The organism is Winogradskyella sp. (assembly GCF_013042245.1).
GTDB lineage: Bacteria > Bacteroidota > Bacteroidia > Flavobacteriales > Flavobacteriaceae > Winogradskyella.
In genome coordinates, this window is record NZ_JABDQL010000148.1 from 1 (window position 1) to 57,671 (window position 57,671).

Here is a 57,671-nt window from a genome sequence, read left to right on the forward strand (position 1 = left end):
AACTGTTAAGTACAAAAGAGTATTGCATTAAAGCATGTGTATGAAAATTTTACCTAAAAGGGATTCTTAGCAGTTTAATCTAAAATGTTGAAAACATGAACTTTAAACATAATTTATTCGTATGAAATTTATATAAGAAAGAGACCAAAAAAGAAGAGGTTATATCTTTCAAAAAGACAACATTACCAAAACCGTTGCAGGATTTGTAGCTTTTGCACTAATTGTATTAATAAGTGCTGTTACAATCTCAGGAATATATTTTAAAATCTAGTTTTAAAAAAACACATAAATAAAAAAGCTCAGTAAAACTGAGCTTTTTTTGTCGGGGTGGCAGGATTCGAACCTGCGACCTCCGCGTCCCAAACGCGGCGCGATAACCGGGCTACGCTACACCCCGAATTGATTATCTATTTAAGGAGTGCAAATATATACAAAATACAAGGTTTACCAAACAACTTTTCAAATCTATTTAACCTTAACAAATAATTTAGAAGACCTCCTTATTTATATCTGTTAATTTGCACTCATGTATATAACCAATAACCTAAAAATTATTACATCTAAAAATTTATTATCTATCGTTTTTTGCTGGTTTTTCCTGTCTGCTTATTCGCAGATTAAGGGAAAGGTAATAGATATAAATTCTGGGGTTGGATTATACGGCGTCAAAATCACTTCTGATTCTGAGGATACAACTTTTTCCGACCAATTAGGGCATTTTGAAGTTAAAGATTTAGGAATCTATACATTTAGTCGCATAGGCTACCAAGAAACCTTACAAATTTTAAATACTAATGAGTTTACCATAATTCAATTACAACCAAAGCTTTCAGAACTTAACGAAGTAATTATTGATGCCAATCACATACCTAAGTCGTTAAAAAAGTCTGTGGTTACTTCTACACTAATCTCAGAGAAGGATATTCAGCTTGGTAACGACATTAATATCTCTCAAGTTTTAAACAGAGCACCTGGACTCTTTATGCAAAGCGGTGCTTTAAACACCAATAGACTAACTATTAGAGGTATAGGTTCAAGAAATTTATTCGGCACATCAAAAATAAGAGCTTATTTTAAAGACATTCCTTTAACTGATGGTAGTGGCGCCACAAATATTGAAGATTTTGAACTCAATGCGATAGCTCAAATAAAAGTAACTAAAGGTGCTACTTCGAGCGTTTATGGCGCTGGTTTAGGAGGCACAATTCAACTTAACCCAACTAATTCTTATCTTCATAAAACATCTATAAATACAGAATTGACCGTCGGTTCTTTTGACCTTTATAAATCAACCATCAATTTTAACCACGGAACATCAAAACATAGTTTTAGAGGCATATATAGTAACACGTCTTCGGATGGTTTTCGAGATAACAACAATTATAATAGACAAACCTTCACCATAACTTCTAATCATTTTATAGACGATAAAGATGAACTTACATTTTTAGGGAGTTATGTCGACTTAAAAGCATTTATCCCAAGCTCTATCAATCAAGAAGTATTTTCTAATAACCCAAGTGCAGCCGCTTTTACCTGGCGGCAAGCTCAGGGTTTTGAAGATTCACAACGTGGTATTTTTGGAGCAACTTGGGACCATATTTACAACCCAAAACTAAAGCAAATCACGAGTATTTTTACTTCTTTTAGAAATGGTTATGAGCCACGTCCTTTTAATATTTTGGACGAAAGTACTTTTGCTTACGGTTTTAGGAGTCGTTTATTAGGAAATACCGACCTTTTTAAAAAACCACTCACCTACACCATTGGTGGAGAATATTTTAAAGACAATTACCAATCACAAACTTTTGAGAACTTATATCAAGATTTTTCTGCAGGAACGGGAAGTGTTCAGGGAAACGAACTTTCAAATTTTAAAGAGGACCGAAATTATTTTAACCTTTTTTTTGAGTTAAATTTTGAATTATCAGATAAAACATCACTAGTAGCAGGGCTTAATTATAATGAAACAAGCTATGAGTTAGACGATAATCTCCCTGTCTCAGATAATAATATTGACCAATCGGGAAGTTTTAAATTTGATGGTATATTTTCACCAAAACTTGGTATATCACATCTTTTAACAGAGAAGATTAGTTTATATTCTAATATCAGCCAGGGCTTCTCTCCTATTTCCTTAGAAGAAACATTACTGCCAAGTGGACAAATTAATAACAATTTAAAACCCGAAACCGGTTGGAATTATGAAGTAGGAACTCGTGGAATTGTTTTCAATAATAAATTACAATTTAATTTGGCCATTTACAGATTAGATGTCCGAAATCTTTTGGTTGCCAGACGCACTGCTGAAGACCAATTTATTGGCATTAATGCTGGACAAACACTTCATGATGGATTAGAGTTATCATTAAACTCAAGTATAATTGATAAGGAAAATTTTAAGTTAAGTAGTTTCTTCAATTACAGTCTTAACAATTATAAATTTGAAGATTTCATAGATGGTGAAAACGATTTTTCAGATAATAATTTAACTGGAATTCCTTCAAGCATTATAAATGCAGGTATAGACTTTTCAACCAAATTAGGTTTTTATGGAAATATCAATTTTCAATATGTGGGCGAACAACCCATAACAGATAGTAACAGCTTATTTAGTAAAAGCTACAGTTTAACTAATATAAAAATTGGTTACAAAAAGGTATTTAAAAAGATTAAACTCCATCTCTTTTATGGACTAGACAATATTTTTGATGAGGCCTATGCATCTCAAATATTAATTAACGCTACAGGGTTTGGTGGTAGTGTACCTCGATATTTTTATCCAGGAAATCCTATCAATTATTATGCAGGACTAAATATTAATTACGTTTTTTAGTTAAAATATAAGTAACTTTAAGCATAAAATTTTTCATCATGAAACAGTTAAAACTTATAGTTCTTGCTTGTGGTATTATTTTTTCAGCATGCGGTCAAAAAAAAGAAAATAATAATGATAACGTCTCAAGTAATACGACTGAAAAACAAATAGAAGTTGGTACAGAATCTTCAGTAAAAGCTGAAGCTGCTACTAATATCAATTATTCTACTGAGACAGTTGTACCTGACTTAAACATCCCTTGGGGAATGGCTTTTTTACCTGATGGCGCCATGTTAATTACTGAAAAAAGCGGAGAATTAATTCATTTTAAAAATGGAAAAAAGACTGTGATTAATGGACTTCCAGAAATATATCTCCGAGGACAAGGCGGATTATTAGATATAGAATTACATCCCAAATATGCAGAGAATGGATGGTTATACATTATACACGCTTCTCCAGATGGAGAAGGTGACGGTGGTAATACGGCATTATTGAGAGCAAAAATAGAAGGTGATAAACTTGTTAACATAGAACGTCTTTACAAAGCAGAACCAAACTCAAAACGCGGGCAGCATTTTGGCTCTCGTATAGAATTTGATAATGAAGGCTACTTATACTTTTCTATCGGTGACCGTGGCAACCGTGATGAAAATCCACAGGACATTACTCGTGATTGTGGAAAAATTTATAGACTCAACGATGATGGTTCTATACCTAAATATAATCCTTTTGTAAACGAAGTCAATGCAAAAAAAGCCATATTCAGTTATGGACATAGAAACCCTCAAGGAATGGTAAAACATCCAGAAACTGGGAAAATTTGGATTCACGAACATGGACCAAAAGGTGGTGACGAAATTAATGTAGTGCAAAAAGGTAAAAACTTTGGATGGCCTGTGATTAGTTACGGTATTAACTATAGCGGTACAAAATTTACAGATGAAACAGCTAAAGCAGGAATGCAACAACCGCTATTTTATTGGGTGCCTTCGATTGCGCCTAGCGGGATGGATTTTGTAACATCCGATAAATATCCTAATTGGAAAGGAAATCTATTGGTGGGTGCTTTAAAGTTTGAATATCTAGAACGTCTTGTTATTGAAAACAATAAAGTAACTAAACGCGAAAAATTGCTAGAAGGCATGGGACGCGTAAGAAACGTGCGCCAAGGACCAGATGGTTATATCTACGTAGCTATAGAAAATATCGGTATTGTAAAGATTGTACCAAATTCATAAAAATTTATGAGATTAAAATTGATTATAGCCTTTCTTATTTTAAGCACGACGCTCTTAAGTTGTAATGATAAAAAGACAGAAGTCTACTATGGTAAAACAAATAAAGTTACATCTTTAGAACAATCGCCTTTAGAAAAAAGCATCAAAATTGGAAAAACTATTTACACTGATATGTGTGTGGTTTGTCATCAAGCCAACGGAAAAGGCGTACCAAAAGCGTTTCCACCATTAGCAAATTCCGATTACTTACAAGACAATCAAAAAGCCAGTATCATTGGCCTTAAGAAAGGTATGAAAGGTGAAATTATTGTCAATGGAAAAACCTACAACAGTTATATGGCTCCACTTGGACTTGGTAATGATGAAATAGCACACGTTATGAATTATATTAACCACACCTGGGGAAACAATTTTGCAGACATGCTTACTGAAGAAGAAGTGACAAAAGTCATCAAAAAATAAGCTTATTTGGCTAACTTTGCACTTCTAACAAAATCAAATCTATAGAAATGCTTATCATAGGAATTGCTGGAGGTACAGGATGCGGTAAAACTACGGTAGTTAATACACTTACAGACCAACTACCAGAAGGCGAAGTTGTCGTAATTTCACAAGATTCTTACTATAAGGACACCTCACACTTGAGCTATGACGAACGTGTAAAAATTAATTTTGATCATCCACATTCTATAGATTTTGAGTTACTGGTTCAACATCTTAATCAGCTAAAGAAGAATAAACCTATCGAACAACCAGTTTATTCTTTTGTAAAGCATAACAGAACTGGAGACACCATACTTACAAAACCAAGAAAAGTAGTCATTGTAGAAGGTATTTTAATTTTGACTAATCCAGAAATTAGAGATTTATTTGATATTAAGATATTTGTTCACGCAGATAGTGATGAGCGCTTAATACGACGACTAAAAAGAGACATTAAAGAGCGCGGAAGAGATATCGATGAGGTTTTAACAAGATATCAAACCACGTTAAAACCAATGCATCAACAGTTTATTGAACCTATGAAGGAATATGCAGATATCATTATACCTAACAATAAATACAATACGGTAGCAGTTGATATTGTAAAAACTATTATTAACGAGCGCTTGTAGATGGCAAAATTTAACAAAAAATATCTCAAACCATTTAAGAATTTCTATGTACTTGGTCTCATAGCTTTCGTAATTTGGATGCTGTTTTTTGATACACACTCTTGGCTGTTGCACCGAGATTTAAACAAAGACATTGAAGCACTTGAAAATGAAAAACAGTATTATAAAAATGAAATGCAGAAAGACGAGAGAGCCATTAAAGAATTGAGTACTGAAGAAGGTATTGAAAAGGTGGCGCGAGAAACCTACTACATGAAAAAGCCTAACGAAGAAATTTATATCATAGAATACGAAGATAGTATTCCGAAAACTAAAGATGATGAGTAAATCCCTATTTAAAGATTTTAATTCTGTGTCTTCCAAAGAGTGGAAACAAAAGATACAAGTCGACTTAAAAGGTGCCGATTATAACGATACATTAATTTGGAAAACTGCTGAAGGTATTGATGTAAAACCATTTTATCATGCTGATGAATTTGATGAACTTCCGAGTATTTCCAATACAAAAGCAATAGATTGGAAAATAAGTCAAAGTATTACGGTAATTGATGTAATTAAGGCTAACACAGAAGCTAAAGACGCATTAGCAAGAGGTGCAGAACATATTATTTTTAATCTAGAAACAGAAGATGTCAATATAGTAGATTTAGCAAAAGGAATAGATTCACAAATTCATCTCAATGTCAAAAAATTGACAAACACCTTAATTCAACAGGCTACTAAAAACAATAACATATCTATTAATAATGACACTATAGGTTACCTTGGCAAAACAGGTAATTGGTTTCACAATCTAAAAAAAGACCACTTGGTTTTAGAAGAAAGTATAAAAAACACTAACAAACTTTATATAGATTTAAGCCATTATCAAAATGCCGGTGCAACTAACGTTCAAGAACTAGCCTATGCTTTAGCCCATATTAATGAATATCTTAATCATTTTGAAAACAAAAATTGGTCTCTAAGTGAAGTCGAAGTAACCTTCAATATTGCTATAGCAGGTAATTACTTTTTCGAAATTGCCAAACTTCGTGCACTACGAAACTTATGGCATACACTTTCTAAAACCTTTAACGCCAATTCGGATTGTAAAATAATTGCTACTCCAAGCAAGCGTAACAAAACTATATACGACTATAACGTCAATATGCTTAGAACAACTACAGAATGCATGAGTGCAATCTTGGGAGGTGCTAATATAATTTGTAATCAACCGTATAATTATTTATTTCAAAATTCTACAGAATTTGGCGAACGTATTTCTCGTAATCAGTTGTTAATTTTAAAAAGTGAAAGTTATTTTGATGCTGTAAATAATCCTTCAGACGGTTCTTATTATATTGAAAGTTTGACGAACCAACTTGCTGAAAAAGCTTTAGAATTATTTAAAGATATTGAAAAGAACGGTGGCTTTTTAAGTCAATTAAAAGAAGGTACTGTTCAACGAAAAATAAAAGAAAGTGCTTCAAAAGAACAAAAGGCTTTTGACAAAGGAGAAATTACACTTTTAGGAACAAATAAGCATCCAAATTCAACCGATCAAATGAAATCTACGCTCGAAAAAGAGCCTTTTCTTAAAGTTGAGAAACGCAAAACACTAATTGAACCCATTATTGAAAAAAGATTGTCTGAAAAATTGGAAATCAAAAGATTAAAAGAAGAATAAATATGATATCAAAAAAATCAATAGTTATTTCATTATTAAGCTTAGTCTTTATTCTACAATCTTGCAAAGAAAATAGTAAGCTTCAAAATATTCTCGATAACGAAGAACCGACAACGACCCTTATTGGCAACAAACATATTCTAGAGGAGGACGGTATCCAACTGCAATTACCCGAAGATTTTAAGCGTTTATCAGTTGCAGAATATTCGAAGATTTTAAATCAGAAAAAGAACAGAACAAAATTTAATATTGAGCGTGAAGAATTAAAAAATGTTAGAAGTCTTAACGGCAATAGTTATATCTTTTTCAACGAAAAAAATAATTCGAGCTACTACATAAATACTATTCCTTATTCTGAAATAAAAAAAGATGATGCCCAAAAACTTTTGGGTATTATAAGACAAAACCAAAATGATGTCTCAAAGAAAAGTAAAGTTAAATTCGATAGATTAACAGCTAAATTTAAGTCCACAACTGGAGCTCAAATTTTTAAGGCGATTTTTAAAGCTGAGTTTGAGAAAACAAAAAATACGCAGTATCAACATTCGTACTTTATAAATTCTAACGAAAAGTCAGTACTGCTAACACTGATTACATCTAAGGAAATAAACTTTGACAAGTACATCGAGAAAATGATATTTTAATGAAACGAAAAGATATTCAACATATAACACTTGAAGAATCGCAGCCTAAGGATATCAATTCTAAAAAGCAAGATACCTTTCAAACTGCTGAAGGAATTACTCTAAAACCAACATATTCTAAAGACGATCTAAAGAAATTAGAGCACCTTAACTTCGGTGCAGGTATAGCACCAAACCTTCGTGGTCCATACTCAACAATGTATGTTCGCAGACCTTGGACTATTCGGCAATATGCTGGATTTTCAACTGCAGAAGAAAGTAATGCCTTTTACAGACGTAACTTGGCTGCTGGGCAAAAAGGATTGTCCGTTGCCTTTGATTTAGCAACTCACAGAGGTTACGACTCTGACCACGAACGTGTGGTTGGTGATGTTGGTAAAGCAGGAGTAGCCATCGATTCTGTTGAGGATATGAAAGTGCTCTTCAACCAAATACCTCTAGATAAAATGTCAGTTTCAATGACCATGAATGGTGCCGTTTTGCCTATCATGGCATTTTATATTGTCGCTGCTGAAGAGCAAGGTATAAAACCTGAACAGTTAGCCGGAACTATTCAAAATGATATTTTAAAGGAATTCATGGTCCGTAATACCTACATTTACCCACCGACACCTTCCATGAAAATAATCTCGGATATTTTTGAATACACGAGTAAGAATATGCCACGCTTTAATAGCATCAGTATCTCAGGATACCACATGCAAGAAGCAGGTGCTACTTGTGATATTGAGTTAGCTTACACCTTAGCAGATGGTCTAGAGTACATAAAAAAGGGGCTGGAAGCTGGTATGGATATCGATACGTTTGCACCTCGCTTATCTTTCTTTTGGGCGATTGGCATGAATCATTTTATGGAAATTGCCAAAATGCGTGCTGCTAGAATGCTTTGGGCAAAATTGGTAAAACAATTCAATCCCAAAAATCCTAAATCTTTAGCCCTACGTACGCATTGCCAAACTTCGGGCTGGAGTTTAACGGAACAAGACCCATTTAATAATGTTGCACGAACCTGTATCGAAGCTTCTGCAGCCGCTTTTGGTGGTACACAGAGTTTACACACCAATGCTTTAGATGAGGCTATTGCACTCCCAACAGACTTCTCTGCCCGCATTGCAAGAAACACACAAATTTATCTTCAAGAAGAAACGCATATAACCAAAACGGTTGATCCTTGGGCTGGCAGTTATTATGTTGAAAAACTGACAAATGATATCGCTCAAAAAGCGTGGCAACACATCAAAGAAGTTGAAGATTTAGGCGGAATGACAAAAGCCATTGAAGCTGGAATCCCAAAATTACGAATAGAAGAAGCCGCTGCCAGAAAGCAAGCGCGAATAGATTCTAGTCAAGATATTATTGTAGGCGTTAACAAATACCGCTTGAATGAGGAAGACCCACTTCATATTTTAGAGGTAGATAACCAGACTGTTCGTTTACAACAGATTGAACGTTTAAATCAAATTAAAGCAGACAGAAATTCGTCTGAAGTTAATGCAGCATTAGCAAAATTGACACAGGCAGCAAAGTCGGATGAAGAAAATTTATTAGCTTTAGCAGTAGATGCAGCTCGTAAACGCGCTACTCTAGGTGAAATTAGCGATGCTCTTGAAGCAGAGTTCGGACGTTACAAGGCTCAAATAAAATCATTCTCAGGTGTGTATAGTAAAGAAATAAAAGACGACAATAGCTTTAAGAAAGCACGAGAATTGGCAGACCAATTTGCAGAACAGGATGGTCGACGTCCTCGTATAATGATTGCAAAAATGGGACAAGACGGTCACGACCGCGGAGCTAAAGTTGTAGCAACAGGTTATGCAGATGTTGGTTTTGATGTCGATATTGGTCCATTATTTCAAACACCAAAAGAAGCTGCTAAACAAGCGGTAGAAAATGATGTACATGTTTTAGGAGTTTCTTCTCTAGCAGCAGGTCACAAGACCTTAGTACCACAAGTCATTGAAGAACTAAAGGCTTATGGTCGTGATGACATCATGGTCATTGTAGGTGGCGTTATCCCAAAACAAGACTACCAATATTTATTTGATGCTGGTGCAGTAGCTGTTTTTGGCCCTGGAACAAAGATTAGTGATGCTGCAATTCAGATTTTAGAGATATTAATCGATTAAACATAATACTAACTCAAAGAATATAAGATATAGCACTCAAATAAAATTTTTAATGAAAAAAGTAATTATCACCCTAAACATTTGTTTTTTCACTTTTTTTGGATATACCTAAGAGGATTACATGACTACAATTACTTAAAAATCTTGTGAATGCCTAAACAAGAAAGACATCCAAAATGCTAGTAGTAATAATGAAAAAAGCATTGTTGCTAGGAAATTGTATGATTGAGGCATCAAAGCCTTATTCTGAACAACTTATCCATGATCATAATATTGATTTTGCAAGAATCGATAAGCAAGGCGAAAGACTAGGACAACTAATTGGCGCCAAAATGGCGTCTGTATGTCCCACAGAACTTATGGATTTCGCTAAAAACATGTCTAAGTCTTCAATTGAAGAAAAAGAAAATAAAACTGATACTGAAAATAAAATTAAAGGTGTAATTACAAGTATAGAAACTAAAGACTTTGTAACTATTACAATAAAAGAGCCTAATGGTAATTTTTCAACATATTTATGGCTATATAAGCCCAAAAGTTACTTGGATTTAATCTCAAACTACAAGAACCTAAATAATAAAAGTATCTTATTATCTTTTGAAGAACAAGAATTATTTGACTGGAGAGCTAGTGCTTATCGTATATTCAAGGTAATTAAAAGCATAAATTATTCGAATTAACAATATCTTTAAATATAAAAAAATAAGAAATACCACACTATATATCTTTAGTTGATATAGGTGACAAGTTTAAAATACTTAACATTCACATCTAACCAGTTAATCAAATAAGAGGACATCAGATTTGTAGTTTTTTTTGATTGCTCTTATGTTAACAACTTACATTTTCAAAACCCATAAATAATCGTATTTTTAAGCCCTTAATAAACCTAATCATTAATGGGCAAAATCATAGCCATAGCAAACCAAAAAGGTGGTGTTGGTAAAACAACAACCTCAGTAAACTTAGCAGCTTCCTTAGGCGTTCTGGAAAAGAAGGTTCTTCTAATCGATGTCGATCCACAAGCTAATGCTAGCTCAGGATTGGGTATTGATGTAGATGCTGTTGAAGTGGGTTCATATCAAGTTTTAGAACATACTAAAACCGCTAAAGAGGCTATTTTAACATCTAACGCACCTAATGTAGATGTGATTCCTGCGCATATAGATTTGGTAGCCATCGAGATTGAACTTGTAGACAAGGACGAGCGTGAGTATATGCTAAAAAAAGCGCTTACCAAAGTCAAAGAAGACTATGATTACATCATTATGGATTGTGCACCATCATTAGGATTGCTAACATTAAATGCATTAACTGCCGCAGACTCTGTTGTTATACCAATTCAATGTGAATATTTTGCGCTAGAAGGTTTAGGAAAATTACTAAATACGATAAAAAGTGTCCAAAAAATTCATAATGAAGCTTTAGATATTGAAGGTATGCTACTCACTATGTTCGATTCGAGATTACGACTATCTAACCAAGTTGTAGAAGAAGTCCAAAAGCATTTTAGCGATATGGTTTTTGACACTATTATCCAAAGAAATGTACGTTTAGGTGAAGCTCCTAGCTACGGCGAAAGTATTATCAATTATGACATAAGCAGTAAAGGTGCTGTAAATTATCTTAACTTAGCGAAGGAAATTATCAAAAAGAATTTATAATGGCGAAGGCAACAAAAAAACAGGCGTTAGGTCGTGGACTTTCAGCATTACTAAAAGACCCAGACAATGATATAAATTCTGCACAAGATAAAAATGCAGATAAGGTTGTTGGTAATATTGTTGAATTAGATATTGAAGATATTGAGTTAAATCCCTTTCAACCAAGAACAAATTTTAATGAAGAAACACTTCGAGAATTAGCATCTTCAATTCGCGAATTAGGTGTTATCCAACCTATAACTGTTCGTAAATTAGCCTTTAACAAGTACCAACTAATTTCTGGTGAACGAAGATTTAGAGCCTCAAAACTAATTGGTAATACAACAATTCCTTCTTATATCCGTATTGCTAATGACCAAGAGTCTCTAGAAATGGCTTTGGTTGAAAACATTCAGCGCCACGATTTAGACCCTATTGAAATCGCATTATCTTATCAACGTTTGATTGACGAAATTCAGCTAACACAAGAGCAAATGAGTGAACGTGTTGGTAAAAAACGCTCTACCATAGCTAATTATTTACGTCTTTTAAAATTAGACCCAATCATCCAAACAGGAATGCGAGATGGTTTTATCACTATGGGACATGGTCGTGCAATGATAAATATTGAAAGTCAAGTAGACCAATTAGAGGTTTATGAAAAGATAATCACTAATAAATTATCCGTTAGAGCTACTGAGGCTCTAGTTAAAAATCTCAATAACCCCAAAGAGTCTAGTCAGAAATTAGAGCAAACTGAGTTGCCAAAACCTATAAAAAAAGGAATCAAAGAGTTTTCGGAATACTTTGGTCATAAAATTGACGTTAAATTAGCGAAGAATGGAAGTGGTAAAATTTCAATTCCTTTCCATTCCGAAGAAGATTTCAGTCGTATTATTAAACTCGTAAAAAGTGCTAAATAAGCCATTTATCCTATTATTTGTCTGTCTTAGTTTTTCAGTATTTTCTTTTGCTCAAATAAAGAGAGATAGTACTATAAGCACATCTGTCGAGGACTTAAAATTGGACCAAACGCTTCTTAGCAAAAGAGAAATTGATCCTTTGCGCCCATCAAAAGCAGCGTTTTATTCTGCTATTTTACCTGGATTAGGGCAAGCTTACAATAAGAAGTATTGGAAGGTACCAATTGTACTAGGCGCCATAACTACAGGTGTTTTGGTTTATGATTTTAATAACAACCAATACAACCGCTACAGAGATGCTTTTAAGCGTCGTTTAGCTGGATTTACCGATGACGAATTCTTCGGTTCAGGAACAACACCTCTTATTTCTAATGACGGACTAATAAGAGCCCAACGTCAATTTAGACGAAATAGAGATATCGCAACGTTGGTGACTGTTGGTATTTATGTACTTAATATTATTGATGCTAATGTAGACGCCCACTTATTACAATTTAACGTGGATGAGAATCTGGCAATGCGACCTCATTTTCAGTACAACCCAATGGAAGACTCTTCTGATATAGGAGTCACGGTTAATTTCAAATTTTAGACTTACAGCAAATGAAGATAGCTTTACTTGGTTATGGTAGGATGGGGAAAATTATTGAGCATGTTGCCACAGAACGTGGGCATTCGATTTCTATAAAAGCCGATAGTAAGACCAAAACTCTAGATTTTTCTAATACCGATGTGGCTATAGACTTTAGCCTTCCATCGACTGCTGTTTCTAACATCAAAGCTGCTTTAGACAATAGCATCCCCGTAATTTCGGGAACAACAGGCTGGTTAGATAATTACGATGCCATTGTATCATATTGCACATCTAAAAATGGTGCTTTTTTATACGCTTCAAACTTTAGTTTAGGCGTTAATATCTTTTTTGAAGTCAATCACGTTCTAGCAAAACTTATCGGAAATTATCCGAATTACAAGTTGAATATTGGAGAAATCCATCATACTCAAAAACTAGATGCCCCAAGTGGAACAGCTATTACATTAGCTGAAGACATTATAAAAAATTCAGACTATCAAAACTGGACTATGGAAAGCCCTGGTGATAATGAAATTGAGATCGAAGCCAAACGAATTGTTGATGTTCCTGGAACACATGTAATTAATTACAATTCTGATGTAGATTCTATACAAATAAAACACACGGCACACAATCGCGAAGGTTTTGCATTAGGTGCTGTTATTGCCGCCGAATGGATTGCAAATAAAAAAGGAATCTTTAGCATGAAAAACGTCTTAAATATTGGTTAATTTGCATAATAATTGAAACAATTAATACTATTTTTCTACCAACTGTAGAACAAAACAACATATATGAACTGGACAGAGTGGTTAATCTTTTTTTTAATAATACAAGTTATTCATGGACTTGGCACTTGGAAGCTTTACCTAAAAGCAGGAAGACAGACTTGGGAAGCTTTTATTCCTGTATACAACGCTGTAATTCTTATGAAAATAATAACGCGTCCTTGCTGGTGGGTTATTCTTATTTTTCTACCAATTGTTAACCTAATAATGATTCCTGCCACTTGGGTAGAAACCGCAAGAGCTTTTGGAAAAGACTCTAAATTAGATGCGTTATTATGTGTTGTAACTCTAGGATTTTACCTCTACTATCTTAACTACATTGATAATGTTAATTTTGTAGAAAACAGACGTCTTAAACCAAAAACGTCTACAGGCGAGTGGATAGCCTCTATCCTATTTGCTATTGTTGCTGCTACTATTGTACACACCTACTTTTTCCAACCTTTTGTTATTCCGTCGTCTTCATTAGAAAAATCACTTTTAGTTGGGGATTTCTTAATTGTTAGTAAAATTCATTACGGCCCGCGTTTACCAATGACAACAGTTGGTGCTCCAATGGTACATGACACTATTCCTGTTTTAGGTGCAAAGTCGTATTTGTTTGACGACCAATATGAAAAGAGAAACACCTCTTGGAAAAATTTGTTACAACTACCCTACTTTAGATTTCCTGGATTTCAAAGTATAAAAAATAACGATTACGTGGTCTTTGGACAGCCGGCAGATACGCTAAGGGATATGAATGATTTTATTCCCGACCGTAACTACTATAAGCCTATTGATAAAAAAACCAATTTAGTAAAGCGTTGTGTAGCCATACCTGGAGACACACTTGAAATAAAAGATGGTTATGTTTATATCAATGGCAAAAAGAATGAAATCCCTGGAAGAGGAGAACTTCAATTTTCTTACGATATTGAATTTAAAAACCCATTACGCACTCAGGGAGATATTAATAGAATTTTAGCTTTACTAGACCGTGCAGATATTGATGATGGTCTTATACAAACCCCAGAAGGAACATACAGATTAAATGCAGCATCGGATAGAGCCATTGCTCAAATAAAAAATCATCCTGAAGTTTTATCTATTAAAAAGAATCTTCAAGATAAAGGGACGTATCGTGGCACATTCCCTAGAGATCCTAATTACTCATGGAATGTTGATTATTTTGGTCCATTATACATCCCAAAGGCAGGAACATCTACAAAATTAACCGTTCAAAATCTACCTATTTATGATAGGCTGATTCAAGAATATGAAGGTCATAAGGTTTTTGCTCGCGGCAACGAAGTTGTCTTAGACGGAAAAGTCGTGGACTCCTACACATTTAAAAAAGACTACTATTGGATGATGGGAGACAACCGCCATAATTCTATTGATGCTCGTGCTTGGGGTTTTGTCCCTTTTGACCATGTCATAGGTAAACCTGTATTTATTTGGATGAGTATTGATGGTATTAATGACGGTCTTAAAAATTGGCGTATACGCTGGGATAGAGTGTTCACGACTGTTAATGGTGACGGTGAACGCACCTCCTATTTAATTCCGTTTTTAGCTATTGTATTTGGTTTGACATTCTTTAACCGATGGCGTAAGAAGAAAAAGGCCAAAACTGAGCAGAACTAAAAACCAATGCTACTGCATCCCACATACTTCCCGAACATTGCTCATTTTGCAACAATGGCATCAAGTGATACATTTGTTTTGGAGGTAAGCGACAATTACCAAAAGCAAACCTTTAGAAATCGTTGTGACATTTATGGTGCCAATGGTAAGCTTGCTTTGACTATACCTGTATCTTATACTCAGAAAAACCGTCAACAATATAAAGATGTTAAGATTTCAAAAACTGAGAACTGGCAATTACAACACCTAAAATCACTAGATTCGGCATACAGAATGTCTCCGTTTTATGAATTTTACATTGATGATTTAATGCCTATTTTTGAAACTAAATTCAAATATCTTCTTGATGTAAACTTGAAATGCTTAGAATTACTTTCAGACACCCTTGAAATAGATTTAAATTATCGTCTAACTGAAGAATTTATTAATCCTGAAGGGAATTCTAACGACTATAGGCATCTATCAATTATCAAGAAATCTACTGAATTCAATTTCGATGTTTACACGCAAGTATTCACAGAAAAACATGGTTATTTAAACAACCTTAGTATTTTAGACCTTCTCTTTAATGAAGGACCAAACACTATTGTTTATTTAGAGAAGCAAACATTAAACTTCTAATGCTTCAGACTTTTACACATTACGGTATACACTTTCTTGGTCCATTGATTGTGGCTCTTATAGTCTTCAAAAAACAGTGGAAAAGAGCTTATATCATAATGCTTTTAGGGATATTAATAGATTTGGACCATTTACTAGCTAATCCTATGTTTGACCCTAACAGATGTAGTATTAATTTTCATATTCTACATAGTTACTATGCCATTGCATTTTATGTATTCTTAACTTCATTAAAATCAACACGTCTATTAGGCTTGGGTTTAGTCATACATATAATAGCAGATACTGTAGACTGTAGTTTTATGCTACTTTAAAATGGTTTTTATAGGATAATGGTCAGAGAGTTCAACATCGTAATTTTTAAAACCATTAACTGTAAAATCTTTATCGACCAAAATAAAATCAATACGCAAAGGGAGCTTATTAAAGTCGTAAGTTTTACCAAAACCATTACCCGCAACTTTGAATGCATCTTGTAAATCGCCTTTAATCTTATCGTACACGTAAGAGTAAGCCGTATTATTAAAATCGCCACTGATGATGACTTTGTAAGGGCATTTAGACATATGTGCTAAAACCTGTTCTGCTTGCGATTGCTGGATTTTAAAAACATCGCCAATTCGTTTAGTTAATTGTTCAGAGCCTTCCTTTTGCAAATCGCTAACCTTAGGACTGACTTTTATGGATTGCAAATGTACGTTGTAAACTCTTATTGTATCCTTTTGCTTCACAATATCGATAAAAATAGCATTATTAGAGGTATTTGGAAATGAAATTGAACCCTTATTAACTATTGGGAATTTTGAAAAAATAGCTTGACCGCTTTTAACTTTTCCGTCTGATACGTTTTCAAATTTTTGATAACCTTTTAAAGCAAAAGCTTCATTTTTATGATATTCTTGAAAACAGATGATAGAGGGGTTTTCTGATTTGACAAACTTTAAAATTTCAGAATCAATAGTCGAACTTGACAACCAATCAAAAAGATTAAAAAGTCTAATGTTATAATTCATCACCGAGAAATTATCGGTATCCTCTGCTATTTTAGAGCCTGTAAATTTATAAATAGATGTGATGTAATTGAAGCCTAGAAGAAGAACAATTAAGGACAATAATAACTGCTTTTTTATATTAAGTAGCCAATACAAAAAGAATAATATATTCAGAAAAATTAAAACGGGCACGGCTAAACTTAATACAGCAAGAAGCGAAAAACTTTTTGGCGGTATGTAAGGAAGAATATAAGCAAACAATAAAAGGAAGGCCGCCAAAGAATTGACAAAAAAAATGAGTCTATCAAAAAATTTGAGTCCTTTCATGTGTTTATATTTATTGTTTTTTAGGACACATGCTGTTCGCTATTAATCATTCCTTTGGGTGATAATATGTTTAGCATGCTCGTTTCATGTGTTTATATTTATTGTTTTTTTTAGGACACATGCTGTTCGCTATTAATCATTCCTTTGGATGATAATATGTTTAGCCGTGCTCGTTTCATATTATTCTGCAACTACTTCCCTGCCTTAAACAGAAACTCTTTCTCTTTTGCTGTAAGACTTTCGTAACCGCTTTTACTTATTTTATCAAGGATAGCATCAATTTGCTTCTGCTTATCTATCGTATTAGAAGTACTTTTGGTCTTTCGTGAACTCGTCGAGGTTGATTTTTTTCTGTGAACAGTTTTCAACTTTGATTTTGGTTTAAATAAACCAACGAGGTTATCTACCATTCGTTCAAAACCTTTTCCAATATCTGAACCTTCCATTAATTTTTTGGCATAGTAAAAACCTAATAAATAACCACCGATATGTGCCACATAGCCTCCCGAATTTAAACCTAATAACATCCTAAAAATATCTAAACCAACAAATATAGCTGCCAAATATTTCCATTTGATATTGAAAAGATTAAAAAGTCTTATCTCTGTATCTGACATGTATGTCGCAACAAATAAGAGTAAAGCTGCGACACCAGCAGAAGCGCCATTAAGCACACCTCCTGCTCCAAAAAAATTTGTAGGCCATAAGTTTGCAATGGTCATAAAAAGTACACCACCGACAATAATTCCTAAAAAATAAACATTAAGTATGAGTTTGGGTCTAAACAAATTAACAGCTGTCCTAGATAAATAGTATAAAAACAACATGTTAAATACCAAATGCCAAAAATCAAAATGTAAGAAACCATACGTAACTATTGACCACGGTTGCCATAGAAAATCCACAAAATCTGCAGGTAAAACAAAAAAGCTGAAAACACCTGAAATTTTAAACACCCTAAAAAGTATGACCAAGATAAAGATGATAGCATTTACCACTATAATCTTCCCAAAACTATTGAGATTATTGTATTTGTATTTTAAATGTTGAAATGTGCTCATAATTAATTCCAACGGTATTTATCCATACTATTTTTCTTCCAGTACCACATAATCAAAAAACCAATAACAGCACCACCGACATGCGCCATGTAAGCGGTATTACTTGGACTAAAAAAAGACTGACCTGTAATTGCTGATATAATATCTAAAATAATAATACCAGGTATAAAGTACTTTGCTTTGATAGGTATAGGCAAGAAAATCAACATTAATTCGGCATTAGGATTCATCATACCAAATGCTGCCAATATTCCCATGATACAACCCGAAGCACCAACCATAGCACTCTTGGTTATAACATTCATCTCAAACAAAGCCGTAAAGTTTTCCTGAGTAACTGAGCCAGAATAACCATATTCATTTAATAAGGGCATCATACCACGTTCTAATAATTCGCCTTTAAGGAAATTACCTTCGCGTATGTCTAAATTCAATATTTTATTTAAAAGATCACAATTAAGATTCATATTACTAATGGCTTGTAAAGATTGATAATAATCGACGTAATAATATCCAAGCTGAAATAAAAGAGCTCCCAAACCCGCAGAGAAATATATAAATAGAAAGCGTTTTGCACCAATCTGACGCTCAACTTGTGTTCCAAACATCCATAACGCAAACATATTGAATAACAAATGAGCTCCACCACCGTGCATAAACATATGTGTGACTATTTGCCACGGCATAAAAGCATCATTCTTTGGAAAATAGAGCGTAAACCACTCATTAAAAGATTGTCCATTACCAACAGTCAATGTCCCTATGAACATCACCACATTAATAATAAGTAAATGCTTAACTGCGTCTGTTATTGTTAATCTCATAATTGATTACATAAATTTCTTTTCGATATCGTCAATACCTAACGTTATAAAAGTTGTTTTATTTGTTGGAGACACGGATGGTTCTTTACAAGCAAATAGCCTATTGACAATATGCTCTTGCTCTTCTTCATTTAACGATTGCCCTGTCTTTATAGCTAAACTCTTTGCTAAAGATTTTGCTAATAAATCAGAAGGACTAAAATTTTGGTCTGGGACATCATTTTCTACATCACTAATAAGCTGCTCTAAAACTATAGACACTTCACTTTCTGGCACACCGACAGGAATACCTATGATAGATATTTTCTCGTTACTATCTTTTGAAAATTGAAATCCAGCAAATTCTAAATCGCTCTGTAACTGTTTAATAATTTGTAAATCCGAATTAGAAAAATTTAGCACCAATGGAAATAGCAATTGTTGTGTTGTAGCTTCTTTAGAGGTTAATTGCTTTAGTAAACTCTCATATAAAATGCGTTGATGTGCTCTATTTTGGTCTATAATTAGCATACCCGATTTTATAATACTTACTACGTATTTTTGGCGTAGTTGATAAATTGTTTTTATCTGAGCTTCCGTTTCGGGCTTAAAGATAGACGATGTTTTTGCTTCAGTTTCAAAATTAACTTCCTTAAAATCAATTAAATTAGAATTTGACTTTGATTCCAATCCCACATATAGACTTTCCCAATTAGCCTCTGGCGTTTTAGAAAAATTTTGCCCGTAACTACCTTTTTCAGTAGATTTATGAGCTTGGTTATTGCCAAAAGGATTAAAACTTCTATCAACTTCAATCGTTGGTGTCCTTCCTTCTTTATTTTTGTAATTATATGGTGTATCTAGATTAGTATCACTTTGAAAATCCAACACTGGTGCAATATTAAATTGTCCAAGACTGTGCTTTACTGATGAACGCAAAATGGCGTATAGTGTATGTTCGTCATCAAATTTAATTTCCGTTTTAGTCGGATGAATATTGATATCTATTGTTTTTGGGTCAACCGTTAAGTTCAAAAAATAACTAGGATGATAGCTGTCTTTTAGTAAGCCTTCAAAAGCAGAATTGATAGCGTGGTTTAAATATGGACTTTTTACAAATCGATGATTAACAAAAAAGAATTGTTCTGATTTTGTTTTCTTAGAAAACTCAGGTTTGCCGACAAATCCTGAGACTGTGAGTACCTCAGTTGCCTCTTCAACTGGCACTAATTTTTCATTAGTCTTACTCCCAAAAATATTAACTACACGTTGACGATAATTACTGGTTGGTAGGCTGAAAAGTTCACTTCCATTATGAAACATAGAAAATGCAATGTTAGGATGTGCCAATGCAACGCGATGAAATTCATCAGAGACATGACGCAACTCTACCGTATTTGATTTTAAAAAATTTCGCCTTGCAGGAATATTAAAAAATAAGTTCTTTACAGCAACAGAAGTTCCTTTTGGTGTTACCGTAACCTCTTGCGATTTTACGTCGCTGCCTTCGATGACTAACTGTGTGCCTAGCTCGTCATTTTCTTGTTTTGTTTTTAATTCTACATGAGCAATCGCAGCAATACTTGCTAATGCTTCTCCTCTAAACCCCTTGGTATTTAATTGAAATAAATCTTCAGCAGACCTTATTTTGGAAGTAGCATGACGCTCAAAAGATAATCGTGCATCCGTAACACTCATTCCTTTACCATTATCAATAACCTGAACTAAGGTTTTGCCAGCTTCTTTAAGTATTAGTTTTATTTCAGACGCATTGGCATCAATAGCATTTTCTAGTAGTTCTTTAACTACAGAAGCAGGGCGTTGGACAACCTCTCCCGCTGCAATTTGATTAGCAACATGGTCTGGTAATAGTTGAATGATATCTGACATTAGTTTTTAACCGAAAATATAGATAAGTCAAAGTCTAAAATGTAAAGTGAAATAAAGACCAAGACTAAAATTATGATGTATATTGTTGTGTTAAAACCAGAATTACTTCTATTTCTACTACTCAATCTGCTTTCGTGCCAATGCCCAGAAAAATCGTTTTTATTTAGCTCTTCAGAATAAGCATCAAACTTTGTAGGATAAGCGGATTCGTTAATATCCTCTTTCCCTTTATAATATCTTGGTGTGTAATTAAATCTTCTATTCTTGGGTAATCCCTTAAATAACTTAAACTTTATTGGTCCCATAATACAACTAATTAATATATCCGTTAAGGATATAAATTAAAACAAATACACAGACTAAAAAAACTAGAAGCATCGGCAAAGAAGTTAAGAAATTACTCTTATTCCTACTATTACCTCTCATCTCCTCCCATTTTGCCTTCAGTTCTTCTCTAGATTCCGTTTTCTTAGAATCTGGTAATCTAGATTTAATATTAAAACGTCTTGGTTGTCTCTGATTAAACATAGTCTAATATATTACTATCGTTTCTTTCAAAAATACTTAAAATTCAAGTAAACCAAGTACAGCAAGTCCTAAAAATTGTTAACAAAAAGCCTGCCAAAACAAGAATTTATGACATAATAGTAATTGAAGAAAATGAAATGGATTAATAGCCCAAACGACCTCCTATTCCATTAGCATCCTTGCGCAGTTGTACCATTTTAATAGCTGCTATAGCAGCTTCAGTACCTTTGTTACCGTGTTTTCCGCCAGAGCGGTCAATGGATTGTTGCATATTATTATCGGTAAGTACACAAAAAATAACGGGAATATCACTAAGCACGTTTAAGTCCTTAATACCTTGGGTAACTCCGTCACATACAAAATCGAAATGCTTAGTCTCCCCTTGAATTACAGAACCAATAGCTATAACCACATCTACATTTTGATTTTGCATTTTTTTACAACCATAGATAAGCTCATAGCTTCCAGGAACATTCCAACGCTTTATATTTTTGTCAACAGCTCCGCAATCCTTTAGTGCTTCGATAGCACCGTTATAAAGACCCTCTGTTATATTATCATTCCATTCTGAAACAACAATCCCAAACCGAAAATCTTTCGCGTTTGGGATTGTTGTTTTATCGTAGTTCGATAAATTTTTATTTTCGGTAGCCATAATCTATAAGCTTGCTTGTGCTTTTCCGATGAGTTTGTCAATATCCTTAGCTTCATCAGAAGTAGAGAATTCTGATTTGATTCGGTTTAAATAATCTAATGCTTTTTGATTTTGATCTAAATTCATGGCTACAATTGCAGCTTTTTTTAAGTACAAAGGTGTTGTATAATCGTTAGTATTATCTGCAATTGCTTTTTGGTAATAATCTAAACCGTCTTCTAATTGATTAAGTTGTACAAATGCATCACCAATACCACCTTTAGCAATAGGTGATAGCATTAAATCTTTGCTTGAAAAATCACTCAAGTGCCTAATAGCCTCTTGGTATTTATTCATATTAAGATAAGCCATACCTGCATAGTAGCTCGCCAAATTTCCGGCCGGTGTACCACTATACTCACTAATTATATCTAACATTCCAAACTTTCCTTCACCACCTTGAAGTGATAAATTAAAGAGAGAATCTTTTGCAGTTGTAGCGTCAAGCGCCTCGTCAAAATAGCTTTGTGCCTGTGTCATTTCGTTCATAGCATCTTCTGCCTTTGGCTCGGCAATGAACTTATTATAACCCATATATGCTAAAAGCAATAGTGCAACGACACCAACAATACCATAGATATAGTTTTGATTTTTTATAACCCACTGCTCTGCTCTCGAAGCCGACTCATCTAAGGTATTAAAAACCTCAGCTGTTGTTGATTCTTCTTCAATTGCCTCAACCTTTTCCTTACTGGTTTTAGGTTTATATCCTCTTTTCTTATACGTTGCCATAATTTCTTATTTGTGCGAGGGCAAAAATAAAATTTTTATTGGTAATTAAAAGCCTATTTATTTGTTATTTTTCAATAATTTGCAACCCTAGTAAATCTAAAGAAAAAGCTTTTAAACACTACGATTACAACACATTCTATGATTCTTAATAGACTCTCATTGGTAAATTATAAGAATTTTGAAAGTTCAACTTTCGAGTTTGACACTAAAATCAATTGTTTTGTCGGCGCAAATGGCATTGGCAAAACAAATGCACTTGATGCCATTTATCACCTTGCATTTGGGAAGAGTTACTTTAATCCTGTTGCCACACAGAATATAAAACATGGTGAAGAATTCTTTGTTGTAGATGGTCAATTTGAAAAGAATGAGCGTGATGAAAAATTAATTGTTTCACTAAAAAAGGGACAGAAAAAAGTTATAAAACGAAATGGAAAAGCTTACGAGAAATTCAGTGAGCACATTGGTTTTATTCCTCTTGTTATTATCTCTCCTGCAGATCGTGACTTGATTAGCGAAGGCAGTGATGTAAGACGTAAATTTATTGATAGTGTTATCTCTCAAAGTGATAAAGCTTATTTAAAAGATGTTATTAGCTACAACAAAGTTCTATCGCAACGCAACGCCTTATTAAAATACTTTGTAGCTAACAATACATTTAATGCAGACACTTTAGAGGTCTATAACGAGCAACTCAAAACTTTTGGACAGCCTGTTTTTGAAAAAAGACAAGCATTCCTAAAAACGTTTATACCTATTTTCAAAGAACGTTATGCTAGCATCAGCAACAGTAATGAAACCGTTAACTTAACCTACAAAAGTGATTTGTTTGATGGAGATTTAATAGATTTGCTACAAACATATCTCGCCAAAGACCGCGCTATCCAATACACTAGCGTTGGTGTACACAAAGACGATTTACAGTTTAAAATTGAAGACTACCCAATTAAAAAATTTGGTAGCCAAGGACAACAGAAATCTTTTCTTATTGCTTTAAAGTTGGCACAATTCGATTTTATAAAACAGCAAAGTGGCGTACCTCCTATTTTACTTTTAGACGATATTTTTGATAAATTAGATGAAAATCGTGTGTCACAAATCATTAGCATGGTTGACAATGACCATTTTGGACAAATTTTTATCAGCGACACACATGCAGAACGTACAGAGCATGTGGTAAAACAAATTCACCAATCCTATAAAATCATTAAGCTTTAATACATGAAACGCATAGTCCTTATTTTTGTTTTAACACTTTTAATATCCTGTTCTAAAAATCCAGAAGAATTTATTAAGCATGTCAATGGGTATTGGGAAATCAAACAAGTTATCTTCCCTAACGGGGATAAAAAAGATTATAAATACAATGAAAATATTGACTACATAAGCATTGATGATAGCCTAAAAGGGTTTAGAAAAAAATTGAAACCTGGATTTAATTCCAAATATGTTACTTCAAAAGATGCAGAAGGCATTACAGTAAAAATTGAAAACGATAGCCTTAACCTCTATTACAAAACACCATATACCAGTTGGAAAGAAACTGTTTTAAGTGCTAGCGAAAGCACCTTAAAAGTAGTTAATGGCAGAGAAACAGTTTATATTTACAAAAGGTATAAACCTATGAAAATAGATTTAGAATAAAAGATGGCAAGACGTAATAACGACAATCAATCTATCGAAGATATTCTTAAAGAATTTGTCTCAAGCAACAAGCTTCAAAGTGGTTTAGACAAAGTAAATGTGCGAGAAGCTTGGACTAAACTTATGGGAAATGGTGTCAATAATTACACCATCGCCATCGAATTAAAGCACAAAACACTTTACGTACAGTTAAGCTCTAGCGTACTGCGTGAGGAATTGAGCTATGGCAAAGAAAAAATTATTGCAATGCTAAATGAGGCCATTGGCAAAGAGGTAATCAAGACTTTAGTTTTACGCTAATATAAGTACTAAAATTTCCTTAAACCATTAATTACTAACCGAAATGCTTAATATCTTTGTAAAAACCTTAGGTATTAACTCATGAAATATCTCATATTTCAACTTTTAATTTCAATAATCCTTCCACAAATGACCTTATTCGATTTTAATTCAGAAAGTAATACTCGTAGTTGGCGCATTGTGGACGATGTTGTTATGGGTGGACGCTCTGATGGTAGTTTTAAATTAGATGAAGACGGCCATGGTCAGTTTTTTGGCGAAGTTTCCTTGGAAAACAACGGTGGTTTTTCATCCGTTAGATATAATTTTGACACCATTAATTCTTCCGCACACCAATCGTTTCAACTCAGAATTAAAGGCGATGGCAAGTCCTATCAATTTAGAGTTAAAGCTTCAAACCGTCAACGTTATTCTTATATATATACCTTTAAAACATCAGGAGAGTGGGAAACAATTTTGATTCCATTTGGAAAAATGAAACCGTCTTTCCGAGGCTATGAGCTTAACCAACCAAATTACAACGGTGTACAAATGGAAGAAATTGCTTTTCTTATTGGAAACAAAAAAGAGGAATGTTTTAAACTCTTAATTGATTCTATTATCTTAAAGTAAAATTCTCAGCACAAAACAATTGCTTATTACGATTGGTCTTATTACTTTAGTTCTATGACTGAGGAAGCTATCGAACAAGAAAATGCAGCTATTGCAAAAGCCTATAAAGAGCTTTTAAAAGTAAGCTATCAAGCCTTAAGCCGTGACGACAAAAAACTGATTCGCCATGCTTTTGAGGTGGCTGTTGATGCGCACAAAGACCAACGTCGTAAATCTGGCGAAGCCTATATTTTTCATCCGATTGCAGTAGCCAAAATCGTCGCTCAAGAAATTGGTATGGATGCAACCAGTATCGCTGCGGCTTTACTTCATGATGTAGTTGAAGATAATCCTAACTACACTATAGCAGATATGGAACGTCTTTTTGGTGAAACCGTAGCCCGCATTGTAGATGGACTCACAAAAATTTCGTCCTTAAAGAAGGATATGGATGTCTCTTTACAAGCGGAGAATTTCAGAAAAATGCTATTAACACTTAATGAAGATGTCCGTGTTATTATCATTAAAATTGCTGACCGTTTGCATAATATGCAAACCATGGACTCAATGCGAAGCGATAAACAAGTAAAGATTGCTTCAGAAACGTTATACATTTATGCACCACTTGCTCACAGAATCGGTTTATATAATATTAAAACTGAGCTTGAAGATTTAGGTTTAAAATACACACAGCCCGAAGTTTTTAATTCTATATCTAACAAAATTGAAGATAGTAAAGAAGAGCAAGATGCTTATATCGAAGATTTCTCGAAGGTCATTAAAGATTCGTTAGACAAAGAAGGACTTGAGTACGAAATTAAAGGGCGACCAAAATCTATTTTCAGTATCCGCCGAAAAATGCAAAAGCAAGACGTTTCCTTTGATGAAGTGTATGATAAATTTGCTGTAAGAATAGTCTATAAGTCAGACATCCCGAACGAAAAGTTCTTGGCGTGGAAAATATACTCTATTGTAACAGACCACTTTACGCCAAACCCTATTCGTCTTCGTGATTGGATTTCTTCACCAAAATCTACAGGTTACGAAGCCTTACACATTACTGTTGTTGGGCCAAAAAGCCGCTGGGTCGAAGTGCAAATCCGTAGTGAGCGAATGAATGAAATTGCAGAAAAAGGTTATGCTGCACATTACAAATATAAAAATGCAAATGAAAAGGATGATAGTCTAGATATCTGGATAAATAGACTTCAAGAAACACTTCAAAATAATGACGCAGATGCTGTAGATTTTGTAGAGCAATTTAAACTCAACTTATACTCTAAAGAAATATTTGTCTTCTCGCCGAAAGGAGATTTAAAATCCCTTCCAAAAGGAGCAACACCATTAGATTTTGCTTTCAGCATTCATACAGAAGTGGGTATGAAAACACGCGGCGCTAAAGTCAATGGAAAATTGGTACCATTAAGTCATGAGCTTAAAAGTGGTGATCGTATCGAGATATTAACTTCAGAAAATGCTAAACCAAATAGCAACTGGTTAGACTATTCTACAACTGCAAGAGCACGTAGTAAAATTAAATCCTTTCTCAATGCCGATAAAAAAGAAGTGGCTGAAGAAGGAAAAGAAATTTTACGCAGAAAACTTAAACAACTTAAAATAGCTCTCAATGAAAAATCTGTTAATGAGCTTGTTAATTATTTTAAGCTAAGCACTTCCTTAGACTTATTTTACCGAGTCGGTCTAGGTACAATAGATAATACAATGCTTAAAGCCTACGCGGCATCCAGAAGTAATGCTTTTGTTAATTACATCAAAAACAAAATATCACGTAAGCCAGAAACGCCTAAGAATATCAATAAAGAAGAAATTACTTCTAAGTACGATATGCTTGTTTTTGGTAAAGAGGAAGAAAAATTAGATTACACATTAGCTCAATGTTGTAATCCCATTCCTGGAGATAAGGTATTCGGATTTTTAACCATTAATGATGGCATAAAAGTTCATAAAAAAAACTGTCCAAATGCCTTGAGCCTACAGTCGAATTATGCCTACAGGATAATGCAAGCCAAATGGATTGACTCCTCACAGCAAGAATATACTTCACAGATTTTATTATCTGGTTTGGATGATTTGGGTTTGGTAAACGATGTCACTAAAGTGATTTCTGCAAACATGCATGTAAATATGAAAAGCCTTAATTTCTCTAGTGATGATGGAATTTTTACAGGAAAAATAACAGTTGTTGTAAAAAATAAAGCCATGCTAAAAAAACTGATGGATAATCTAAAGAAAATTAATGGTATTGATAAGGTTACTAGAGCCTAAACTGAAAAAACCAAGCATTTTTGCTGTCCTTGAAAACTTGTTGATTTCTTTTATTTTTTAGTTTAACTTTAGTATCTGAATGGTACAATTTTGTTTAAATTTACAACTTGATTATGAAGGCAAAAACTGAAGAAAGTAACCAAGAGATTGTAAAACGTGTTTTTACACAATTTCTAGAAGACAAAGGTCATAGAAAAACACCTGAGCGTTATGCTATTCTTCAGGAAATCTACGACAGTGAAGAACATTTTGATATTGAATCTTTATACATCAAAATGAAAAACAAAAACTATCGTGTAAGCCGTGCTACACTTTACAATACCATTGAATTATTACTAGACTGCGCGCTTGTCCGAAAGCATCAATTTGGACAAAACCAAGCACACTATGAAAAATCATATTTCGATAAGCAACACGACCATGTTATTTTAACCGATACTGGTGAGGTTATAGAATTCTGTGACCCACGTATTCAATCAATCAAAAAAACCATAGAAGAAGTTTTTGATATCGAAATCAATAACCATTCACTTTACTTTTATGGCAACCGAAAAAACAACACTAACTAACTTTTTACAATGGCAGTAGATTTACTACTAGGACTACAATGGGGTGATGAAGGCAAAGGAAAAATTGTCGATGTACTCACCTCCAAATACGATATTATTGCACGTTTTCAAGGTGGCCCAAATGCAGGTCACACTTTAGTTTTTAATGGCAGAAAGCATGTTTTACACACCATTCCTTCAGGAATTTTTCATGACGATACTGTGAATTTAGTAGGCAACGGTGTGGTGATTGATCCAGTAATTTTTAAAAAAGAACTAGATAAATTAGACGAGCAAAATGTAGACTATAAAAAATCCCTGCTCATATCTAGAAAAGCCCATATCATTTTACCAACACATCGATTACTAGATGCCGCAAGTGAAACTGCAAAAGGAAAAGCAAAAATTGGTTCTACCTTAAAAGGAATTGGTCCAACCTATATGGATAAAACCGGTAGAAATGGTATCCGCGTCGGTGATGTAGAATTGACAGGTTGGAAAGACAAATACAGAGCTTTAGCCAATAAGCATGAAGCCATGATTGATTTCTACAACGTAGACATCCAATATAATTTAAAAGAATTAGAAGCTGAATTTTTCAGTGCTGTAGATACTTTAAAATCATTAAAGTTTATTGATTCTGAAGAATATGTACATCAAGCACAAGCATCTAAAAAGACCATATTAGCAGAAGGTGCGCAAGGCTCATTACTAGATATTGATTTTGGAACATACCCTTTTGTAACCTCTTCTAATACTACAGCTGCTGGCGCTTGCACAGGTTTGGGTGTAGCACCAAATAGTATTGGAAAAGTTTACGGTATTTTTAAAGCTTACACAACGCGTGTAGGTTCAGGACCTTTCCCAACAGAATTATTTAATGAAGACGGTGCTACCATGGCACGTGTTGGTCACGAATTTGGCGCAACTACGGGACGCCCAAGACGTTGTGGTTGGTTAGATTTGGTAGCCTTACGCTATGCTTGCCAAGTTAATGGCGTTACAGAACTCATCATGATGAAAGGCGATGTACTTTCTGGTTTTAAAAGTTTGAAGGTGTGTACGGCATACAACTATAAAGGCGACGAAATCACACATTTACCATACAACATTGAAGAAGAAAATGTTACACCTATTTATACTGAATTAAAAGGCTGGGAAGCAGATTTAACAGGAATGACTGAAGCTTCACAATTACCAGATGCACTAAATGGTTATGTAGAATTTTTGGAAAAAGAATTAAACATACCTATTACAGTTGTGTCTGTTGGTCCTGATAGAAAGCAGACGATTATTAGAAAGTAAACAAATGCTTTTTTAGTAATTATTTGAAAATTTTACGCAATTGGTATTATATTTCTTCCTCTAAAACTATTTGATGGAAGTCCTAAATCTTAACATTTTCAACATCCTAATAATTTCCGGTGTTCTACATGGAATCATTTTTAGTATTGTTGCCTCTACACAAAAAAATTTATCACTAACAATACAATCTATCTTGCTTTAGTTGTATTTTTTTATCTCTAAGTAATTTACAAGCTAGATTCAAGTCTTAATTATAGTCAGTCTAATAATTTTGACACATGGACTGAAAATGAAAAATCACAATATAAAAATTTAAAAAAACTTGCTTATTATGTTAATGGAAAAGAAAATCAGAGATATCAAAAGATACTTTATTCGATAGATATATCTTTTTCAATTATGTATTAAATGACAAAAACGTAGAAAGAAGAGAAAGACGTTTAGTCCAATTTGATTCGCTATTTTATTCATTTAGAAATAAAATAAATACAATTGGTATTAACAATCTTGAAGCAAAACCTATACGTTATTACAAAAATCATAAAATTTATGAGCCTTTTGATGAAAGTAAATCAAACAAGAAAACTATAAGTGGAGAAAAAATGTATACAAGAAGTGATAATGTATTTGTTTATTATAAAAAAGATAACCCAGAAAACCCTCTTGGCACATTAGTATTTGAGCCAGAAACAAGTAAATTGGTATCATGGGTTCTACTTTGCCAAGGTAATTAATGTTACTTTTTGACCTTTAATCTACTCTAGATAAAAAATTAAAATAATGCTTCGAAATATCGAAGTATTATTTTTTTCAATCTAATTCATTTTATGTCGTTACATTTGTAGCAAATTCTATGTATTGAAGTTTCATCTAAAATTAATATTTGTAGTTTTTCTCTGTAACTCCGCTTTTGTAAGCTTGTCCCAAAGCAAAGAGAAACTAAAAATAATTTATACGGGTCGTGCAAAGACGTTAGTAAATGAAGTTGATGGTTCAGTAACCACATTTCTTAGAGACAACCAACAGCAGGTACATTTTGTACATAACGGTATCAATTTGTATTGTGACAAAGCCATTTTATACAAAGAACAAGATTTTATCGAAGCTTTTAGCAACGTACGCATGGTACAAGGCGATACTATAACTATGACTGCTAATTACACAGAGTATAGTGGAAAAACAGAACTCGCTTTTGCTAGAGGTAATGTTATTCTCAAAGAACCTGAATCTACGCTTACTACAAACAAACTTCATTTTGACAGAAAAAAGCAACAGGCCTATTACGATACCAAAGGAAAAGTAGTCAGAGATTCTTCAGGAACCATAACCAGTAACATTGGTCGTTATTACATGCAAACCAAAAAATATCAGTTTATAGATAGTGTAGTTTTAGTCAATCCTGAATACACCTTAAAAACTAAGCGTTTAGACTTCTTTAATGATTCTGGACATGCTTATATTTTTGGTCCTTCCACCATTACAGGAGAGGATAATGATATTTATTGTGAGCGTGGTTTTTATGACACACAAGAAGATTTCGGTCATTTTCAACGTAACGCAAAAATCAATTACGACAATCGTGAAGTCAAAGGCGATAGTATGTACTTTGACCGCACGTTGAATTTTGCTTCGGCTACAAATAACATAAAAGTTACCGATACCATAAATAATAGTATCGTAAAAGGTGATTATGCCGAAGTATGGAAAGCAAAAGACTCTCTTTTTATTACCGGTCGCGCATTAGCGATTTCTGTTCAAGAACAAGATTCAATCTATATGCATAGTGATACATTAATGGTGACTGGTCCAGAAGAACATCGTATAACAAGAGCTTTTTACAATGCCAAAATCTACAAAAGCGATTTGGCTGGTAAGGCCGATTCAATTCATGTAGACCACAAATCTGGTTTAACACAGATGATAAACTTAGCGCGCTACGATTCTAAAGACCCATTCGCAATTAAACGTAAACCTGTACTTTGGAATTTGGACAACCAGATGTCTGGAGATACTATTCATCTTATCTCCGATGTTAAGACAGAAAAACTAGACTCTCTAAAGGTTTTTTATAACGCTTTTTTAGTTAGCAAAGACACCATTAGTGAAGATGGCTACAACCAAACAAAGGGAAAAGAACTTATTGGTTTGTTTAGAGATAATGAGTTGTATAATGTAGATATTATAAAAAATGCAGAAGTCATTTACTATTCAAGAAATGATTTGGGCGAACTTATAGGTATTAACAAATCTAAATCGGGAAGTATTACTATTAAGATTGCTAATAATGATATTGAAGAAATTAGACTCATCAATAAGATTGACGGAGATTTGAGTCCAGAATCATTATTCCCCAATAATGCCAATAAATTACGTGGTTTTGACTGGCGAGGCGAAGAACGTCCAAATAGTGTGGAAGATTTATTCAAAGACGATAAGTCAAGAAAACTTCCAGCCATCAAAGGTTTAGACGATTACATTCCGCCAGAAGATTTTTTTGATGAAGCTGTTTTAGAGCGCGTTGAAACTGCTAAACCAAAGAATGCGAAATCAGAAAATAGAGCTGCTCGAAATATTCCAAATAATGAAAAAGCAGAGCCTAAAAAGGAGAAAAAATCAGGCAAATAATGCAAGACGATTTTTTTAAATACCAAGCACAAACAACACCTCATCCACTAGCCATGGAAGTTAGCCATGCAGAAGGAAGTTACATTTACGACAAAGAAGATAACGCGCATTTAGATTTTGTCGCTGGCGTTTCGGCAACACCCTTAGGACACCGTCATCCTAAAGTTGTTTCGGCTATAAAAACCCAACTTAATAAGTACCTACATGTTATGGTATATGGAGAATATATCCAGGAACCTGCAGTAGCCTTAGCTAAACTTATAGCAGACCAATTACCAATATCTTTAAATACTACATATCTTGTTAATTCAGGTACTGAAGCCATTGAAGGCAGTCTTAAATTAGCACGACATTATACTGGCAGAACTGAAATTATTGCTGCCAAAAATGCATATCACGGTAATACGATGGGCGCATTAAGTTTAATGGATTATCAAGAACGCAAACGCCCCTTTTTACCATTATTACCCAATATTAGACATATTACCTTTAATTGTGATTTTTGCTTAAACCAAATCACAGAAAAAACGGCGGCTGTTATTTTAGAGACAATTCAAGGTGGTGCGGGCTTCATTGAACCTGTAAACGGCTATCTAAAAAAGGTAAGGGAACGCTGTAATGCTGTTGGTACCTTATTGATTTTGGATGAAATTCAACCTGGATTTGGTCGTACTGGCAAACTGTTTGGTTTTGAAAATTATGATTGTATACCAGATATTTTAGTCACTGGAAAAGGTCTTGGCGGTGGCATGCCTATTGGTGCATTTACAGCATCTAATGCGATGATGACCACCTTGAGCGATAATCCAAAACTAGGACATATCACAACATTTGGCGGACATCCCGTGATAGCAGCAGCTGCACACGCAACTTTAAAAGAAATTACAGAATCTCAACTTATTGCTGAAACTTTAGAAAAAGAAAAATTAATACGTAAAACTCTTCAACATCCAAAAATCAAAGAAATCAGAGGGCGAGGGTTGATGCTGGCTGTTATTACAGAGTCTGCAGAGGTTACTAATCAAGTTATCCTAAAAGCAAAAGACCAAGGCTTAATATTATTTTGGTTGTTGTTTGAACCAAAAGCTATTCGAATTACACCGCCTTTAACAATTTCAAATGAGGAGATACTTAAAGGATCTAATATAATCTTAGACATCCTCAATTCACTTTAATCCCTTAAATCTGCAGTATTTATTATTAGTGGTATAACTATTGCGAAGAATTTAACTGTTAACTACTTTGTTAAAAACATTACATTTTTAAAACTCAAACTTTAAACTATAACACTAAATTTATTTTATTGAATATTACATCTGCCTATGGAGTATAGTCAAAATGAAAATTATAATAACATGTCCCTCACAAAGTTTGAGTCCATGCTAAAAACAAATGATGTTTTGTTTTTTGATTCAAACGAATTCGAAAACATTATTCATCATTATCTCGAAAATGGTAAAATTTCTCTCGCTAAAAAAGCCATAAAATTAGGACTTCAACAGCACCCAACATCCATAAATCTTCGTTTATTTAAAATTGAAATTCTTGTTATAGAAAATAAGTTTGATGAGGCCAATACCATTTTAGAAGAGCTTCACTTTCTAGAACCTAATAACGAAGAAATTTTTATTCAAAAAGCTAACGTATTATCAAAGCAAGACTTCCATCAAGAAGCCATTAACGCACTTTTGATGGCGCTTGATTTGTCGAATACACCTGAAGATGAAAGTGACCTTTATGGCCTTCTAGGTATGGAATATCTCTTTTTAGAACAGTTTGAAAATGCATTATTATACTTTCAGAAGTGTTTAGAAATAGACCTCACAGATTATTCAGCGTTACATAATGTTATTTATTGTTTTGACTTTTTAGATAAAAATGAAGAAGCTATAGATTTTTTAAATGCCTATTTAGACACCAATCCTTATTGTGAAGTGGCTTGGCACCAATTAGGAAGACAGTATTTTTCTATAAAAGATTACATACGTGCAAATAGTGCTTTTGATTTTGCTATAATTTCTGACGACACATTTGTTGGAGCCTATCTTGAAAAAGGTAAGGTTTTAGAAAAACAGCAAAAGTACACTGAAGCAATTGAAAACTACAAAATCACACTAGCACTTGAAGACCCGACCTCCTTTGCTTTATTAAGAATCGGGTATTGTTACGAAAAACTTGGAGAAGACGATTTAGCAGTACAATTTTTTAACCGCACCGTTGAAGAAGATCCACTTTTAGATAAAGGATGGATTGCTATCACAAAATTTTTCAATAAAAAAAGAAACTACCAAAAAGCATTATATTATATAAAGAGAGCCGTAAATATTGACGGTGATAATGTTTTGTATTGGAAAATGTTTGCAAAAATAAACCTGCGCTTAAACTTTTTAGAAGAAGCTGCTGAAGGTTTTAAACGAACACTAGAACTAGGCAACTATGAACTAGACACTTGGATTTACAGAGCAGATATCCTAATAAAACTTGGCGAATACGATGCTGCAGTTTATAATTTACTTCAGGCAACTGAGTTTTATCCAGAATCTGAAGAAATAGAGTACAGACTTGGTGGTTTATATTTTAAACTCATGCAAACAGATAAAGGCCGTTATCATCTTAAAAATGCACTTCGCATTAATAATGAGCATGATTTTATTATAGATGAATTGTTTCCAAATTTGAAAAATAGACCTGTTGTAAAGGAGATTATTTTGTCTTCTAAAAAATCTTAAGGTTAAAAATCCATACCTTAGCGTTTCACATTAATTACAATTATGCAACGCAGCTTTTTCAGCTATTTAATTATTACTTTAAAGGGTATAGCCATGGGTGCAGCCGATGTTGTCCCTGGTGTTTCAGGTGGCACAATTGCCTTTATTTCTGGTATTTACGAAGAACTTATAGAGAGTATAGATAATGTAAATCTTGGATTTTTTAAAGTCTGGAAAACTTCAGATTTTAAAAGCGCATGGAAATCTATCAACGGTACATTTTTACTGGCTTTATTCTCAGGTATTGCCATAAGTATATTGTCATTAGCCAAATTAATAAAATGGTTGTTACATAATGAGCCAGTTTTGTTGTGGTCATTCTTTTTCGGTTTAGTTTTAGCTAGTATTTTGTATATCGCAAAACAAATAAAATCATGGTCACCTTTAGTTATTATAGCAATTTTACTAACCTCTATCCTATCCTATTACATTACTTTGGCAGAACCTTTTGCATCACCAGATAGCCCTTACTATTTAGTTTTTTGTGGATTCATTGCAATCATCGCTATGATTTTACCAGGCGTTTCAGGGGCTTTTATTCTACTTATATTAGGCGCATATCAGACAGCTATTGATACCGTAAACAATCTTCGTGATGGTATATTTACAGGCAATATAGAATTATTTAAGGACGCCTTAATCAATTTTGTGTTATTAGCTATTGGTGCTGTTATTGGTATAAAAGTCTTCAGTAAAATCCTAAATTGGATGTTTAAACATAAAAAAAACATCACTTTAGCCATACTTACAGGGTTTATGATTGGCTCTCTAAATAAGATTTGGCCATGGAAAAAAATACTCACTAGAAGATTAAATTCTGAAGGGCTTGAAGTTCCTCTTCTAGAAAAAAGTATACTCCCAAATAATTACAACGGAGAAAACCAATTATTCTTGGCAATAGTATTTATGACTATCGGTTTTCTTGTCATCCTGATCTTAGAACGATTAGGTAAAGGAAAAGAAAATTTAGATGCGTAATATGGAAAGTATCCGCTCGTTTAAGGACCGTGTATTTTTAGTCATAAAAGGATTAGCTATGGGAGCTGCTAACAAAGTACCTGGTGTTTCAGGTGGTGTCGTTGCATTTGTTGCTGGGTTTTACGAAGAGTTTATTTACTCTTTACAACGTGTTAATAAAACGGCCTTTAAATTACTCTTTAACGGACGGTTTAAAAGTTTTTATAAATACGTTAATGGTAAGTTTCTCTTCCTTCTTTTTTTAGGAATGATAATCAGTTATTTCAGCGTTTCAAAAATTTTAGATTATCTCATTGTGCACTACCAACTTTATGTATGGAGTACATTTTTTGGTATGATTTTAGGCTCTATATATTATATCGACAAAGACTTTGGTGATTGGAACGCCAAAACTGTTATTAGTCTATTGATAGGTGCTCTTATTGGAATAAGCATTAGTTTTCTAGACCCTGCCACAGAGAATGATAATCTCCTTTTTGTGTTTCTATGCGGAATAATTAGCGTCTCTGGGATGACTTTGCCTGGATTTTCGGGTTCTTTTATTCTTATTCTTCTAGGTAATTATGTTTTACTTTTGGTCGATTCCGTTAATGCTCTATACAATACAATTTCAGATATTATAACTTGTAATTTTGAATTTGTAAAAGATCAAGCGCGAATACGCATGCTAAAAGTACTCTCGGTATTCACATTGGGTTCCGTTACAGGGTTAGTAACGTTTTCTCATGTTTTAAATTACATTTTAAAACATTACAAAAGTATAACCTTAGCAACAATCATTGGTTTTATTATTGGCTCTTTAGGTGTAGTTTGGCCTTGGAAAAAAACGATTTACAAATTAGATACTAATGGCGACTCAGTTTTAGACTCAACAGGCGCTCCAATAATAGAAAATTATCAACGTTTTTTACCCGAACTTAATACGGAAACCTACACAGCTATAGCGTATATTGTATTCGGAATTTTAATCGTTTTAGCCCTTGAATGGTATGGACAACGGACAAAAAAAATCAAATAAATACGGCTTAATTGGTAAGGAAATCGATTACTCTTTTTCGAGAGGATATTTTGCTGAAAAATTTAAGACTAAAAACTTACCACACACATATGTAAATTTTGAACTTCAGGATATTTCAGAGTTTGAAAATATTTTTCAAGATTCTGAAAATATTAAAGGACTTAATGTTACTATTCCATACAAAGAAGACGTTATTCCTTTTTTAGATAAACTAGATAAGCGTGCTAAAAAAATAGGCGCTGTTAACACTATAAAGATTTCAAAAAAAGGAAAGCGTATTGGATATAATACCGATTATTTTGGTTTTAAAGAATCGCTAAAGCCACATCTAAAAAAACACCATAAAAAGGCTTTAATCTTAGGAACTGGTGGTGCTTCAAAGGCCATAGCTTATGCACTCAAACAACTAAAAATAAACTTTCACTTTGTGTCTCGCACAAAAAAAGATACAGTAAAATTTATTTATTCAGAATTAACAGAAACCATAATAAATGAACATCAAATATTGATTAATTGCTCACCTGTTGGGACGTTTCCAAATGTCTATAAATACCCAAATATCCCGTATGATGGAGTTACAGAACATCATATCCTCTATGACCTTATTTATAATCCTGAAGAAACAAAATTCTTACAATTAGGAAAATCTCAAAATGCAACTACAATTAATGGCTTAAAAATGTTAGAATTACAAGCAGAAAAATCTTGGGAAATATGGAATAGTTGAACCCATCATTTAAGCTTTGTTTACTCCCAAAAGCTTTTTAATTCTTAGGCTTTTATTATATTTACCTCCTATATTTAAAATTAACGACATATGTCTGAGAAAGATAACCTGCAAAATGCAGACGGAAAAAAAGAAGTTGAAGAAATCAAAGTTGAAGCGACTCCAAAAGAAATTGAAACCGAAGTAAAAGTTAAGGAAACTCCTACTGTAACTGAAGAAGAAAAGGTAGCAGAAACTAAAGTTACTAAAGCTAAAGGCCAACAGCATACTCCTGATGTACCTGAAGAAAACGTAGAGGAAGTTAAAACTCAAGAGGATGCACACGTCGAAGAGATAGAAAACTCTAATGCAGAAGATGCAGAAGACGAATCTAACGCCGAGCGTCACAAACTCGAGGATAAAGACTATCATGCAATGTCTATGGATTATTTGGTTTTAGAGTTTGAGAAACTTCTAAAAAATCAAAAAATACAAACTATCTCATCTCATGTCAATGAGATTAAAGCAGAATTCAAAGCTAAATACGCTGCACTTTTAGAGGAAAAAAAGGCTGAATTTGAAGCCGATGGCGGTAATCCTATTGACTTTTACTACTCTAACGACACCAAAAAACGCTTTAATACGGCTTCTAAAGAATACAAAAAAGCCATTAATGTCTATTACAAGGAAAGAGAGCAATCACTTAAACAAAACCTAGAGAATCGCCTAGCTATTATTGAAGAGATAAAAAATCTTGTTGGTGTTGAAGAAAACATGGGTGAAACCTATAAACACTTCAAAGAATTACAAGAAAAATGGCGAAATGCTGGCCCTATCCCTCGAGACAAGTATAATAATGCTTGGAATACATACCACCATCATGTAGAGCGCTTTTATGACTTCTTGCATCTTAATCGCGATTTGCGCGATATGGACTTTAAGCATAATTATGACCAAAAACTCAAGATTATTCAGCGTGCAGAGGAATTAGCTAAAGAAGACAACGTCAACTATTCGTTTAGAGAGTTACAAGTATTACACAAACTGTGGAAAGAAGAGTTAGGCCCAGTAGGTAAAAAACATCGCGAAGAAATTTGGGAGCGTTTTAGCAACGCTACAAAAATTATACATGATAAACGTCAAGAATATTATGCCGATTTAGACAAAGCTTACGAGAAAAATTTGGTCCGCAAGGAAGAAATAATAGAAAACATAAAAGCATTGAATACCGAAGAAAACGTTTCTCATGGTGTTTTACAAAAACGCATTAAAGAATTAGAAGCCTTGAGAGAGGCCTTTTTTAATGCAGGAAAAGTGCCTTTAAAACAAAATGAAGCCACTTGGAAAAAGTTTAAAGATGCTGTAAGAGAGTTTAACCGTAATAAAAACAAATTTTACAAAAATCTAAAAAAAGACCAATATGCCAATCTTCAGCAAAAACTAGAACTCATCAAAATTGCCGAAGACAACAAAGACAGTGACGATTTTAAAACCGTAACGCCTTTGATGAAAAACATACAAAATCAATGGAAAGCCATTGGTCATGTACCACGTAAAGATTCTGATAAAATCTGGAAACAGTTCAAAAATGCATGTAATCACTACTTTGACAGTATGCATGCAGAGCGTAAAGCCGAAAACCAAGAACTTTATGATGCTTTTGATAAAAAGCAAGCTTTATTAGATACTGTAAAGTCTTTTGAGTTTTCTGATGATGCTAAAGCCGATATCAAAAAACTACAAGACAAAATGAAGACTTTTAAAACTATTGGTTTTGTCCCTCAAAACAAACGGTACATTGATGGTAAATTTTACAAAGCTATTGATGCCGCTTTTGATAAACTAAAAATGGATAAATCCAAGCTAGAAATGCTTCGTTTTGAAGGACGCTTAGAGAATCTAAGCGGCAGTGATGATACAAGACAGTTAGATAACGAGCAAAACTTTATACGTAAGAAAATTGATGAAGTAAAATCTGAAATTAACCAACTAGAAAACAATTTACAGTTTTTTTCTAACGTTAATGCAGACAACCCACTCGTAAAAGATGTCCATAAAAACATTGCCAAGCACAAAACATCTCTAGATACTTGGAAAAGCAAGTTGAAACGCGTCCGTGAAATGTATTCCTAATAAATCACTTAAGTCATCGCTTGCCTTTCTGCAAAAGTTCTTGCTATTTTTCAATATATAATTACATAAATCTCAAAACCCACTTGTTTTCACAAGTGGGTTTTGCCCTAACTAAACTAAATTAACCTTAATTACAACCGCTAAATAATAATTAAGATTCTACAAATAGAAAACCACCTTAGAGTAGCTTTCAATATAGTTACGTGTTAAATTTTATTTTAGATTTTTGATTGTAAAACTTTAACAGTTTTAAAGTTTTTTAGCTTCTTCCCAGAAAACATCCATCTCAGATAATGTCATGTCTTTGAGTGGTTTTTGTAGTTCTTTGGATTTCCCTTCTAAATACTGAAAACGTTTAATAAACTTTTTGTTTGTTCGCTCTAGAGCGTTTTCGGGATTAACCTTTAAAAACCTCGCATAATTAACCATGGAGAATAAGACATCACCAAATTCGCTATCAATTCTGTCTGTATTTCCCGCGGTAATTTCGGCTTTGAGTTCAGCAATCTCCTCTTCTACTTTTTCAAAAACTTGTTCTGGTTTTTCCCAATCAAAACCAACACCTGCTACTTTATCTTGTATACGGTTTGCCTTTACCATAGCTGGTAAACTTTTGGGTACACCTTCTAAAACACTCTCTTTACCTTCTTTGAGTTTTAGTTGTTCCCAATTGCGTTTTACATCTTCTTCATCTTTAACCTCAACATCTCCATAAATATGTGGATGACGGTCTACGAGTTTATCGCAAATACTGTTGCAAACCTCTGCAATATCAAAGTCTTTAGTTTCGCTACCTATTTTAGAATAGAATACGATGTGCAACAATACATCTCCTAATTCTTTTTTAACTTCATCTAAGTTATTATCTAGAATAGCATCCCCGAGTTCGTAAACTTCCTCTATTGTTAAATGACGAAGGGACTCCATGGTTTGCTTTTTATCCCAAGGACATTGATCCCTAAGCTCATCCATTATGGTTAGCAAACGGTCAAAGGCTTCTAATTGGGCTTTTCTATCAGACATAAACTGAACGTGTTTTATGGTCTAAATTACCACAATGCATTATTAAAATTAAAGAAATGTCTTTCTAAGTTTATTCCTCTTCAGAAACGTCAGCAGTTTCATCTTCTTCAAGAGTACCCAGCAAATCATTTCTTTGAAGAATATTGTACCACTGAATCACCTTCTTTATATCAGAAGTGTAAACGCGGTCTTCATCATACTCTGGCAAAATATCGAAGAAAAATTCTTCTAATTCGTCTTTACTTGCTTTATGGCTAACATCAGTTTGCTTACCATCATGCTTGGCTTTAATTGTTTTTAAAACCTCGCGTAAGGGCACTTCTTCTGTTAACGTGTAGATGGCAATCTCACTAAGAATACTGATATTGCTATGCGCTCCTACGGTGATTCGTTTTTTGTCGATTAAAGATTCAACTACGGCACCTGTTCTGGTTTGTGTCACAATTTGATGCAGTCCTGGTTTTCCAGAAATTGATAAAATTTTATCTAAACTCATATTATAATTTTTAGCGTTTTCTACTCATTGCAGGAAAACGCATTCTGTAATCTACTCTAATTTTACCCTTAGAAATGTTTAGTAACTTTCCTTTAAGTATTCGTTTTTTGAAGGATGATAATTTATCTGTAAACAAAACACCTTCAATATGATCATACTCATGCTGAATAACACGTGCAATTAAGCCATCGTATTCTTCAACATGCGTATTAAAATCTTCGTCTTGGTATTGTATTTTTATTTTTGGTTGTCTAAATACATCTTCTCTAACATCTGGTATACTTAAACAACCCTCATTAAAAGCCCACTCATCTCCTTCTTCTTCAAGAATTACTGGATTTATGAATGTCTTCTTGAAATTTTTTAGTTGTGCTGCTTCTTCTTCAGAAAAATCATCATCTTCAGCGAATGGAGAGGTATCTACCAAAAACATACGTATAGCCAGACCTATTTGTGGCGCTGCTAAACCAACACCATAAGCACCATACATGGTTTCGTACATATTTGTAATAAGTTCATCTAACTTTGGATAATCCTTATCGATTTCCACAGCTTTTTTCTTTAAAACCGGGTCGCCATATGCTACTATTGGTAAAATCATCTTATTATTTTTTACGGATGCAAAAATACAATTCTTAGCATATTTTTATAGTTGTTTTAAGATAATTGTAACTGCTCTACTGTGAGGACATGAAACTCTGTAATATGAGCGTTGCACTAATCTCATCTACTAAAGCTTTGTTTCTGCGTTGCTTTTTACTTAAACCACCATCTATCATTGCTTGAAATGCTATTTTGGATGTAAAACGCTCGTCCACACGATCTACTGCAATATGCGGTATTGTTTTTTCTAACTTAACTAAAAACTTTTGAATAAAAACTTCACTTTCAGAATCTGTATTATCCATTTGTTTTGGAAGACCAATAATAATTTTGTCTACCTCTTCTTTTGAAGTATAATCTTTCAAAAACAAAATAAGCTCAGAAGTATTTACCGTGGTTAAACCGGAGGCAATTATCTGCAACTTGTCAGTTACTGCAATTCCTGTTCGTTTTGTACCGTAATCTATAGCTAAAAGTCTTCCCATATTTGCTGCAAAGATAACTATAAAACCTGTTTATTATTTCACACTTTATTGAATAGTCACAATTTTTTCAAAATAGTTTCATAGAGTTTTACTAGCCTCTTATCTTTGGCACTCTAAAATTCCTAAACTATGAAACAACTACAGACCGTAATAGAAAATGCTTGGAATGACCGTTCTTTGCTCAACAATGAAGTAACACAAGATGCCATAAGAAGTGTTATTACACTCATTGACAAAGGAACTTTGCGTGTTGCAGAACCTACAAGTGATGGTTGGCAAGTAAACGAGTGGGCAAAAAAAGCGGTAGTACTTTATTTTCCAATACAAAAAATGGAAACTCTTGAAGCTGGTATATTCGAATACCATGATAAAATGCCATTAAAGAGAGATTATGCTGCTAAGGGAATACGAGTGGTGCCAAATGCTGTGGCGCGACATGGTGCTTATATTTCTAAAGGTGTTATAATGATGCCAAGTTATGTTAATATCGGCGCTTATGTAGATGAAGGTACTATGGTAGATACGTGGGCAACCGTTGGTAGTTGTGCTCAGATAGGTAAAAATGTTCATTTATCTGGTGGTGTTGGTATTGGTGGTGTTTTAGAACCTTTGCAAGCCGCTCCTGTTATTATTGAAGACGGTGCCTTCATTGGCAGTAGATGTATAGTTGTTGAAGGTGTAAGAGTAGAAAAAGAAGCGGTTCTTGGTGCTAATGTTGTACTTACCATGAGTACAAAAATAATCGATGTTACAGGTGACCAACCTGTTGAGATGAAAGGACGAGTACCTGCTCGTTCGGTAGTTATTCCTGGTAGTTATACTAAGAAATTTGCTGCTGGAGAATTTCAAGTACCATGTGCTTTAATTATTGGTAAACGTAAAGAAAGTACAGATAAAAAGACATCACTTAATGATGCTCTGAGAGAATATGACGTTGCGGTTTAAATTATTAAATTGCAGCATATGAATAATTCAATCGATGCGGTTATAACCTGGGTAAATGGGAATGATACTATTTGGCAAGAGAAACTTAATAACTATGCCGAAACAAAGATTAACTTTGATAATAAAAAGTCTAGTAAAAGATATAATTCCATAGGCGAAATTGATGTAGCTATAAAATCAATTATAAAATATGCCCCATTTGTTAAAAATATTTATTTAGTGACAGATGACCAAAAGCCTGAAAAATTTGATGATTTAAAAAACAGAGCAAAACGAAATAATATTGAATTGGTTCTTGTTGACCACAGAACCATTTTTAGAGGCTATGAGGAATGTTTACCTACTTTCAATTCTTGCTCTATAGGTTGTATGCTTTTTAGAATACCCAATTTAACAGAACATTTTATTGTTTTTAATGATGATACATTTTTAATGAGAGAAACTAAGCCTTCTGATTTTTTTATTGACGGTAAACCAATAATAAGAGGTAAGTGGAGTCGTTTTGATGAGGACAGACATTTAAGAAATCTATATCATAGTTTCAAATTTTTTTTTAGAAAAAACATTAAATCAAATAAAAAGGGTTTTAAGAACTTTCAGCAAACTAGCGCAAAGCTGGCTGGAACCAAAAATTACCTTAGACGCTTCCACACTCCGGTTTGTATAAGGAAGTCTACTTTAGAGTCATTTTTTGTAACTAACAAGTTACTTAAGGAGAATGTAAAATACCGATTTAGAAATAAGAGTCAGTTTATTATTTCATCACTATCAGAGCATTTAGAAATACGAAACAAAACTTTTCATTTTAGTAGTCAAACAAATTTGACTTACTTTAGGTCCTACAAGAAATTACTGCTTACCAAATTAAAATTATACTTATTTAAGATTAATAAGAAAAAACTATTTATGACCTTTCAAAGTCTTGAGTTGGCCAACCAAAAAACACAAGATTATATCCTAGCGTGGATTAATAAAAGGTTAGATTAAAACCATACTATGAAGATTATAATACTAGCTGCAGGAATTGGCTCAAGACTTGGAAACCCATTTCCAAAACCACTAACACCACTTAAAAATGGTAAGAGCATAATGAAAATGCAAACCGATAATATCTCATCAAGATTCGATGTGGATGACATTAATGTGGTTGTAGGTTTTAAGAAAGACCTTATTATGGAGCGATTTCCTGAGCTAACTTATGTTTACAATCCATTTTTCGACAGAACCAATACGTCTAAAAGTCTTCTAAAAGCACTTAAAAAGAATAAAGATAAATCTGTACTTTGGTTTAATGGTGACGTTGTTTTTGACGAAAAAATACTCGACATCTTGATACCATATATAAAAGATAACCAATCATTTGTAGCCGTAAACACCAGTAAAGTAGCAGAAGAAGAAGTGAAATACACATTAAAAAATGATTACATAAACGAATTATCAAAAACTGTAGTTAATGGACTAGGAGAAGCAGTTGGTATTAATTTTATTTCTTCAAATGATATTGAGAAATTTATAAATCGTCTTGAAGAATGCGATGATAACGACTATTTTGAAAGAGGTTTAGAGCTTGGGATAGAAAAAGACGATTTAAAAATAAAAGCGGTTGACATATCAAAATACAACTGTATGGAAATTGACTTTGTAGAAGACCTTGAAAGTGTAAACAATATGCTTTAAATGAAAACAATTCTATTTTGTCAAAATAATTATGCATTTGGAATTTTAGAACCAATAAGAGATGTTTTAAAAGAGCATAACTACGACTACTTGTGGTTTGTAACCAAAAAGATATCTATTAATTTTCCTTATGATGCAGATAACTCAACAAGTGAGATTTCAGATTTAGTTGCTTTTAAAGCAGATGCGATTTTTGCCCCTGGTAATGAAGTCCCTTATTATTTAAGAGGACTAAAAGTGCAAATATTTCACGGTTTGGCAGGTGAGAAAAAAGGACACTTTAGAATTAGACATTATTTTGACTTGTACCTCACTCAAGGACCATACTTTACTAGAGGTTTTAAAAAGCTAAATCAGAAATATAAAAATTTTGATGTTATCGAAACTGGCTGGTCAAAATTAGATATTTACGGAAAAAATAATCAAAAATATAATGCTAGTAAGTCCACCTTACTACAAAAACATAAAGCCAAGAAAATCTTACTTTACGCACCTACATTTTCTCCAAAACTTACATCAGCACCTTTTTTATTAGATGAATTTAAACATCTAGCTGAAAATACGGATTATCTCATACTCATTAAGTTTCATCCGCTAATGGCTGAGGATTGGATTATTAAATACAAAGCACTCTCCAATGAAGTTTCTAATATCATTTTTCAAGAAGAAAAAAATATCATCAAATTCTTATTGATATCCGATATTTTAATAAGTGACACTTCTTCTGTTATTTACGAATTTTTACTCCTTAACAAGCCCGTTGTTACATTTAAAAATATCTCAAAAAACATAAATTGGGAAGACTCTGAAGATTATAGCCAACTGAAATCTTTAGTAGAAAAAAATCTTAATCAAGACCCATACGCCAAAAAAAGAGATCTGGTAAAAAAGGAATACCATCCATATGATGATGGTCTTTCCGCCGAACGTATGGTCAACGTTACTAAAGACTATATTAAAAAAAATGGAGTGCCCTCGAAAAGAAAACTTCCTTTTTTAAGACGTCTAAAAATTCATTCAATATTTGGAAAATTACCTTCTTAATATGGTCGCTGTACAGATTATTCGATATAAATGTACAGCTTGTCATATGATTTAAAAGTTCTACTTTTACAACATAGATTTTAAAGAATGATAAAATTATCTGGGGTCATTATTACGTACAACGAGGAGCGCTATATAGAAAGCTGCTTACAATCTCTGGTTGATGTTGTAGATGAAATAATTGTGGTTGATTCCAAATCCACTGATAATACAAAGCACATTTGCGAAAAATATGACGCTATTATAATTGAGCAAGAATTCTTGGGCTATGTGAAACAAAAGAACTTTGCTTTAGAACAAGCTTCTTTTGACCATATTGTCTCTTTAGATGGCGACGAATCACTTTCTTCTGAATTGCAAAAATCCATAATAGAACTAAAATCTAATTGGAAATACGACGGCTATTACTGCAATAGATTTAACAATTTTTGCGGTCAATGGATTAAATATTCTGACTGGTACCCTACACCTAAATTGAGAGTTTTTGACAGAAGGAAAGCCTTTTGGGATGGACTTATAGTGCATGAATCCGTTTCCTTTTACGACGTAGAACAATCTGAAACAGGACGTCTGAAAGGAGACATTCTACACCATACCTATCAAAGTTATTCAGAAATGAATCTAAAGATGGAGCAATTTTCTACACTTTCTGCGGAAGCCTATTATAAACAAGGGAAAAAATCTTCTATTTGGAAAATACTATGGAATCCGTCTTGGGCTTTCTTTAAAGCTTATTTTTTTAGACTTGGATTTTTAGACGGGCTAAATGGTTTTATTATTTGCTACCAAACAGGACATCGTAATTTTTTGAAATACACAAAACTTTACGAACTTCAAAATAAAGATAAATAACAAACCTTCTTACTTTTTCCAGAATTTAAGTTTCTTTTTAATTCTCTTTTTTCGATGAAACTTATATTGAAAATTTTGAGTTTCTTTCCACATTAACTCAAATACTTTTTCAAAAGAACTATCTACACATTTAGCATATTCATCACTCATTATTTCAACCATTGACCTATGAGGCGTGAGTCTTGCGAAATTTTTTATTCGGGTTTCAAAATCTAGAGTGCCAAAGTTCATTCGATTAAGGTCAACTAAATAAAAGTCATAGTCATTCTCCCGCTTTATAATTAGAGTATTTCCTGGTGAATGGTCTAAAAATTGAATTCCTTTTTCATGCAATTGATACGTAAATTGGGTAAAAGAACGTATTATATTTTCATAATCTGGGTAATTAAAATCGTGTATAAGTTCCCGATACGTTAAATCGTAATTAAGTTGTTCGCTAATGTAGAAACTCCGTCCAAAAAGTAGTCCTTTGTCTTGTTTAAAATACGCAATAGGTTGAGGCGTACCTATACCCAAATCTATAAGTTTTTTTGCATACTCAAAAGAACGCTGTGCCTTTCCCTTTCTGAAATATTGATAAACTATTCGGTTAACTAAATTCGGAATTTTAAAAGACTTGATGTTTACAGTAATATCATCAAGTTCGAATAATTTTAAAGTGTTGCGATTTTCTTTAAGAATGTGTTCCTCAGAAGTATCAAAACACTTAATAAGTTTTACAAGACTATTTTTCTTAGCTAAGTATTTACTATGAATTACTGATTTCATACCGCAATATTACAATTATTATAAATATAAATTATAGAACATTAAATTTTTGAAATTGTTAAATGTAATTGAAGCTATAAATTAGGGACTTCTTCTGCTATGTTGTAAATTTGCATCTTGAAATAAGAGCCAATTTCGTTTAGTAAAATGACCCATAAAAGCGCACTACAACATCCAGTTTTTAAAACCATTTCGGAATCAGCAGACAATCTTGGCGTCGATGCGTATGTCATTGGTGGCTATGTACGTGATTATTTTTTAGAACGAGGTAATGCCAAAGACATAGATGTAGTAGCCATTGGTAGCGGTATAGAATTGGCACAAAATGTAGCTAACAATTTGCCTAATAATCCTAAAGTACAAGTTTTTAAAACTTACGGTACGGCAATGTTGAAGCATGATGATATTGAAATTGAATTTGTTGGCGCACGCAAGGAAAGCTATATTGAATATAGTCGAAATCCTATTGTAGAAAATGGCAGTTTAGAAGACGACCAAAATCGACGTGATTTTACTATAAATGCTCTAGCTTTAGGCCTTAATGCTTCGAATTTCGGAGAACTTCTTGACCCTTTTAATGGTCTTAAGGATTTAGAGAGTGGACTTATAAAAACTCCACTTAATCCCGATATTACTTATTCTGATGACCCGCTGCGGATGATGCGTGCCATACGTTTTGCAACGCAACTCAACTTCAAAATTGAAGATACCTCACTAGAGGCTATTTCTAAAAATTCTGAACGCATAAAAATCATTACAAAAGAGCGTATTGTTACAGAACTACATAAAATCTTAGAGAGTAAAAAACCATCTATCGGATTTATTCATCTTGAAAAAACAGGACTGCTAGATATTATTTTACCAGAACTAACAGCGCTTAAAGGTATTGACGAAAAAGAAGGACAACGCCATAAAGATAATTTTTACCACACGCTCGAAGTTGTTGATAATATCTGTAAAACCACAGATAATCTTTGGCTACGTTGGGCAGCATTACTTCATGATATTGGTAAAGCTCCAACGAAACGCTTTCATAAAAAAATTGGCTGGACTTTTCACGGACATGAATTTGTTGGCTCAAAAATGGTGTACAAGCTTTTTAAAAGATTAAAAATGCCGTTGAATGATAAGATGAAGTTTGTCCAAAAGATGGTGTTCATGAGTTCTAGGCCCATTGTTTTAGCCTCAGATGTTACAGATTCTGCGGTAAGGCGTTTGGTTTTTGATGCAGGAGATTACGTGGAAGATTTAATGACACTTTGCGAAGCTGATATCACGACAAAAAATCCAAAAAAATTCAAAAAATATCACAATAATTTTAAAATCGTTAGAGACAAAATTGTTGAAGTCGAAGAGCGCGACCATGTTCGTAATTTTCAGCCTCCAGTTACTGGAGAAGAGATTATGGAAACCTTTAATCTAAAGCCTTCAAGAGAAATTGGTATTATTAAAGAGGCTATAAAGGAAGCTATACTAGAAGGTGAAATACCCAATGAACATGATGCTGCTTTTGAGTTTATGTTAGAAAAAGCGAAAGCTTTGGGATTGCAAGTAAGTTAGCTATGATAAAACTCGTTAGGACTACATCAGAAAACAAAGGTTTTATAGTATTAGTAAAACAACTTGATGCCTATTTAAAAATTACAGATGGTGATGAACATGAGTTTTACAGTCAGTTTAATGGTATGGAAGCATTAAAAAACGTAGTCGTTGCCTATGATAGAGAAACAGCAATAGGTTGTGGAGCATTTAAACCATTTGATGAAAATTCTGTAGAAATAAAACGCATGTTTGTTTTACCCGAAAAAAGAGTCGCAGGTGTTGGAAACCTTGTCTTAAACGATTTAGAAGATTGGGCAAAACTGATTGGTTATTCTTCTTGTGTTTTAGAAACAGGTAAGCGCCAGATAGAAGCAGTAAAATTTTATAAAAAATGCGGCTATTTTAAAATACCAAAATACGAACAATACAAAGGCATGGAAAATAGCATTTGCTATAAAAAAGAATTGATTTAGAAAATGAAAAGACGGTTTAGAAAAACAGCAAAAGTTACTTTAGTATTAATTTACTTTGTTATTGTAGCCGGTGCAGTGGTACGTATGACTGGTTCGGGAATGGGTTGTCCCGACTGGCCTAAATGTTTTGGGTATTACATTCCACCGACAGATATTTCAGAGCTTCAATTTAAGCCTAATCATGATTATAAAAAAGGAATTGTTATTATTGTTGCTGAGGAATTGCAAGTTGCGACCAAAGAATTTACATCTGGGGAAACCTTGAATTTAAACAATTGGGAACCTTACACAGCTCACGATTATGCTATATTCAATCCTATACATACCTGGGTTGAATATATAAATCGACTTATCGGTGCAATTTCAGGGTTACCTATTCTTATTTTCACCATTATGGCAATTTGGTTATGGAAAGATAAAAAGCACTTTTTATTACTTTCAGTTTTTACGGTTTTAGCGATGGCTTTTCAAGCATGGTTAGGCAAAACAGTAGTAGACTCTAATTTGGCACCTTTTAAAATTACCATTCATATGGTTATGGCTCTGGTTATTGTGGCTGTTATTCTTTACCTCATTTACGCATCAAAAACGAGTTACAAAGACCAAAAATTCGATTCAAAGTTCAGAAATATTTTAATTATAGCTACAGCATTAACACTTATTCAAATTGTTTTAGGGACACAAGTTAGACAGTTTGTGGACATTCAGAATAAATTATTTGGATACTTTAATTGGGATATTACTGCAGTAGCTCCTATTAATTTCTATATACATCGTACACTTTCTATCCTTGTTTTAGCAATAAATCTTTGGTTGTTTTTGCGAAACCATAAGCTTAATTTAGGCTATGCTAAATTCAAACTAGTTATAGTTTGTATTGCTTTAGAAATTGCAACAGGTATTGCTATGTATTACTTTAATTTTCCGTTTTCTTCACAACCGCTACATTTAGTAATCGCTGCAGTTCTTATAGGAATTCAGTTTTATATTATTTTAGAAAGCCACAATACATATAGACTTAAAAATAAGATAGCAAGCGCATAAATTGTATCTTTGGAAAATTAAATTAATACCATGATTTACAGATTTAGAGTTATACTCGATAATGATACAGAAGAGGACATTTTTAGAGATTTAGAAATCCGTGAAAATGACACTATGGAAGATTTGCATAATATCATCACACAATCATTTGGTTTTGATGGTATGGAAATGGCATCATTTTATGTGAGTGATGAAGAATGGAATCAAGGTGAAGAAATTGCCATGTTCGATGTCAGTGAAGGAAATAACAAAGTTAAGGTTATGAGCTCTACTAAAATTAATGACTTAGTACACGAAGCCTCTACTCGACTGATATATGTTTATGATTTTTTGAATATGTGGACTTTCTTTGTAGAGCTTGCTGAAATTGTCGAAGAGGCACAAAGCACAGACTACCCAAACTTAATGTTTGTTCAAGGCCAAGTACCAGATGAAGCACCTATAAAACAATTTGAAGCAGAAAAAGAGGATAATTTTAGTGAATTTGCAGATGACATAGATGTTGATGATTACAGTGATTTAGATTTTGACGAAAACTGGAATTAAATAGTAACCTCTTTTCTTAGATTAATTATGAAGTATAAAATTGGTTTTAGACTTGATTGGCTAGAAATGATAATAGTGTTATCGTGTATATTTTTTTCAGGAGTAGCTTTAGGTAGTGATATAAATGACAAGTACATTTATATTGGTCTTGCATTGACTAGTGCTGGTGGTTTATTAATCAAAAAACGTGTTAAAATGCCTTTGAGTGACAAAAAACAGTAATACATATTTAAACCAAAAAACAAAAAGCATTTCTGTATGAAATGCTTTTTTTGTTTTTATGCTGTAACAAAAAAAAGATTGATTCGTCTTACTCTTATAAACCAATCAAAAACCAATCACCTTGGAGAATATCCTTACTATAAATAACCTTACAAAAAAATTTGGTTACCTCACCGCAGTAAAAGACTTAAGCTTTACCATACAAAAAGGTAATGTGTATGGTATTTTAGGACCAAACGGAAGTGGAAAATCAACAACACTTGGTATTGTACTAAACGTAGTCAACAAAACTAATGGCGACTTTTATTGGTTCGACGGAAATACTAACACTCACGATGCACTTAAAAAAGTAGGGGCAATAATTGAGCGCCCTAACTTTTACCCCTACATGACGGCAGAGCAAAACCTAAAATTAGTTTGTAAGATAAAAGGAGTTGACACTAATAAAATTAAAGAAAAGCTAGAAGTTGTAGGCTTACTAGACAGAAAAGGAAGCAAATTTCGCACCTATTCTTTGGGTATGAAACAACGTTTGGCCATTGCATCGGCGTTACTAAACGACCCAGAAATTCTTATTCTAGATGAACCTACAAATGGTCTTGACCCACAAGGAATTCATCAAATACGAAAAATCATAAAAGATATAGCAGCAAACGGAACTACCATACTATTAGCTTCACATTTACTAGATGAAGTTGAAAAAGTATGTTCTCACGTTGTTGTGCTTAGAAAAGGAGAAAAACTATACTCAGGTCGTGTAGATGAAATGATCAGTAGTCATGGCTTCTTTGAACTAAAAACCGAAAAGCATGATGAATTAAAAACTATCCTTGAAGAAGACCCTAAATTTGGAAAAATAAAAGTGGAAGACCATTTAATTACCGCTTTCTTAAACGAGCCAATGTCTTCATCAGACTTTAATAAACTTATGTTTGAAAAAGGTATTATTCTATCGCATCTCGTAAAACGAAAAGAAAGTTTAGAAGAGCAATTCCTTCAACTTACAGATAATTTAAACTAATCATCAACCTGCCCTGAGCTTGTCGAAGGGTCAACCATATAATTCTCTAATAGAATTAGAATAACCAATCACACCATGATACGACTCATACAACTCGAACTTCAAAAGCTTTGGCTAAATAGAACAAGTAAAATTCTCATATTTGTGAGCTTTATATTGCCCTTTACAGTCTTAGTTTTATCATCCATAAAAATTAATTTCTTTGGATTTTTCACACTAGAATTAGGAGAATTAGGAATTTTCAATTTCCCTATTATATGGCATATTACAACGTTTTGCGCTTCCTATTTTAAGTTCTTCTTCGCCATTGTAGTCGTGAGCATGATTGGCAATGAATATAGTAGTAAAACCTTGAAGCAAAACCTCATCGATGGTCTCAGTAAAGAAGAATTTATACTTTCAAAATTTTATACTATTGTCTTCTTTTCATTAGCTGCTACAGTTCTTATGGGTGTTGCTACTTTTTGTATAGGTATGTATTATTCTAGTTATACTGAAGCTAGCATCGTTTTTAGAGAAGTAGAATTTTTATTGGCCTATTTTGTAAAGTTAGTTGGGTTCTTTAGTCTCTGTCTTTTCTTTGGAATGCTATTAAAACGTTCGGCATTTGCCTTAGCCTTTTTATTTATTCTTTATATCGTAGAGTGGTTAGTTTTTTGGGGAGCATATGAAATATTTGATAGTGTAGATAAAGCGTTTCAGATAAAAAACTTTATGCCTTTAGAATCTATGTACAAATTAATAGACCAACCTTTTCAGCGTGTTGTGATGACAAAATTCCCTGACAAAGCAGAATTGGGTTATGACTACGCCGTTCACTTTAGCGAAATAGCCATAGTATTGGGTTGGATAGCTCTTTTTATCTTTTTGTCTTACCGATTATTAAAAAAGAGGGATTTGTAATATATTTGATAACTAGCGCTTATCGAATATGAAAAAGAGTCTTTTTTTAATAACAATTACATTTTCAATTTTTTTTGCAAATGCTCAACAGGAAGCTTCTAATTGGCATTTTGGTAGCGGAGCTGGTTTAACATTCGATTTGTTTAATGATACTGTTACACCTATTAATTCTGCTGTAAGTACTAATGAAGGCTGCTCAAGTATTTCTGCTGCCAACGACGGAACCGTATTATTTTATACGGATGGTCGTAGTGTATGGGATGCTAATAATAATATCATGCCAAATGCAAATTATAATTCAGGAAACGGATTACTTGGTGACCCATCAAGTACCTCATCCGGTTTAATTATACCAAAGCCTAACGACCCAAATTTATATTATATTTTTACTGTAGATGAACCGCACCATAATAATGCTTGGGCATACCCAACTCAAGGACCACAAGATATTAACGGTAATCCAATCAACTTTTATCAAGAAAGTTTTGGTAATGTACCTGCAAGTTCAAATGTTGATGATGGTTTTAATAATGGTTTAACATATTCACTTATAGATTTATCATTAAATGGTGGTAATGGAGATGTTGTAGTATCAGAAAAAAATGTACCATTAATAACTTACGATGTCGCAGACTTCATTGAGACAAGTTATAAATGTTCTGAAAAAATTACTGCTGTTGCTGCCAATGATTGCGAGTCTATTTGGGTAATAACTCATTTTAGAGACAAATTTTACTCCTTTAAGATTGATAATAGTGGTGTAAATCCTACACCACAAGTTTCTGAAATTCCGGGAGATATTGATATTGTTACTAATGGATACCGTAGAAATGCTATAGGCTACATAAAAGCTTCACCAGATGGAAGTAAAATTGCTATTTGTCATAACCAAAACGCCAATGTACCTGGTAATCAAGTAGAGCCATTCACATCAGGAAGTTTTTGGGTTTACGATTTTGATAACGCCACAGGCATTGTATCTAATGGTGTTGAGCTCTTAACAAACATAAGTACTTATGGCACAGAGTTTTCTTCAGATTCTAAAAAAGTTTATGTAAGTGGTAGTAACGCAATTAATCAGTTTGATTTAGACAATAATAATCAACAAACTACTGTATTTACAACTATAGGTGGTTTTCTTGGCGCCATGCAGTTAGCACCAAATGGTAAAATATACGTTATAAATACATTTAATAATAATTTCTTAGATGTTATTGAAAACCCTAATGAAGTTGGTTTTGCATGTAACTATAACCAAAACGGACAAGCACTTGCAACTGGAACTAGTGCCAATTTAGGATTACCGCCTTTTATATCGTCATTCTTTGTAGAAAGCATAGATATTATTCGGGACGATGATTCAGAATCTACCCTATTATCATTATGTAATGGAGATACTTATACATTATTAGCGGACATTCTTCCTAATGCTACTTATACATGGACACTAGACGGAAATACGATTGATGATGGAAATGCTAATCCTTTTGATTTTGAAATAGCACCAAATCAAGGTGGTTTATATGAAGTACTCATACAACAAAACAATGGAGACTGTAATACCTTTGAAGGACAAGCCTTAGTTACCTTCTACGATATACCTGTAGCTAACAATATAATAGATGTAAATGAATGTGAAGGCACTACTGACGGTGTTGCTTCTTTTAACTTTACTAATAAAAATCCTGAGGCACTTGGAGCTCAAGATCCCTCAGAATTTTCGGTAGCATATTTTGCTAATATTGAAGATGCTAACAATAATGAAAATGAATTAACATTCCCATTTCAAAATACAACTAATCCACAAGAAATTTTTGTGCGTGTCGAAAACAGTAACAACTCTAATTGTTATAATATCAATTCTTTCAACATAATAGTCTTTGATACACCGACCGTTTCAAGATTAGATAATATACTTCTCTGCGATACTGAAGATGATACAACTGATGGCATAGTTACTACTGTGTTATCTAATCTTAATTCTGATATTCTTGGTGCAAATCAGCTCGCAGCAGATTTTACAATTACATATTATAGCAGCCAAGATGATGCAGATAATGTGGCAAATGAATTGCCAGACAATTACCAGAATGTCCCATTTAGCGACGAAGTTTTTGTTCGTATGGTAAATAATAACAATACGGATTGCGTCACTATAGATAGTTTTACCCTGACCATCAATTTAACACCAGAAGTTAATGATATTTCACTCTTTCAATGTGACGAAGATGGTATTCCTGACCGAAGAACAGTTTTCAATATTTTAGAAAAAGAAGACGATATAACAGGAGGAAATCCAGATTTTAATGTTTCCTATTATTTAGATATGAGCGATGCCATGACAGAGACAAACCCTATTGATGCTTCAAACTATACTAATATATCTAATCCACAAATAATCATAGCACGCACAACAGACACCATCTCAACTTGCTTTAGTTTCAGTGAAGTTAATTTAGCTGTTAGTGCTACTACAGCCAATGATGCTTACATTGGCATCTGTGATACAGACGATGCTGAAGATGGTTTTATGGATTTTGATTTGTCTTTGGCAGATGCACAAGTATTAGATGAGCTTCCAAACGGACTAAATTTAGCATATTACGAAACTCTAGAGGATGCTTTGTTAGAAATTAATCCGTTAGCTAATAATTATAGAAACACGACAGCTTTTACTCAAATATTATATGTCCGTGTTGAAAATCAAAATAACTGCTACGGTATTAACGAAGTTGAATTAGAAGTGTTGACCCTGCCTAATGTAGAGACATTTTTTGAAACTTTATACTGTTTAAATGACTTTCCAGAGCCTATAGTGATTAATGGTGGTGTTATTAACGACATCCCTAACAATTATTATTATGATTGGTCTACAGGCGAAACAACCATAGAAATCGAGGTCAACGAACCAAACACCTATACCGTCACTGTTTCAAATGTCGCTGGCTGCTCTAAGGAGAGAACAGTTGTTGTAAATGCTTCAAACATTGCCACTATACAAGGTATTGAAGTCACGGATGCCTCAGAAAATAATACCATTACTGTTTTGTTAGCACCTGGAGAAGGCGATTATGAATTTGCTCTTAATGACCCTAATAGTGTTTATCAAGACAGCAATATATTTGAAAATGTTCGCCCAGGCATATACACAGTTTTTGTAAGAGACAAAAATGGTTGTGGTATTATAGAAAAAATGGTTTCCGTTGTAGGTTTCCCAAAATTCTTTACACCAAATGGAGATGGACAAAACGATTTTTGGCAAGTTAAGGGTATATCTTCTCAATTTCAACAAGACACTATTATTTATATTTTTGATAAATATGGAAAATTAATAAATGAAATAAGTCCTACTGGTTCTGGTTGGGATGGAACATATAATGGCAATCCAATGCCAAGTAGTGACTATTGGTTTTCTGTAACTCTAGAAGATGGAAGACGTTTTTCAAGCCATTTTGCTTTGAAGCGCTAAATAAAATGTAATTTTAGTTTTATAATACTTGTAGGTTGAAACTAAGATATATTTATACCATCCTTTTACTACTCATTAATTTATTTAGTGGAGCACAGGACATTAGTTTGTTTCAACAATTTAATGGAAGATACGACTATACAGCTATTGGAAACACCTTAAACACTTCTGAAAACGGTAACTCTTCACCATGTGAAATTCTAACCAGATCTTCTGCCGAACTTCAGCTAGAATCTAATCAAAACATTATTGCCGCTTATTTATATTGGGCAGGCTCTGGAAATGGCGATTTTGATATTCAACTTAACGGTGAAGATATATCTGCAGAACGTATATTTACAGATGCCCTAGACGACACAAGAGTCTTTTTTGCTGCATTTTCCGATGTTACAGAAATCATTACAAACCTAGGAAGCACAATCTATACGATTTCAGATTTTGATATAAGTTCAATAATCTCACCTTACTGTCCTACAGGTACTAACTTTGGCGGCTGGGCGTTAACCGTTGTTTATGAAGATAGTAACCTGCCACTTAATCAACTCAATATTTATGACGGGCTGCAAAGTGTACCTGAATCGTTATCCATAACACTCGACAACCTGAATGTCTTGGATAATGATAATGCAAAAATTGGCTTTATCGCTTGGGAAGGTGACCGTGCTCTGGCTGTAAATGAGCAACTCACTATTAATGGAAACCTCATCGGAAATCCACCTTTAAATCCCGTAAGTAATGCTTTTAATGGAACAAATAGCTTCACAGGTGCTATCGATTTATTTAACATGGATATTGATGTATATAACATACAAGATAATATAGCCATTGGAGATACTACGGC

Annotated in this window: 58 protein-coding genes and 1 tRNA gene (1 of these 59 running past the window's edge); 45 read left to right on the plus strand and 14 right to left on the minus strand. The window is 33.5% G+C overall.

The window, feature by feature from the left end; translation table 11 throughout:
* Positions 1–322: 322 nt before the first annotated feature.
* Positions 323–397, minus strand: a tRNA-Pro gene (locus HKP48_RS11500).
* Positions 398–526: 129 nt separating this feature from the next.
* On the opposite strand from HKP48_RS11500, the gene HKP48_RS11505 reads away from it, so the two are divergent.
* From HKP48_RS11505 to HKP48_RS11580, 16 genes are all read left to right on the plus strand, one after another.
* The gene (locus HKP48_RS11505) at positions 527–2,836 is read left to right on the plus strand and encodes a TonB-dependent receptor (RefSeq protein ID WP_296345982.1); all 2,310 of its coding nucleotides are present in this window, start codon (positions 527–529) and stop codon (positions 2,834–2,836) included.
* Positions 2,837–2,874: 38 nt separating this feature from the next.
* The gene (locus HKP48_RS11510) at positions 2,875–4,059 is read left to right on the plus strand and encodes a PQQ-dependent sugar dehydrogenase (RefSeq protein WP_296345984.1); all 1,185 of its coding nucleotides are present in this window, start codon (positions 2,875–2,877) and stop codon (positions 4,057–4,059) included.
* A gap of 6 nt (positions 4,060–4,065) precedes the next feature.
* On the plus strand, positions 4,066–4,521 hold the full coding sequence (locus HKP48_RS11515) for a cytochrome c (protein ID WP_296345986.1): 456 nt from the start codon (positions 4,066–4,068) through the stop codon (positions 4,519–4,521).
* A 47-nt stretch (positions 4,522–4,568) separates the two neighbouring features.
* Positions 4,569–5,174, plus strand: a complete 606-nt coding sequence (udk, locus tag HKP48_RS11520) for a uridine kinase (RefSeq protein ID WP_296345987.1) — start codon at positions 4,569–4,571, stop codon at positions 5,172–5,174.
* The gene (locus tag HKP48_RS11525) at positions 5,175–5,501 is read left to right on the plus strand and encodes a septum formation initiator family protein (RefSeq protein ID WP_296345989.1); all 327 of its coding nucleotides are present in this window, start codon (positions 5,175–5,177) and stop codon (positions 5,499–5,501) included.
* The gene (locus HKP48_RS11530; protein WP_296345991.1) at positions 5,494–6,840 is read left to right on the plus strand and encodes a methylmalonyl-CoA mutase subunit beta; all 1,347 of its coding nucleotides are present in this window, start codon (positions 5,494–5,496) and stop codon (positions 6,838–6,840) included. Before HKP48_RS11525 ends, HKP48_RS11530 begins: the two co-directional genes overlap by 8 nt.
* A 2-nt stretch (positions 6,841–6,842) precedes the next feature.
* The gene (locus HKP48_RS11535) at positions 6,843–7,484 is read left to right on the plus strand and encodes a hypothetical protein (protein ID WP_296345992.1); all 642 of its coding nucleotides are present in this window, start codon (positions 6,843–6,845) and stop codon (positions 7,482–7,484) included.
* Positions 7,484–9,610 carry a methylmalonyl-CoA mutase gene (scpA, locus tag HKP48_RS11540; RefSeq protein WP_296345994.1) on the plus strand — a complete coding sequence of 709 codons (2,127 nt, stop codon included), beginning with the start codon at positions 7,484–7,486 and terminating at the stop codon, positions 9,608–9,610. The genes HKP48_RS11535 and scpA overlap by 1 nt, the downstream gene beginning before the upstream one ends.
* A gap of 176 nt (positions 9,611–9,786) precedes the next feature.
* Positions 9,787–10,290 (plus strand): hypothetical protein, encoded by a 504-nt coding sequence (locus HKP48_RS11545; RefSeq protein WP_296345996.1) that lies wholly within the window; start codon positions 9,787–9,789, stop codon positions 10,288–10,290.
* Between the two features lie 219 nt (positions 10,291–10,509).
* The gene (locus HKP48_RS11550; RefSeq protein WP_296345998.1) at positions 10,510–11,274 is read left to right on the plus strand and encodes an AAA family ATPase; all 765 of its coding nucleotides are present in this window, start codon (positions 10,510–10,512) and stop codon (positions 11,272–11,274) included.
* A complete protein-coding gene (locus tag HKP48_RS11555) occupies positions 11,274–12,176 on the plus strand; it encodes a ParB/RepB/Spo0J family partition protein (RefSeq protein ID WP_296346000.1) in 903 nt (300 codons plus the stop codon). The genes HKP48_RS11550 and HKP48_RS11555 overlap by 1 nt, the downstream gene beginning before the upstream one ends.
* The gene (locus HKP48_RS11560; protein WP_296346002.1) at positions 12,166–12,768 is read left to right on the plus strand and encodes a DUF5683 domain-containing protein; all 603 of its coding nucleotides are present in this window, start codon (positions 12,166–12,168) and stop codon (positions 12,766–12,768) included. The genes HKP48_RS11555 and HKP48_RS11560 overlap by 11 nt, the downstream gene beginning before the upstream one ends.
* An 11-nt stretch (positions 12,769–12,779) precedes the next feature.
* Entirely contained in the window at positions 12,780–13,481 is a 702-nt protein-coding gene (dapB, locus tag HKP48_RS11565) for a 4-hydroxy-tetrahydrodipicolinate reductase (RefSeq protein ID WP_296346004.1), read from the plus strand.
* A 63-nt stretch (positions 13,482–13,544) separates the two neighbouring features.
* Positions 13,545–15,167 (plus strand): signal peptidase I, encoded by a 1,623-nt coding sequence (lepB, locus tag HKP48_RS11570; RefSeq protein ID WP_296346006.1) that lies wholly within the window; start codon positions 13,545–13,547, stop codon positions 15,165–15,167.
* Positions 15,168–15,173: 6 nt separating this feature from the next.
* Complete coding sequence (locus HKP48_RS11575) at positions 15,174–15,788, plus strand: WbqC family protein (RefSeq protein ID WP_296346009.1); 615 nt, start codon at positions 15,174–15,176, stop codon at positions 15,786–15,788.
* The gene (locus HKP48_RS11580; RefSeq protein ID WP_296346012.1) at positions 15,788–16,102 is read left to right on the plus strand and encodes a DUF6122 family protein; all 315 of its coding nucleotides are present in this window, start codon (positions 15,788–15,790) and stop codon (positions 16,100–16,102) included. Before HKP48_RS11575 ends, HKP48_RS11580 begins: the two co-directional genes overlap by 1 nt.
* On the opposite strand, the gene HKP48_RS11585 is transcribed toward HKP48_RS11580, so the two are convergent.
* The 8 genes from HKP48_RS11585 to HKP48_RS11620 form a co-directional block, all read right to left on the minus strand.
* Complete coding sequence (locus tag HKP48_RS11585) at positions 16,094–17,107, minus strand: endonuclease/exonuclease/phosphatase family protein (protein ID WP_296346014.1); 1,014 nt, start codon at positions 17,105–17,107, stop codon at positions 16,094–16,096. The two genes, HKP48_RS11580 and HKP48_RS11585, sit on opposite strands and share 9 nt — an antisense overlap.
* Before the next feature lie 191 nt (positions 17,108–17,298).
* A complete protein-coding gene (locus HKP48_RS11590; RefSeq protein ID WP_296346016.1) occupies positions 17,299–18,168 on the minus strand; it encodes a rhomboid family intramembrane serine protease in 870 nt (289 codons plus the stop codon).
* A 2-nt stretch (positions 18,169–18,170) separates the two neighbouring features.
* Positions 18,171–18,992 (minus strand): rhomboid family intramembrane serine protease, encoded by an 822-nt coding sequence (locus HKP48_RS11595; protein WP_296346018.1) that lies wholly within the window; start codon positions 18,990–18,992, stop codon positions 18,171–18,173.
* Positions 18,993–18,998: 6 nt separating this feature from the next.
* Positions 18,999–20,861, minus strand: a complete 1,863-nt coding sequence (gene mutL / locus HKP48_RS11600) for a DNA mismatch repair endonuclease MutL (protein WP_296346020.1) — start codon at positions 20,859–20,861, stop codon at positions 18,999–19,001.
* A complete protein-coding gene (locus HKP48_RS11605) occupies positions 20,861–21,166 on the minus strand; it encodes a hypothetical protein (protein ID WP_296346023.1) in 306 nt (101 codons plus the stop codon). The genes mutL and HKP48_RS11605 overlap by 1 nt, the downstream gene beginning before the upstream one ends.
* A 7-nt stretch (positions 21,167–21,173) precedes the next feature.
* Entirely contained in the window at positions 21,174–21,389 is a 216-nt protein-coding gene (locus tag HKP48_RS11610; RefSeq protein WP_296346024.1) for a hypothetical protein, read from the minus strand.
* Between the two features lie 142 nt (positions 21,390–21,531).
* On the minus strand, positions 21,532–22,044 hold the full coding sequence (gene ribH / locus HKP48_RS11615) for a 6,7-dimethyl-8-ribityllumazine synthase (RefSeq protein ID WP_296346026.1): 513 nt from the start codon (positions 22,042–22,044) through the stop codon (positions 21,532–21,534).
* Between the two features lie 3 nt (positions 22,045–22,047).
* On the minus strand, positions 22,048–22,815 hold the full coding sequence (locus HKP48_RS11620; RefSeq protein WP_296346027.1) for a tetratricopeptide repeat protein: 768 nt from the start codon (positions 22,813–22,815) through the stop codon (positions 22,048–22,050).
* 138 nt (positions 22,816–22,953) lie between these two features.
* Here HKP48_RS11620 and HKP48_RS11625 point away from each other — a divergent pair, with 138 nt between their 5' ends.
* The 15 genes from HKP48_RS11625 to HKP48_RS11695 all read left to right on the plus strand — a co-directional run bounded on the left by HKP48_RS11625 (position 22,954) and on the right by HKP48_RS11695 (position 39,717).
* Positions 22,954–24,033: a DNA replication/repair protein RecF gene (locus HKP48_RS11625; protein ID WP_296346028.1), complete on the plus strand. Its 1,080-nt coding sequence runs from the start codon at positions 22,954–22,956 to the stop codon at positions 24,031–24,033.
* 3 nt (positions 24,034–24,036) lie between these two features.
* Positions 24,037–24,459 (plus strand): lipocalin family protein, encoded by a 423-nt coding sequence (locus tag HKP48_RS11630; RefSeq protein WP_296346031.1) that lies wholly within the window; start codon positions 24,037–24,039, stop codon positions 24,457–24,459.
* A 3-nt stretch (positions 24,460–24,462) separates the two neighbouring features.
* Positions 24,463–24,759, plus strand: coding sequence for a DUF721 domain-containing protein (locus HKP48_RS11635; protein ID WP_296346033.1), 297 nt, complete (start codon positions 24,463–24,465; stop codon positions 24,757–24,759).
* Positions 24,760–24,840: 81 nt separating this feature from the next.
* The gene (locus HKP48_RS11640; RefSeq protein WP_296346035.1) at positions 24,841–25,371 is read left to right on the plus strand and encodes a CIA30 family protein; all 531 of its coding nucleotides are present in this window, start codon (positions 24,841–24,843) and stop codon (positions 25,369–25,371) included.
* Positions 25,372–25,425: 54 nt separating this feature from the next.
* Positions 25,426–27,636, plus strand: coding sequence for a RelA/SpoT family protein (locus HKP48_RS11645; protein WP_296346037.1), 2,211 nt, complete (start codon positions 25,426–25,428; stop codon positions 27,634–27,636).
* Between the two features lie 113 nt (positions 27,637–27,749).
* Positions 27,750–28,205 carry a transcriptional repressor gene (locus HKP48_RS11650; RefSeq protein ID WP_296346039.1) on the plus strand — a complete coding sequence of 152 codons (456 nt, stop codon included), beginning with the start codon at positions 27,750–27,752 and terminating at the stop codon, positions 28,203–28,205.
* A 9-nt stretch (positions 28,206–28,214) separates the two neighbouring features.
* Positions 28,215–29,489: an adenylosuccinate synthase gene (locus HKP48_RS11655; RefSeq protein ID WP_296346041.1), complete on the plus strand. Its 1,275-nt coding sequence runs from the start codon at positions 28,215–28,217 to the stop codon at positions 29,487–29,489.
* 602 nt (positions 29,490–30,091) lie between these two features.
* Complete coding sequence (locus HKP48_RS11660) at positions 30,092–30,223, plus strand: hypothetical protein (protein ID WP_296346044.1); 132 nt, start codon at positions 30,092–30,094, stop codon at positions 30,221–30,223.
* Between the two features lie 184 nt (positions 30,224–30,407).
* Positions 30,408–32,114, plus strand: coding sequence for an OstA-like protein (locus HKP48_RS11665; protein ID WP_296346045.1), 1,707 nt, complete (start codon positions 30,408–30,410; stop codon positions 32,112–32,114).
* Positions 32,114–33,289: an aspartate aminotransferase family protein gene (locus HKP48_RS11670; RefSeq protein WP_296346047.1), complete on the plus strand. Its 1,176-nt coding sequence runs from the start codon at positions 32,114–32,116 to the stop codon at positions 33,287–33,289. Before HKP48_RS11665 ends, HKP48_RS11670 begins: the two co-directional genes overlap by 1 nt.
* A 147-nt stretch (positions 33,290–33,436) precedes the next feature.
* Positions 33,437–34,843, plus strand: a complete 1,407-nt coding sequence (locus tag HKP48_RS11675; RefSeq protein ID WP_296346048.1) for a tetratricopeptide repeat protein — start codon at positions 33,437–33,439, stop codon at positions 34,841–34,843.
* A 42-nt stretch (positions 34,844–34,885) separates the two neighbouring features.
* A complete protein-coding gene (locus HKP48_RS11680; RefSeq protein ID WP_296346050.1) occupies positions 34,886–35,860 on the plus strand; it encodes a DUF368 domain-containing protein in 975 nt (324 codons plus the stop codon).
* A gap of 1 nt (position 35,861) precedes the next feature.
* Complete coding sequence (locus HKP48_RS11685) at positions 35,862–36,878, plus strand: DUF368 domain-containing protein (RefSeq protein ID WP_296346053.1); 1,017 nt, start codon at positions 35,862–35,864, stop codon at positions 36,876–36,878.
* Positions 36,850–37,605, plus strand: coding sequence for a shikimate dehydrogenase (locus HKP48_RS11690; protein ID WP_296346055.1), 756 nt, complete (start codon positions 36,850–36,852; stop codon positions 37,603–37,605). The genes HKP48_RS11685 and HKP48_RS11690 overlap by 29 nt, the downstream gene beginning before the upstream one ends.
* A gap of 90 nt (positions 37,606–37,695) precedes the next feature.
* Positions 37,696–39,717: a DUF349 domain-containing protein gene (locus HKP48_RS11695; RefSeq protein WP_296346057.1), complete on the plus strand. Its 2,022-nt coding sequence runs from the start codon at positions 37,696–37,698 to the stop codon at positions 39,715–39,717.
* A gap of 249 nt (positions 39,718–39,966) precedes the next feature.
* Here the strand turns inward: HKP48_RS11695 and mazG are convergent, their stop codons facing one another.
* The 4 genes from mazG to ruvX form a co-directional block, all read right to left on the minus strand.
* The gene (gene mazG / locus HKP48_RS11700) at positions 39,967–40,740 is read right to left on the minus strand and encodes a nucleoside triphosphate pyrophosphohydrolase (protein WP_296346059.1); all 774 of its coding nucleotides are present in this window, start codon (positions 40,738–40,740) and stop codon (positions 39,967–39,969) included.
* A 70-nt stretch (positions 40,741–40,810) separates the two neighbouring features.
* Complete coding sequence (locus tag HKP48_RS11705; protein ID WP_296346061.1) at positions 40,811–41,236, minus strand: DUF5606 domain-containing protein; 426 nt, start codon at positions 41,234–41,236, stop codon at positions 40,811–40,813.
* 10 nt (positions 41,237–41,246) lie between these two features.
* The gene (gene def, locus HKP48_RS11710) at positions 41,247–41,837 is read right to left on the minus strand and encodes a peptide deformylase (protein ID WP_296346063.1); all 591 of its coding nucleotides are present in this window, start codon (positions 41,835–41,837) and stop codon (positions 41,247–41,249) included.
* A 76-nt stretch (positions 41,838–41,913) separates the two neighbouring features.
* On the minus strand, positions 41,914–42,324 hold the full coding sequence (gene ruvX / locus HKP48_RS11715) for a Holliday junction resolvase RuvX (RefSeq protein WP_296346065.1): 411 nt from the start codon (positions 42,322–42,324) through the stop codon (positions 41,914–41,916).
* Between the two features lie 129 nt (positions 42,325–42,453).
* On the opposite strand from ruvX, the gene HKP48_RS11720 reads away from it, so the two are divergent.
* The 5 genes from HKP48_RS11720 to HKP48_RS11740 all read left to right on the plus strand — a co-directional run bounded on the left by HKP48_RS11720 (position 42,454) and on the right by HKP48_RS11740 (position 46,842).
* The gene (locus HKP48_RS11720; protein WP_296346066.1) at positions 42,454–43,269 is read left to right on the plus strand and encodes a 2,3,4,5-tetrahydropyridine-2,6-dicarboxylate N-succinyltransferase; all 816 of its coding nucleotides are present in this window, start codon (positions 42,454–42,456) and stop codon (positions 43,267–43,269) included.
* Between the two features lie 18 nt (positions 43,270–43,287).
* Complete coding sequence (locus HKP48_RS11725; RefSeq protein WP_296346068.1) at positions 43,288–44,256, plus strand: Stealth CR1 domain-containing protein; 969 nt, start codon at positions 43,288–43,290, stop codon at positions 44,254–44,256.
* A 9-nt stretch (positions 44,257–44,265) separates the two neighbouring features.
* On the plus strand, positions 44,266–44,946 hold the full coding sequence (locus tag HKP48_RS11730) for a phosphocholine cytidylyltransferase family protein (protein ID WP_296346070.1): 681 nt from the start codon (positions 44,266–44,268) through the stop codon (positions 44,944–44,946).
* Positions 44,947–45,990, plus strand: a complete 1,044-nt coding sequence (locus HKP48_RS11735; RefSeq protein ID WP_296346073.1) for a CDP-glycerol glycerophosphotransferase family protein — start codon at positions 44,947–44,949, stop codon at positions 45,988–45,990.
* A gap of 87 nt (positions 45,991–46,077) precedes the next feature.
* Entirely contained in the window at positions 46,078–46,842 is a 765-nt protein-coding gene (locus HKP48_RS11740; RefSeq protein WP_296346075.1) for a glycosyltransferase family 2 protein, read from the plus strand.
* A 9-nt stretch (positions 46,843–46,851) separates the two neighbouring features.
* On the opposite strand, the gene HKP48_RS11745 is transcribed toward HKP48_RS11740, so the two are convergent.
* Positions 46,852–47,610, minus strand: a complete 759-nt coding sequence (locus tag HKP48_RS11745) for a lipopolysaccharide kinase InaA family protein (RefSeq protein ID WP_296346076.1) — start codon at positions 47,608–47,610, stop codon at positions 46,852–46,854.
* A 147-nt stretch (positions 47,611–47,757) separates the two neighbouring features.
* Between HKP48_RS11745 and HKP48_RS11750 the strand changes: the two genes are divergently transcribed.
* From HKP48_RS11750 to HKP48_RS11790, 9 genes are all read left to right on the plus strand, one after another.
* A complete protein-coding gene (locus tag HKP48_RS11750) occupies positions 47,758–49,170 on the plus strand; it encodes an HD domain-containing protein (protein ID WP_296346078.1) in 1,413 nt (470 codons plus the stop codon).
* 2 nt (positions 49,171–49,172) lie between these two features.
* Positions 49,173–49,625 (plus strand): GNAT family N-acetyltransferase, encoded by a 453-nt coding sequence (locus tag HKP48_RS11755; protein ID WP_296346080.1) that lies wholly within the window; start codon positions 49,173–49,175, stop codon positions 49,623–49,625.
* Between the two features lie 3 nt (positions 49,626–49,628).
* The gene (locus HKP48_RS11760) at positions 49,629–50,669 is read left to right on the plus strand and encodes a COX15/CtaA family protein (protein ID WP_296346082.1); all 1,041 of its coding nucleotides are present in this window, start codon (positions 49,629–49,631) and stop codon (positions 50,667–50,669) included.
* A 30-nt stretch (positions 50,670–50,699) separates the two neighbouring features.
* Complete coding sequence (locus tag HKP48_RS11765) at positions 50,700–51,215, plus strand: hypothetical protein (RefSeq protein WP_296346084.1); 516 nt, start codon at positions 50,700–50,702, stop codon at positions 51,213–51,215.
* A 27-nt stretch (positions 51,216–51,242) separates the two neighbouring features.
* Entirely contained in the window at positions 51,243–51,437 is a 195-nt protein-coding gene (locus HKP48_RS11770) for an LPXTG cell wall anchor domain-containing protein (RefSeq protein WP_296346086.1), read from the plus strand.
* A 121-nt stretch (positions 51,438–51,558) separates the two neighbouring features.
* Entirely contained in the window at positions 51,559–52,458 is a 900-nt protein-coding gene (locus HKP48_RS11775; RefSeq protein ID WP_296346088.1) for an ABC transporter ATP-binding protein, read from the plus strand.
* A 75-nt stretch (positions 52,459–52,533) separates the two neighbouring features.
* Positions 52,534–53,361, plus strand: a complete 828-nt coding sequence (locus tag HKP48_RS11780) for an ABC transporter permease subunit (protein ID WP_296346090.1) — start codon at positions 52,534–52,536, stop codon at positions 53,359–53,361.
* A gap of 28 nt (positions 53,362–53,389) precedes the next feature.
* A complete protein-coding gene (locus HKP48_RS11785) occupies positions 53,390–56,830 on the plus strand; it encodes a T9SS type B sorting domain-containing protein (RefSeq protein WP_296346092.1) in 3,441 nt (1,146 codons plus the stop codon).
* Between the two features lie 35 nt (positions 56,831–56,865).
* Positions 56,866–57,671: the 5' end (the start) of a gliding motility-associated C-terminal domain-containing protein gene (locus tag HKP48_RS11790; protein ID WP_296346094.1), read on the plus strand. The gene runs 973 nt beyond the window's last position; the window shows 806 of its 1,779 coding nt (coding positions 1–806); it begins with the start codon at positions 56,866–56,868; the stop codon falls past the right edge of the window.

What these genes read in the sequence shown, in the direction of transcription:
- HKP48_RS11545 (WP_296345996.1), top strand. Translation starts at nt 9,787, where the DNA reads ATGCTAGTAGTAATAATGAAAAAAGCATTGTTGCTAGGAAATTGTATG.
- HKP48_RS11580 (WP_296346012.1), top strand. Translation starts at nt 15,788, where the DNA reads ATGCTTCAGACTTTTACACATTACGGTATACACTTTCTTGGTCCATTG.
- mutL (WP_296346020.1), bottom strand. Translation starts at nt 20,861, where the DNA reads ATGTCAGATATCATTCAACTATTACCAGACCATGTTGCTAATCAAATT.
- HKP48_RS11590 (WP_296346016.1), bottom strand. Translation starts at nt 18,168, where the DNA reads ATGAGCACATTTCAACATTTAAAATACAAATACAATAATCTCAATAGT.
- HKP48_RS11730 (WP_296346070.1), top strand. Translation starts at nt 44,266, where the DNA reads ATGAAGATTATAATACTAGCTGCAGGAATTGGCTCAAGACTTGGAAAC.
- HKP48_RS11685 (WP_296346053.1), top strand. Translation starts at nt 35,862, where the DNA reads ATGGAAAGTATCCGCTCGTTTAAGGACCGTGTATTTTTAGTCATAAAA.
- HKP48_RS11725 (WP_296346068.1), top strand. Translation starts at nt 43,288, where the DNA reads ATGAATAATTCAATCGATGCGGTTATAACCTGGGTAAATGGGAATGAT.
- HKP48_RS11625 (WP_296346028.1), top strand. Translation starts at nt 22,954, where the DNA reads ATGATTCTTAATAGACTCTCATTGGTAAATTATAAGAATTTTGAAAGT.
- HKP48_RS11750 (WP_296346078.1), top strand. Translation starts at nt 47,758, where the DNA reads ATGACCCATAAAAGCGCACTACAACATCCAGTTTTTAAAACCATTTCG.
- ruvX (WP_296346065.1), bottom strand. Translation starts at nt 42,324, where the DNA reads ATGGGAAGACTTTTAGCTATAGATTACGGTACAAAACGAACAGGAATT.
- HKP48_RS11555 (WP_296346000.1), top strand. Translation starts at nt 11,274, where the DNA reads ATGGCGAAGGCAACAAAAAAACAGGCGTTAGGTCGTGGACTTTCAGCA.
- HKP48_RS11535 (WP_296345992.1), top strand. Translation starts at nt 6,843, where the DNA reads ATGATATCAAAAAAATCAATAGTTATTTCATTATTAAGCTTAGTCTTT.
- HKP48_RS11610 (WP_296346024.1), bottom strand. Translation starts at nt 21,389, where the DNA reads ATGTTTAATCAGAGACAACCAAGACGTTTTAATATTAAATCTAGATTA.
- HKP48_RS11690 (WP_296346055.1), top strand. Translation starts at nt 36,850, where the DNA reads ATGGACAACGGACAAAAAAAATCAAATAAATACGGCTTAATTGGTAAG.
- HKP48_RS11605 (WP_296346023.1), bottom strand. Translation starts at nt 21,166, where the DNA reads ATGGGACCAATAAAGTTTAAGTTATTTAAGGGATTACCCAAGAATAGA.
- HKP48_RS11760 (WP_296346082.1), top strand. Translation starts at nt 49,629, where the DNA reads ATGAAAAGACGGTTTAGAAAAACAGCAAAAGTTACTTTAGTATTAATT.
- HKP48_RS11740 (WP_296346075.1), top strand. Translation starts at nt 46,078, where the DNA reads ATGATAAAATTATCTGGGGTCATTATTACGTACAACGAGGAGCGCTAT.
- lepB (WP_296346006.1), top strand. Translation starts at nt 13,545, where the DNA reads ATGAACTGGACAGAGTGGTTAATCTTTTTTTTAATAATACAAGTTATT.
- HKP48_RS11510 (WP_296345984.1), top strand. Translation starts at nt 2,875, where the DNA reads ATGAAACAGTTAAAACTTATAGTTCTTGCTTGTGGTATTATTTTTTCA.
- HKP48_RS11630 (WP_296346031.1), top strand. Translation starts at nt 24,037, where the DNA reads ATGAAACGCATAGTCCTTATTTTTGTTTTAACACTTTTAATATCCTGT.
- HKP48_RS11670 (WP_296346047.1), top strand. Translation starts at nt 32,114, where the DNA reads ATGCAAGACGATTTTTTTAAATACCAAGCACAAACAACACCTCATCCA.
- HKP48_RS11515 (WP_296345986.1), top strand. Translation starts at nt 4,066, where the DNA reads ATGAGATTAAAATTGATTATAGCCTTTCTTATTTTAAGCACGACGCTC.
- HKP48_RS11525 (WP_296345989.1), top strand. Translation starts at nt 5,175, where the DNA reads ATGGCAAAATTTAACAAAAAATATCTCAAACCATTTAAGAATTTCTAT.
- HKP48_RS11675 (WP_296346048.1), top strand. Translation starts at nt 33,437, where the DNA reads ATGGAGTATAGTCAAAATGAAAATTATAATAACATGTCCCTCACAAAG.
- HKP48_RS11705 (WP_296346061.1), bottom strand. Translation starts at nt 41,236, where the DNA reads ATGAGTTTAGATAAAATTTTATCAATTTCTGGAAAACCAGGACTGCAT.
- HKP48_RS11680 (WP_296346050.1), top strand. Translation starts at nt 34,886, where the DNA reads ATGCAACGCAGCTTTTTCAGCTATTTAATTATTACTTTAAAGGGTATA.
- HKP48_RS11550 (WP_296345998.1), top strand. Translation starts at nt 10,510, where the DNA reads ATGGGCAAAATCATAGCCATAGCAAACCAAAAAGGTGGTGTTGGTAAA.
- HKP48_RS11635 (WP_296346033.1), top strand. Translation starts at nt 24,463, where the DNA reads ATGGCAAGACGTAATAACGACAATCAATCTATCGAAGATATTCTTAAA.
- HKP48_RS11650 (WP_296346039.1), top strand. Translation starts at nt 27,750, where the DNA reads ATGAAGGCAAAAACTGAAGAAAGTAACCAAGAGATTGTAAAACGTGTT.
- ribH (WP_296346026.1), bottom strand. Translation starts at nt 22,044, where the DNA reads ATGGCTACCGAAAATAAAAATTTATCGAACTACGATAAAACAACAATC.
- HKP48_RS11655 (WP_296346041.1), top strand. Translation starts at nt 28,215, where the DNA reads ATGGCAGTAGATTTACTACTAGGACTACAATGGGGTGATGAAGGCAAA.
- udk (WP_296345987.1), top strand. Translation starts at nt 4,569, where the DNA reads ATGCTTATCATAGGAATTGCTGGAGGTACAGGATGCGGTAAAACTACG.
- mazG (WP_296346059.1), bottom strand. Translation starts at nt 40,740, where the DNA reads ATGTCTGATAGAAAAGCCCAATTAGAAGCCTTTGACCGTTTGCTAACC.
- HKP48_RS11585 (WP_296346014.1), bottom strand. Translation starts at nt 17,107, where the DNA reads ATGAAAGGACTCAAATTTTTTGATAGACTCATTTTTTTTGTCAATTCT.
- HKP48_RS11575 (WP_296346009.1), top strand. Translation starts at nt 15,174, where the DNA reads ATGCTACTGCATCCCACATACTTCCCGAACATTGCTCATTTTGCAACA.
- HKP48_RS11660 (WP_296346044.1), top strand. Translation starts at nt 30,092, where the DNA reads ATGTATACAAGAAGTGATAATGTATTTGTTTATTATAAAAAAGATAAC.
- HKP48_RS11785 (WP_296346092.1), top strand. Translation starts at nt 53,390, where the DNA reads ATGAAAAAGAGTCTTTTTTTAATAACAATTACATTTTCAATTTTTTTT.
- HKP48_RS11645 (WP_296346037.1), top strand. Translation starts at nt 25,426, where the DNA reads ATGACTGAGGAAGCTATCGAACAAGAAAATGCAGCTATTGCAAAAGCC.
- HKP48_RS11765 (WP_296346084.1), top strand. Translation starts at nt 50,700, where the DNA reads ATGATTTACAGATTTAGAGTTATACTCGATAATGATACAGAAGAGGAC.
- HKP48_RS11620 (WP_296346027.1), bottom strand. Translation starts at nt 22,815, where the DNA reads ATGGCAACGTATAAGAAAAGAGGATATAAACCTAAAACCAGTAAGGAA.
- HKP48_RS11640 (WP_296346035.1), top strand. Translation starts at nt 24,841, where the DNA reads ATGAAATATCTCATATTTCAACTTTTAATTTCAATAATCCTTCCACAA.
- HKP48_RS11595 (WP_296346018.1), bottom strand. Translation starts at nt 18,992, where the DNA reads ATGAGATTAACAATAACAGACGCAGTTAAGCATTTACTTATTATTAAT.
- HKP48_RS11770 (WP_296346086.1), top strand. Translation starts at nt 51,243, where the DNA reads ATGAAGTATAAAATTGGTTTTAGACTTGATTGGCTAGAAATGATAATA.
- HKP48_RS11745 (WP_296346076.1), bottom strand. Translation starts at nt 47,610, where the DNA reads ATGAAATCAGTAATTCATAGTAAATACTTAGCTAAGAAAAATAGTCTT.
- HKP48_RS11695 (WP_296346057.1), top strand. Translation starts at nt 37,696, where the DNA reads ATGTCTGAGAAAGATAACCTGCAAAATGCAGACGGAAAAAAAGAAGTT.
- HKP48_RS11755 (WP_296346080.1), top strand. Translation starts at nt 49,173, where the DNA reads ATGATAAAACTCGTTAGGACTACATCAGAAAACAAAGGTTTTATAGTA.
- HKP48_RS11735 (WP_296346073.1), top strand. Translation starts at nt 44,947, where the DNA reads ATGAAAACAATTCTATTTTGTCAAAATAATTATGCATTTGGAATTTTA.
- scpA (WP_296345994.1), top strand. Translation starts at nt 7,484, where the DNA reads ATGAAACGAAAAGATATTCAACATATAACACTTGAAGAATCGCAGCCT.
- HKP48_RS11530 (WP_296345991.1), top strand. Translation starts at nt 5,494, where the DNA reads ATGAGTAAATCCCTATTTAAAGATTTTAATTCTGTGTCTTCCAAAGAG.
- dapB (WP_296346004.1), top strand. Translation starts at nt 12,780, where the DNA reads ATGAAGATAGCTTTACTTGGTTATGGTAGGATGGGGAAAATTATTGAG.
- HKP48_RS11505 (WP_296345982.1), top strand. Translation starts at nt 527, where the DNA reads ATGTATATAACCAATAACCTAAAAATTATTACATCTAAAAATTTATTA.
- HKP48_RS11780 (WP_296346090.1), top strand. Translation starts at nt 52,534, where the DNA reads ATGATACGACTCATACAACTCGAACTTCAAAAGCTTTGGCTAAATAGA.
- HKP48_RS11720 (WP_296346066.1), top strand. Translation starts at nt 42,454, where the DNA reads ATGAAACAACTACAGACCGTAATAGAAAATGCTTGGAATGACCGTTCT.
- def (WP_296346063.1), bottom strand. Translation starts at nt 41,837, where the DNA reads ATGATTTTACCAATAGTAGCATATGGCGACCCGGTTTTAAAGAAAAAA.